Source organism: Mesorhizobium sp. M0587 (genome assembly GCF_040320945.1).
GTDB lineage: Bacteria > Pseudomonadota > Alphaproteobacteria > Rhizobiales > Rhizobiaceae > Mesorhizobium.
The window spans coordinates 224,008-277,086 of sequence record NZ_JAMYQP010000002.1 but is presented as its reverse complement, the minus strand read 5'-3'; the positions used below and the strand labels follow the sequence as shown (position 1 = coordinate 277,086).

At 62.0% G+C, this 53,079-nt stretch carries 63 protein-coding genes and 2 pseudogenes (2 of these 65 cut by a window edge); 37 read left to right on the top strand and 28 right to left on the bottom strand.

What is annotated here, in order from left to right; translation table 11 throughout:
• The 6 genes from NKI49_RS03085 to NKI49_RS03060 all read left to right on the top strand — a co-directional run.
• Nucleotides 1–330, top strand: the 3' portion of a protein-coding gene (locus NKI49_RS03085; protein WP_352598395.1) for a YbhB/YbcL family Raf kinase inhibitor-like protein. The gene continues 138 nt to the left of window position 1, outside the view; 330 of the gene's 468 nt are visible here — the last part of the coding sequence; its start codon lies off the left edge, out of view; it ends in the stop codon at nt 328–330.
• 287 nt (nt 331–617) lie between these two features.
• A complete protein-coding gene (gene coxB / locus NKI49_RS03080) occupies nt 618–1,604 on the top strand; it encodes a cytochrome c oxidase subunit II (protein ID WP_352598396.1) in 987 nt (328 codons plus the stop codon).
• The gene (gene ctaD / locus NKI49_RS03075; RefSeq protein WP_352598397.1) at nt 1,601–3,544 is read left to right on the top strand and encodes a cytochrome c oxidase subunit I; all 1,944 of its coding nucleotides are present in this window, start codon (nt 1,601–1,603) and stop codon (nt 3,542–3,544) included. Before coxB ends, ctaD begins: the two co-directional genes overlap by 4 nt.
• A complete protein-coding gene (locus NKI49_RS03070) occupies nt 3,541–4,143 on the top strand; it encodes a cytochrome c oxidase subunit 3 (protein ID WP_352598398.1) in 603 nt (200 codons plus the stop codon). The genes ctaD and NKI49_RS03070 overlap by 4 nt, the downstream gene beginning before the upstream one ends.
• A gap of 1 nt (nt 4,144) precedes the next feature.
• Nucleotides 4,145–4,486 carry a hypothetical protein gene (locus tag NKI49_RS03065; RefSeq protein WP_352598399.1) on the top strand — a complete coding sequence of 114 codons (342 nt, stop codon included), beginning with the start codon at nt 4,145–4,147 and terminating at the stop codon, nt 4,484–4,486.
• 224 nt (nt 4,487–4,710) lie between these two features.
• On the top strand, nt 4,711–5,925 hold the full coding sequence (locus tag NKI49_RS03060; RefSeq protein WP_352598400.1) for a c-type cytochrome: 1,215 nt from the start codon (nt 4,711–4,713) through the stop codon (nt 5,923–5,925).
• A 58-nt stretch (nt 5,926–5,983) separates the two neighbouring features.
• On the opposite strand, the gene NKI49_RS03055 is transcribed toward NKI49_RS03060, so the two are convergent.
• From NKI49_RS03055 to NKI49_RS03035, 5 genes are all read right to left on the bottom strand, one after another.
• A complete protein-coding gene (locus tag NKI49_RS03055; protein ID WP_352598401.1) occupies nt 5,984–6,370 on the bottom strand; it encodes a c-type cytochrome in 387 nt (128 codons plus the stop codon).
• Between the two features lie 148 nt (nt 6,371–6,518).
• Nucleotides 6,519–6,980 carry a hypothetical protein gene (locus tag NKI49_RS03050; protein ID WP_352598402.1) on the bottom strand — a complete coding sequence of 154 codons (462 nt, stop codon included), beginning with the start codon at nt 6,978–6,980 and terminating at the stop codon, nt 6,519–6,521.
• Nucleotides 6,981–7,091: 111 nt separating this feature from the next.
• Nucleotides 7,092–7,355 carry a hypothetical protein gene (locus NKI49_RS03045; protein ID WP_352598403.1) on the bottom strand — a complete coding sequence of 88 codons (264 nt, stop codon included), beginning with the start codon at nt 7,353–7,355 and terminating at the stop codon, nt 7,092–7,094.
• A gap of 100 nt (nt 7,356–7,455) precedes the next feature.
• Nucleotides 7,456–7,821 (bottom strand): PRC-barrel domain-containing protein, encoded by a 366-nt coding sequence (locus tag NKI49_RS03040; protein ID WP_027027956.1) that lies wholly within the window; start codon nt 7,819–7,821, stop codon nt 7,456–7,458.
• 658 nt (nt 7,822–8,479) lie between these two features.
• Nucleotides 8,480–9,412, bottom strand: a complete 933-nt coding sequence (locus NKI49_RS03035) for a complex I NDUFA9 subunit family protein (protein ID WP_352598404.1) — start codon at nt 9,410–9,412, stop codon at nt 8,480–8,482.
• Nucleotides 9,413–9,616: 204 nt separating this feature from the next.
• Between NKI49_RS03035 and NKI49_RS03030 the strand changes: the two genes are divergently transcribed.
• From NKI49_RS03030 to NKI49_RS03015, 4 genes are all read left to right on the top strand, one after another.
• Entirely contained in the window at nt 9,617–9,823 is a 207-nt protein-coding gene (locus NKI49_RS03030; protein WP_352598405.1) for a hypothetical protein, read from the top strand.
• A 29-nt stretch (nt 9,824–9,852) separates the two neighbouring features.
• Nucleotides 9,853–10,095, top strand: coding sequence for a hypothetical protein (locus tag NKI49_RS03025; RefSeq protein WP_352598406.1), 243 nt, complete (start codon nt 9,853–9,855; stop codon nt 10,093–10,095).
• Nucleotides 10,096–10,158: 63 nt separating this feature from the next.
• Nucleotides 10,159–10,629: a YbhB/YbcL family Raf kinase inhibitor-like protein gene (locus NKI49_RS03020; RefSeq protein ID WP_352598407.1), complete on the top strand. Its 471-nt coding sequence runs from the start codon at nt 10,159–10,161 to the stop codon at nt 10,627–10,629.
• A gap of 88 nt (nt 10,630–10,717) precedes the next feature.
• Nucleotides 10,718–10,879, top strand: a complete 162-nt coding sequence (locus tag NKI49_RS03015) for a hypothetical protein (RefSeq protein WP_081689675.1) — start codon at nt 10,718–10,720, stop codon at nt 10,877–10,879.
• An 81-nt stretch (nt 10,880–10,960) separates the two neighbouring features.
• On the opposite strand, the gene NKI49_RS03010 is transcribed toward NKI49_RS03015, so the two are convergent.
• Nucleotides 10,961–11,392 carry a hypothetical protein gene (locus NKI49_RS03010; protein ID WP_352598408.1) on the bottom strand — a complete coding sequence of 144 codons (432 nt, stop codon included), beginning with the start codon at nt 11,390–11,392 and terminating at the stop codon, nt 10,961–10,963.
• 195 nt (nt 11,393–11,587) lie between these two features.
• Between NKI49_RS03010 and NKI49_RS03005 the strand changes: the two genes are divergently transcribed.
• Nucleotides 11,588–13,462 carry a multicopper oxidase domain-containing protein gene (locus NKI49_RS03005; RefSeq protein WP_352598409.1) on the top strand — a complete coding sequence of 625 codons (1,875 nt, stop codon included), beginning with the start codon at nt 11,588–11,590 and terminating at the stop codon, nt 13,460–13,462.
• A gap of 32 nt (nt 13,463–13,494) precedes the next feature.
• Here NKI49_RS03005 and NKI49_RS03000 read toward each other — a convergent pair whose 3' ends face one another.
• Entirely contained in the window at nt 13,495–14,139 is a 645-nt protein-coding gene (locus NKI49_RS03000; RefSeq protein ID WP_352598410.1) for a DUF1236 domain-containing protein, read from the bottom strand.
• A 187-nt stretch (nt 14,140–14,326) separates the two neighbouring features.
• On the opposite strand from NKI49_RS03000, the pseudogene NKI49_RS02995 reads away from it, so the two are divergent.
• A pseudogene (locus NKI49_RS02995) lies at nt 14,327–14,542 on the top strand (DUF1236 domain-containing protein); the annotation flags it as partial.
• A 2-nt stretch (nt 14,543–14,544) separates the two neighbouring features.
• On the opposite strand, the pseudogene NKI49_RS02990 reads toward NKI49_RS02995, so the two are convergent.
• Both NKI49_RS02990 and NKI49_RS02985 read right to left on the bottom strand, forming a co-directional pair.
• Nucleotides 14,545–15,030, bottom strand: a pseudogene (locus NKI49_RS02990) (flavodoxin family protein); the annotation flags it as partial.
• 131 nt (nt 15,031–15,161) lie between these two features.
• Complete coding sequence (locus NKI49_RS02985) at nt 15,162–15,326, bottom strand: hypothetical protein (protein ID WP_081689674.1); 165 nt, start codon at nt 15,324–15,326, stop codon at nt 15,162–15,164.
• A gap of 181 nt (nt 15,327–15,507) precedes the next feature.
• Here NKI49_RS02985 and NKI49_RS02980 point away from each other — a divergent pair, with 181 nt between their 5' ends.
• Nucleotides 15,508–15,693: a hypothetical protein gene (locus NKI49_RS02980; RefSeq protein ID WP_352598412.1), complete on the top strand. Its 186-nt coding sequence runs from the start codon at nt 15,508–15,510 to the stop codon at nt 15,691–15,693.
• 36 nt (nt 15,694–15,729) lie between these two features.
• Here NKI49_RS02980 and NKI49_RS02975 read toward each other — a convergent pair whose 3' ends face one another.
• The 6 genes from NKI49_RS02975 to NKI49_RS02950 form a co-directional block, all read right to left on the bottom strand.
• The gene (locus NKI49_RS02975; RefSeq protein WP_352598413.1) at nt 15,730–16,479 is read right to left on the bottom strand and encodes a metallophosphoesterase family protein; all 750 of its coding nucleotides are present in this window, start codon (nt 16,477–16,479) and stop codon (nt 15,730–15,732) included.
• Nucleotides 16,472–17,281: a nucleotidyltransferase family protein gene (locus tag NKI49_RS02970; protein ID WP_352598414.1), complete on the bottom strand. Its 810-nt coding sequence runs from the start codon at nt 17,279–17,281 to the stop codon at nt 16,472–16,474. The genes NKI49_RS02975 and NKI49_RS02970 overlap by 8 nt, the downstream gene beginning before the upstream one ends.
• A gap of 197 nt (nt 17,282–17,478) precedes the next feature.
• Nucleotides 17,479–17,673, bottom strand: coding sequence for a hypothetical protein (locus NKI49_RS02965; RefSeq protein WP_352598415.1), 195 nt, complete (start codon nt 17,671–17,673; stop codon nt 17,479–17,481).
• A 211-nt stretch (nt 17,674–17,884) separates the two neighbouring features.
• The gene (locus NKI49_RS02960) at nt 17,885–18,433 is read right to left on the bottom strand and encodes a DNA-3-methyladenine glycosylase (RefSeq protein WP_502899451.1); all 549 of its coding nucleotides are present in this window, start codon (nt 18,431–18,433) and stop codon (nt 17,885–17,887) included.
• A 209-nt stretch (nt 18,434–18,642) separates the two neighbouring features.
• Nucleotides 18,643–19,248, bottom strand: a complete 606-nt coding sequence (locus tag NKI49_RS02955; protein ID WP_352598418.1) for a general stress protein — start codon at nt 19,246–19,248, stop codon at nt 18,643–18,645.
• Nucleotides 19,249–19,263: 15 nt separating this feature from the next.
• Nucleotides 19,264–20,007, bottom strand: coding sequence for a DUF4142 domain-containing protein (locus NKI49_RS02950; RefSeq protein WP_352598652.1), 744 nt, complete (start codon nt 20,005–20,007; stop codon nt 19,264–19,266).
• Between the two features lie 261 nt (nt 20,008–20,268).
• Here NKI49_RS02950 and NKI49_RS02945 point away from each other — a divergent pair, with 261 nt between their 5' ends.
• Both NKI49_RS02945 and NKI49_RS02940 read left to right on the top strand, forming a co-directional pair.
• Nucleotides 20,269–20,523 carry a DUF982 domain-containing protein gene (locus NKI49_RS02945; protein WP_352695523.1) on the top strand — a complete coding sequence of 85 codons (255 nt, stop codon included), beginning with the start codon at nt 20,269–20,271 and terminating at the stop codon, nt 20,521–20,523.
• A 62-nt stretch (nt 20,524–20,585) separates the two neighbouring features.
• Nucleotides 20,586–20,909, top strand: coding sequence for a hypothetical protein (locus tag NKI49_RS02940; protein WP_352598419.1), 324 nt, complete (start codon nt 20,586–20,588; stop codon nt 20,907–20,909).
• A gap of 46 nt (nt 20,910–20,955) precedes the next feature.
• On the opposite strand, the gene NKI49_RS02935 is transcribed toward NKI49_RS02940, so the two are convergent.
• Genes NKI49_RS02935 through NKI49_RS02920 form a run of 4 tightly spaced genes read right to left on the bottom strand, consistent with a single transcriptional unit; the run spans nt 20,956 to nt 23,178 of the window.
• On the bottom strand, nt 20,956–21,297 hold the full coding sequence (locus NKI49_RS02935) for a hypothetical protein (RefSeq protein WP_352598420.1): 342 nt from the start codon (nt 21,295–21,297) through the stop codon (nt 20,956–20,958).
• A 2-nt stretch (nt 21,298–21,299) separates the two neighbouring features.
• Complete coding sequence (locus NKI49_RS02930; RefSeq protein WP_352598421.1) at nt 21,300–21,659, bottom strand: hypothetical protein; 360 nt, start codon at nt 21,657–21,659, stop codon at nt 21,300–21,302.
• Nucleotides 21,659–22,879, bottom strand: a complete 1,221-nt coding sequence (locus NKI49_RS02925) for an NRAMP family divalent metal transporter (RefSeq protein WP_352598422.1) — start codon at nt 22,877–22,879, stop codon at nt 21,659–21,661. The genes NKI49_RS02930 and NKI49_RS02925 overlap by 1 nt, the downstream gene beginning before the upstream one ends.
• The gene (locus NKI49_RS02920; protein WP_352598423.1) at nt 22,876–23,178 is read right to left on the bottom strand and encodes a hypothetical protein; all 303 of its coding nucleotides are present in this window, start codon (nt 23,176–23,178) and stop codon (nt 22,876–22,878) included. Before NKI49_RS02920 ends, NKI49_RS02925 begins: the two co-directional genes overlap by 4 nt.
• Before the next feature lie 421 nt (nt 23,179–23,599).
• Here NKI49_RS02920 and NKI49_RS02915 point away from each other — a divergent pair, with 421 nt between their 5' ends.
• Complete coding sequence (locus tag NKI49_RS02915) at nt 23,600–23,731, top strand: hypothetical protein (protein WP_352598424.1); 132 nt, start codon at nt 23,600–23,602, stop codon at nt 23,729–23,731.
• Here NKI49_RS02915 and NKI49_RS02910 read toward each other — a convergent pair.
• The 3 genes from NKI49_RS02910 to NKI49_RS02900 form a co-directional block, all read right to left on the bottom strand.
• Nucleotides 23,728–23,964 (bottom strand): hypothetical protein, encoded by a 237-nt coding sequence (locus NKI49_RS02910; protein ID WP_352598425.1) that lies wholly within the window; start codon nt 23,962–23,964, stop codon nt 23,728–23,730. The genes NKI49_RS02915 and NKI49_RS02910 overlap by 4 nt on opposite strands.
• A gap of 141 nt (nt 23,965–24,105) precedes the next feature.
• A complete protein-coding gene (locus tag NKI49_RS02905) occupies nt 24,106–24,708 on the bottom strand; it encodes a diguanylate cyclase (protein WP_352598426.1) in 603 nt (200 codons plus the stop codon).
• Between the two features lie 73 nt (nt 24,709–24,781).
• Nucleotides 24,782–25,000, bottom strand: coding sequence for a hypothetical protein (locus NKI49_RS02900; protein WP_352598427.1), 219 nt, complete (start codon nt 24,998–25,000; stop codon nt 24,782–24,784).
• Nucleotides 25,001–25,190: 190 nt separating this feature from the next.
• On the opposite strand from NKI49_RS02900, the gene NKI49_RS02895 reads away from it, so the two are divergent.
• Complete coding sequence (locus NKI49_RS02895) at nt 25,191–27,548, top strand: FdhF/YdeP family oxidoreductase (RefSeq protein ID WP_352598428.1); 2,358 nt, start codon at nt 25,191–25,193, stop codon at nt 27,546–27,548.
• Between the two features lie 99 nt (nt 27,549–27,647).
• Here NKI49_RS02895 and NKI49_RS02890 read toward each other — a convergent pair whose 3' ends face one another.
• The gene (locus tag NKI49_RS02890) at nt 27,648–27,866 is read right to left on the bottom strand and encodes a hypothetical protein (protein WP_352598429.1); all 219 of its coding nucleotides are present in this window, start codon (nt 27,864–27,866) and stop codon (nt 27,648–27,650) included.
• Nucleotides 27,863–28,129, bottom strand: coding sequence for a hypothetical protein (locus NKI49_RS02885; RefSeq protein WP_352598430.1), 267 nt, complete (start codon nt 28,127–28,129; stop codon nt 27,863–27,865). Before NKI49_RS02885 ends, NKI49_RS02890 begins: the two co-directional genes overlap by 4 nt.
• 206 nt (nt 28,130–28,335) lie before the next feature.
• On the opposite strand from NKI49_RS02885, the gene NKI49_RS02880 reads away from it, so the two are divergent.
• Nucleotides 28,336–28,575, top strand: a complete 240-nt coding sequence (locus NKI49_RS02880) for a hypothetical protein (RefSeq protein ID WP_352598431.1) — start codon at nt 28,336–28,338, stop codon at nt 28,573–28,575.
• Nucleotides 28,576–28,579: 4 nt separating this feature from the next.
• Here NKI49_RS02880 and NKI49_RS02875 read toward each other — a convergent pair whose 3' ends face one another.
• Both NKI49_RS02875 and NKI49_RS02870 read right to left on the bottom strand, forming a co-directional pair.
• Entirely contained in the window at nt 28,580–28,972 is a 393-nt protein-coding gene (locus NKI49_RS02875) for a response regulator (RefSeq protein ID WP_352598432.1), read from the bottom strand.
• Nucleotides 28,969–32,079 (bottom strand): CheR family methyltransferase, encoded by a 3,111-nt coding sequence (locus tag NKI49_RS02870; protein WP_352598433.1) that lies wholly within the window; start codon nt 32,077–32,079, stop codon nt 28,969–28,971. Before NKI49_RS02870 ends, NKI49_RS02875 begins: the two co-directional genes overlap by 4 nt.
• Before the next feature lie 274 nt (nt 32,080–32,353).
• Between NKI49_RS02870 and NKI49_RS33345 the strand changes: the two genes are divergently transcribed.
• Nucleotides 32,354–33,013 (top strand): response regulator, encoded by a 660-nt coding sequence (locus tag NKI49_RS33345; protein ID WP_352598434.1) that lies wholly within the window; start codon nt 32,354–32,356, stop codon nt 33,011–33,013.
• A gap of 232 nt (nt 33,014–33,245) precedes the next feature.
• Here the strand turns inward: NKI49_RS33345 and NKI49_RS02860 are convergent, their stop codons facing one another.
• Nucleotides 33,246–33,518 carry a hypothetical protein gene (locus NKI49_RS02860; RefSeq protein WP_352598436.1) on the bottom strand — a complete coding sequence of 91 codons (273 nt, stop codon included), beginning with the start codon at nt 33,516–33,518 and terminating at the stop codon, nt 33,246–33,248.
• A 216-nt stretch (nt 33,519–33,734) separates the two neighbouring features.
• Between NKI49_RS02860 and NKI49_RS02855 the strand changes: the two genes are divergently transcribed.
• From NKI49_RS02855 to NKI49_RS02815, 9 genes are all read left to right on the top strand, one after another.
• A complete protein-coding gene (locus tag NKI49_RS02855; protein WP_352598437.1) occupies nt 33,735–34,841 on the top strand; it encodes an NAD-dependent epimerase/dehydratase family protein in 1,107 nt (368 codons plus the stop codon).
• Nucleotides 34,838–35,917: a GDP-mannose 4,6-dehydratase gene (locus NKI49_RS02850; RefSeq protein WP_352598438.1), complete on the top strand. Its 1,080-nt coding sequence runs from the start codon at nt 34,838–34,840 to the stop codon at nt 35,915–35,917. The genes NKI49_RS02855 and NKI49_RS02850 overlap by 4 nt, the downstream gene beginning before the upstream one ends.
• Nucleotides 35,914–37,206 (top strand): TIGR04295 family B12-binding domain-containing radical SAM protein, encoded by a 1,293-nt coding sequence (locus NKI49_RS02845; protein WP_352598439.1) that lies wholly within the window; start codon nt 35,914–35,916, stop codon nt 37,204–37,206. The genes NKI49_RS02850 and NKI49_RS02845 overlap by 4 nt, the downstream gene beginning before the upstream one ends.
• Nucleotides 37,191–38,291, top strand: a complete 1,101-nt coding sequence (locus NKI49_RS02840) for a glycosyltransferase family 4 protein (protein ID WP_352598440.1) — start codon at nt 37,191–37,193, stop codon at nt 38,289–38,291. Before NKI49_RS02845 ends, NKI49_RS02840 begins: the two co-directional genes overlap by 16 nt.
• A gap of 2 nt (nt 38,292–38,293) precedes the next feature.
• A complete protein-coding gene (locus NKI49_RS02835) occupies nt 38,294–39,424 on the top strand; it encodes a CgeB family protein (RefSeq protein ID WP_352598441.1) in 1,131 nt (376 codons plus the stop codon).
• A complete protein-coding gene (locus NKI49_RS02830; protein WP_352598442.1) occupies nt 39,421–40,515 on the top strand; it encodes a CgeB family protein in 1,095 nt (364 codons plus the stop codon). The genes NKI49_RS02835 and NKI49_RS02830 overlap by 4 nt, the downstream gene beginning before the upstream one ends.
• Entirely contained in the window at nt 40,512–41,615 is a 1,104-nt protein-coding gene (locus NKI49_RS02825) for a CgeB family protein (protein ID WP_352598444.1), read from the top strand. The genes NKI49_RS02830 and NKI49_RS02825 overlap by 4 nt, the downstream gene beginning before the upstream one ends.
• Before the next feature lie 23 nt (nt 41,616–41,638).
• Nucleotides 41,639–42,682, top strand: a complete 1,044-nt coding sequence (locus NKI49_RS02820; RefSeq protein WP_352598445.1) for a UDP-glucuronic acid decarboxylase family protein — start codon at nt 41,639–41,641, stop codon at nt 42,680–42,682.
• Nucleotides 42,683–42,803: 121 nt separating this feature from the next.
• Nucleotides 42,804–43,004 carry a hypothetical protein gene (locus NKI49_RS02815; protein ID WP_352598446.1) on the top strand — a complete coding sequence of 67 codons (201 nt, stop codon included), beginning with the start codon at nt 42,804–42,806 and terminating at the stop codon, nt 43,002–43,004.
• A gap of 53 nt (nt 43,005–43,057) precedes the next feature.
• Here the strand turns inward: NKI49_RS02815 and NKI49_RS02810 are convergent, their stop codons facing one another.
• Entirely contained in the window at nt 43,058–44,842 is a 1,785-nt protein-coding gene (locus NKI49_RS02810) for a hypothetical protein (RefSeq protein WP_352598447.1), read from the bottom strand.
• 155 nt (nt 44,843–44,997) lie between these two features.
• Between NKI49_RS02810 and NKI49_RS02805 the strand changes: the two genes are divergently transcribed.
• The 9 genes in view from NKI49_RS02805 to NKI49_RS02765 are tightly spaced (at most 14 nt apart) and all read left to right on the top strand, a layout consistent with a single transcriptional unit that may run on beyond the window.
• Nucleotides 44,998–46,101: an inositol-3-phosphate synthase gene (locus NKI49_RS02805; RefSeq protein WP_352598448.1), complete on the top strand. Its 1,104-nt coding sequence runs from the start codon at nt 44,998–45,000 to the stop codon at nt 46,099–46,101.
• Nucleotides 46,098–46,694, top strand: coding sequence for a histidine phosphatase family protein (locus tag NKI49_RS02800; protein ID WP_027027915.1), 597 nt, complete (start codon nt 46,098–46,100; stop codon nt 46,692–46,694). The genes NKI49_RS02805 and NKI49_RS02800 overlap by 4 nt, the downstream gene beginning before the upstream one ends.
• A 14-nt stretch (nt 46,695–46,708) precedes the next feature.
• Nucleotides 46,709–47,809 carry a CgeB family protein gene (locus tag NKI49_RS02795; protein WP_352598449.1) on the top strand — a complete coding sequence of 367 codons (1,101 nt, stop codon included), beginning with the start codon at nt 46,709–46,711 and terminating at the stop codon, nt 47,807–47,809.
• The gene (locus NKI49_RS02790) at nt 47,809–48,600 is read left to right on the top strand and encodes a sugar phosphate nucleotidyltransferase (protein WP_352598450.1); all 792 of its coding nucleotides are present in this window, start codon (nt 47,809–47,811) and stop codon (nt 48,598–48,600) included. The genes NKI49_RS02795 and NKI49_RS02790 overlap by 1 nt, the downstream gene beginning before the upstream one ends.
• A 12-nt stretch (nt 48,601–48,612) precedes the next feature.
• Nucleotides 48,613–49,374: a TIGR04290 family methyltransferase gene (locus NKI49_RS02785; protein ID WP_352598451.1), complete on the top strand. Its 762-nt coding sequence runs from the start codon at nt 48,613–48,615 to the stop codon at nt 49,372–49,374.
• On the top strand, nt 49,367–50,299 hold the full coding sequence (locus NKI49_RS02780; RefSeq protein ID WP_352598452.1) for a glycoside hydrolase 5 family protein: 933 nt from the start codon (nt 49,367–49,369) through the stop codon (nt 50,297–50,299). Before NKI49_RS02785 ends, NKI49_RS02780 begins: the two co-directional genes overlap by 8 nt.
• 7 nt (nt 50,300–50,306) lie before the next feature.
• Nucleotides 50,307–51,152 carry a PIG-L deacetylase family protein gene (locus NKI49_RS02775; protein WP_352598453.1) on the top strand — a complete coding sequence of 282 codons (846 nt, stop codon included), beginning with the start codon at nt 50,307–50,309 and terminating at the stop codon, nt 51,150–51,152.
• Nucleotides 51,149–52,213: a glycosyltransferase family 4 protein gene (locus NKI49_RS02770; protein ID WP_352598454.1), complete on the top strand. Its 1,065-nt coding sequence runs from the start codon at nt 51,149–51,151 to the stop codon at nt 52,211–52,213. Before NKI49_RS02775 ends, NKI49_RS02770 begins: the two co-directional genes overlap by 4 nt.
• Nucleotides 52,210–53,079 carry the 5' portion of a GNAT family N-acetyltransferase gene (locus NKI49_RS02765; RefSeq protein WP_352598455.1) on the top strand. 123 nt of this gene lie beyond the right edge of the window, so 870 of the gene's 993 nt are visible here — the first part of the coding sequence; it begins with the start codon at nt 52,210–52,212; its stop codon lies off the right edge, out of view. The genes NKI49_RS02770 and NKI49_RS02765 overlap by 4 nt, the downstream gene beginning before the upstream one ends.

The following is a 53,079-nucleotide window of genomic DNA, read 5'->3' as shown; positions in this document are numbered from 1 at the left end:
GTCGAGGATCCGGACGCCCCCTCGGGTATGTTTCGCCACTGGGCGGTCTACGACATCGATGCACAACGAAACTCCCTTCCCGAAGGGACGACCTCAGGCGCCAAGACCGAGAGCCTCGGACACGGCGTCAACGATTTCGGCAATCCTCACTATGACGGTCCTCAGCCGCCGCGCGGGCACGGCCTTCATCACTATCATTTCCGGCTTCTCGCGCTCGACGTCGAGACACTGCATCTCGACGAGAAAGCCTCCATCGACGACATTCTCAAGAAGGCAAAGCCGCACGTCCTTGGCGAGGCCGAACTCGTCGGGACCTTCGAGCGAACCTGAGGGCCCAGGCTCCAGCCGGTTGATGGACACGGCTTCAGCGTCTTCCAAGCCCATACCACATCCGTTTTGGTCCGCGACGGTTGTTGCCAAGCATCCTTTTACAGCGATCCGCGTTATCGCCTTGGCATCCATGGGGGATTTACATGGCAAGGCGCACGGGCCCGTTCATCCGCCTCCGGCAATGGCGGCGATCATCGATTGCACCCGCCTTTGCACGTTCAGCCCGAACCGCCTCCGGCAACCGTCTTCCAGGCGTCCTGAAATGGGCCGGCCCCGCATCGACATTGGTGTCGACACCGGTCTTGACGGGATGCAGCGACTGGCAATCCGCGCTCCACGCACATGGTGCGAATGCCCGTGCGATTCTCGATCTCATCTGGTCCTTTGGCGCGGTTGCAGCGATTACTTGGCTGCTCGTCATGCTGGCCCTGACAATGGCGCTCTTCCATCACCGCCGGGTGCGGGCAGCGCCCCCGCCGTTACGCACCGACAACCATCAGGAGCGCCGGTTTGGCCGCGCGGTCGGAAGCGCCGTTGCGTCGACCGTGCTGGTTCTCGCCGCCCTAACCATAACAAGCTTCTTCGCCGGCAAATCCATTGCCTCACTGAGCGGAAAGGAGACGCTCACCGTCCGCATCACGGGGCACCAATGGTGGTGGGAGATACGCTATCCCAACGATGATCCGTCGCGGACGATCGTCACGGCGAACGAAATCCATCTTCCCGTCGGCGAGCCCGTAAAGGTGGAGCTCGATTCGACCGATGTCATTCACAGCTTCTGGGTGCCAAGCCTCGCCGGCAAGAGGGACCTCATTCCGGGCCGCCCGAGCGAACTCACCCTCGTTGCCGACAAGCCCGGTACCTATCGCGGCCAGTGCGCGGAGTTCTGCGGCTACCAGCATGCCCATATGGCCATCACTGTCGTCGCGGAAAGCCGGAAGGCGTTCGACGCATGGCGATCGAGGCAAGACGCCGTGGCGGTAGCACCCGCCGGCGACGAAGAACGTCGCGGCCAGCAAGCATTTCTTTCCACCGGCTGCGCGCTCTGTCACGCCGTAAGGGGCACGGCGGCCAGCGGAACCATTGGACCTGACCTTACGCATCTAGCCAGCCGACGCGCGCTGGCCGCGGATACGCTGGCCATGACGCCAGGCGCCCTTGCCGCCTGGATCGCAGATCCGCAATCGACCAAACCTGGCGCCAAGATGCCGCGCATCGACCTTAGCGCCGACGATCTCAACGCTGTCGCCACCTACCTTGGAAGCCTTGAATGAGCGGCACCACGGGCACGGCAGCCGGGCAAGAACAGGATGAGGGCGTTAAAGGCGTACGCGACACCGGGCTCGAGGCGGCGCGGCGGCGCGCCTATCTAGCGCATGCCTGGCAGACGCCGAAGGGCCTGTATGGCTGGTTGGTGACGGTCGACCATAAGCTGATCGGCCGGCGCTATATCGTGACGGCTTTCCTGTTCCTCGTTCTCGCGGGTCTGTCGGCGCTCGCCATGCGGTTCCAGCTTGCCACGCCCGAGGCCGGCCATATCGGCCCCGATTTTTACAACCAGCTCTTCACCATGCATGGCACGACGATGATGTTTCTGTTCGCCGTGCCGGTGATGGAGGCGTTCGCCATCTATCTGGTGCCGCTGATGATCGGCACTCGCAACGTCGCCTTTCCGCGGCTCAACGCCTTCAGCTACTGGGTCTATCTCTCTGGCGGCCTGATGATCTGGATCGCATTCGCTTTCGATACCGGTGCGGATGCCGGCTGGTTCTCCTATGTGCCGCTCACCGGGCCCGAATACGGCATCGGCAAGCGCCCGGATTTCTGGGCACAGATGGTGACCTACACGGAGGTGTCCGCACTCGCGGTCGCTGTCGAGATCATTGCCACGGTATTCAAGCAGCGCGCTCCGGGCATGACGCTCGACCGCATCCCGATCTATGTCTGGTCGATCCTGGTCACGGCTTTCGTCATATTGTTCGCCATGCCCGCCGTGATGGTGTCGAGCACGATGCTGATCCTCGACCGGCTGGTCGGCACCAAGTTCTTCGATCCCGCGGCCGGGGGCGACGCGCTGCTGTGGCAGCACCTGTTCTGGTTCTTCGGCCATCCCGAGGTCTACATCATCTTCATTCCCGCGGTCGGCTTCGTCTCCGCGATCCTGCCGACCTTCGTGCGCCGTCCGGTCTTCGGCTATCTCGGGATCGTGCTGTCGCTGATTGCCATCGGCTTCCTTTCCTTTGGACTGTGGGTACACCACATGTTCGCCACGGGCCTGCCGCAGCTCGGCGAAAGTTTCTTCACCGCCTCCTCGATGATGATCGCCATTCCGAGCGGCATCCAGATCTTCTGCTGGATCGCGACGATCTGGGGCGGCCGCCCGATCTTTGCCACGCCGTTGCTTTTCGTGCTCGGCTTCATCTTCACCTTCGTGATCGGCGGCCTGACCGGGGTCATGGTCGCCTCGGTGCCACTCGACCTGCAGGTGCACGACACCTATTTCGTCGTCGCGCATTTCCATTATGTGCTGATCGGCGGCGCCGTCTTCCCGCTGCTCGGCGCTGTGTACTACTGGTTTCCCAAGATCACCGGCCGCATGCTGTCCGAGAGGCTCGGCCGCTGGAACTTCTGGCTTGTCTTCGTCGGTTTCAATTTTACTTTCTTCCCGATGCACATTCTCGGCCTGCAGGGCATGCCGCGCCGCGTCTACACTTATCCGCCGGCGAGCGGCTGGGGCGAGATCAACCTGTTCATCAGCATCTCGTCCCTGGTGGTGTTCATCGGCTTTGCACTTTTCTTCCTGAACATCCTGCTCAGCCTACGCAACGGCCGCATCGCGGGAGACAATCCCTGGGGAGCGAGCACACTAGAATGGGCGACGACGTCGCCGCCGCCTTCCTACGATTTCTCGCGCCTGCCAGTGGTAGCCCACCGCGAGCCGCTCTGGGCCGAACCCGACATACTCCCGGTCGTCGAAGGCCTGCGCGTCGATGCGCGCGAGGTGCTCGGCAGCACGGTCGCCGACGCCGTGCCACAACTGCGCGTGCCCTCGGCCGACAATTCGATCTGGCCGCTGCTGTCGGCCCTTGCGGTGGGCGGCGCGTTTCTGGGCTCGATATACACGCCATGGGCGGTAGTCTGGGGTGCGATACCGGTTTCGATCGGCTTCATCTGTTGGTTCTGGCCGAAAGGCGAACCGGAGGACGAGGAATGAAACAGCGTCCGGTTGCCGACGTCAGCCACCTGCCCACATATGATTTCGGAGCGGCGAGCCCGATGTGGTGGGGAACCCTCGCTTTCATCGCGCTTGAAGCGACCGGTTTTGCCTTGGGGATAGGCACCTATTTCTACCTGGCCGTGCTGGCCACGCATTGGCCGATCGGAGCGCCCGCGCCCGACCTGCTGCCGGGCACGGCAATATTGATCATTCTGCTTGCCAGCCTGATACCCAATCACCTGGTCGAACTTTGGGCGCGGCGGCAGGACCTTGCCAAGGTTCGCATCGGCATCGTCGTCATGTCAATCGCCGGAATTCTCCCCCTGATCGTGCGCGTCTGGGAATTTCCCGCGCTTCGCATCACCTGGGACCAGAACGCCTACGGATCGATCGTCTGGTTCCTGCTCGGGCTGCATACGTCACATCTTCTCACCGATGTCGGGGATACGATCGTGCTCGCCGTTCTGATGTTCACGCAACAGGGCAAGGCCGGACGCCGCTTCAGCGACGTGTCGGACAACGCCTTCTACTGGGACTTCGTGGTCGTCTCCTGGGTCGTGCTCTATCTCGTCATCTATTGGTTCCCGAGGATGTGAGATGCAGGCGATCCGCACTGGTGTTTCATGGGCAGGCCTTGCCGCCGGACCAACCGCATGGGCGATATCGCAGCAGCTCGGTTATTCGATAGCCTATTGGCAATGTCATGCCGGCTTTCCCCTCACCGCCTTGTTCTCCCTGGCGGGCGCCGCCGCCGCGATGGCGGGCGCCCTGTTGTCGTGGCGCGCCGGTCGTGACCGGAGGCACGGCACAGCCCCGCCCCTCGGAGCGCGCACACGCGCGTTTCTGGCCGAGGCCTCGACCGGCATCGGAGCGCTGTTTGCGCTGATCCTGCTGGCGCAAATGGCGGCTGGGCTGATTTTCAACGGGTGCGAATTGTGACCAAGCAAAAGAGCTTGGTCATCCGCCATCAGCGGCGCTCGTCTTTGCCCATCGCAAGCGTTCCGGCTCTGCCCATCCTCTTTCGGGCCTTTTTGGCATTGTTGGCCCTTTGCACGCAGTTACGGGCGGATGACATCCAGAAAGGCGAATATCTCGCGCGGGCGGCCGATTGCGTGGGCTGCCACACGTCCAATCCAAGCCGCCCGTTCGCCGGAGGATATCGCGTGCCGACACCGTTCGGCGACGTCTATTCCACCAACATCACACCGGACCTCGATACCGGCATCGGGCGCTATTCCGCCGATGAGTTCGTACGGGCGGTCCAGGAAGGGGTCAGGCGCGACGGGGCCGATCTTTATCCGGCCATGCCGTATGACAGCTTCGCCAGGATGAGCCGCGAGGACGTGCTGGCGATCCGGGCCTATCTGCTGGCGCAGGCGCCGATCTCCCAGCCGCGGCCGCAGAACATCCTGCCCTTTCCATTCGACCAGCGCTGGGCGCTCGGTCTGTGGAAACTCGCGAACTTCCACACCGGCAGCTTCGTGCCGGATCGAAATCAAACCGAGGCGTGGAACAGGGGCGCCTATCTGGTCGAGGTGCTTGGCCATTGCGGTGCCTGCCACACGCCGAGGAACATGACATTCGGCATGGATGAGGATCGCAGGCTTGCCGGCGGCACCGCCGGCATCTGGCAGGCCTTCAACATCACCAGTGACAAGACGGCAGGCATAGGCGGCTGGAGCGATGATGAGCTGTTTCGGTTTCTCAAGACCGGCGCCACGCCTGGAAAAGCCTATGCGGGCGGTCCGATGGCGGAAACAATCATGAACAGCCTGCAACATCTTTCCGATGACGATATTCATGCCATGGTCGCCTATCTCAAGGATGTGCCTGCGCAGTCGGGAGACGAGAAGCAGCCACGCTTTTCGTGGAGCAATCCGGCTGCGGTCATCATCGATGCCGGAATGAAGGACAAGGTGCCGGGCAGTGGGACTTCGGCAAGCGACGATCTCTACCGGTCGCTCTGCTCAGGGTGCCATGGCATGGATGGAGGCGGATCGCCGGATGGTTCCTATCCGTCGCTGACCCGCAACACCACGCTCGGCGCGGCCGCTGCCGAGAACGCCGTCATGACGATCCTTACCGGCGTGAAGGCCGGCGACGTCGCGGGTCGGAAATCGATGGCGGCCTTCGGCGGCTGGCTGGACGACGGCCAGGTGGCGAACCTTGCCAATTATGTGACTGCGCGCTTCGGCAATCCTGAAGTCAGCGTCACGGCGGCCGACGTGCGCCAGATGCGGGCAGGCTCGACAACAGCGCAGACGGTCATGCTTCTGGTGGCCAAGGCACTGGTGGCGGGCGGCGCTGGATTCGTGTTGGGTCTGCTGCTTCTGTTGGCAAGGCGCCTTGGCCGTGGAGCAATCCCAGGAAAAGTATGAAACGGTTTGCCGTCCGGAGTTGCGTCGAAACGAAGCACAAAAATCCGCCCGGGCCATCTCACGTTCGGGCATAGAGATAGGCGGTGATATCACGCGCCTCTTGCGGAGACAGATTGGTGTTGGGCATGGCGGTCTTCGGATCGACGTCCCGCGCCCTGCTGATCCAGCGGATCATCGCGTCTGGAGATGTTCGCAAGGCGATACCTGCCACATACTTTCTCTGAGCAACACCTCGCAGAGAGGGACCGACCGTGCCATGAGCCCCAGCGACGCCCGGAATTTCATGGCATCCGCCGCAGCCATTGCGGATCATCGCTGGAATGGCCCGCCCTGCATCTCCGCCGACCGCCTGCCCGATGCTGGTCTCGCGCAAGCTGTCACTCCGGATCGCTTCCATGCCGTAAGCCGCCAGAATGAGGACGACCGCTATCGACGTGCCTTCCACCCATAGCGGCGCCGATGGCGTTTGCTTGGTGGGAGCAGTCCGTCCACCCATCGATCTGCGCCTGCCTTGAATTGCCGTCGCAATGGCGCTGCCGGCGTGTGGAGGCCCGACGAGGGGCCAGCCTCCGACAGCGCTTTGGGGCAGCCGCCTATTTGTTGCAGTTCTGCATATTCGGCGTCGTCATGCCCGTGGGAGTGTTGTTGTCGACATCGTTACCGGCGGCATCCTTGCAGCGGTCATTCATGCCGTTCGACTTCATTGTCGAACTCGTCGCGTTTGGATCGACCGGCGTTGTCGACGGTGTCGTGCCGGTGCCCATCGTACCATTGGCGCCAGCGGTGCCGGCCGTGGTTCCCGTGCTTGTACCGTTCGTGTTGGAACCGTTCGACTGCGCCATCGCCGACGTAGCCAGGGCGATGGTGATCAGGGATGCCGAAAGAATTTTCGTAATCATGTAAACCTCCATCGGTTCGTGAACGCCACAACAAAAACGAACCTTATTTGGGGAGGTTCCGCTGAACAAAGCACGATTTGAGGTGTTCGTGATGCTTTTCAGCTGGATCCTGCTGATGAGCTCGGGAAGCGGTGCGCCGAAATCCTGGAGATTCATCGACGGGTCCGGAATGTTTGGGTGATGTAGCCATTCTACTTACGCGGGTGAAAGCCGCAAAGGCTCCGCGCTTCCACGCGCGGAGCCTTCTGCCGGTCGGCCGAGAGAATTTTACGGCTCGTCTATGTCCTGCTTCGAGGGGTTGTGCGAAATCATGCGCTCCTCCTCGTCCTCGGGCAGCGCCTCATCGCTTTCCTGGTATGCGTTGTCGTCTTCTTCCTCGGGCAATTCACCGCTTTTCATCGTGTCGTAACGGCTGTCTCCGTCTTGCGGCACGCCATCCGGCAATATCTTGCCGCCTCTAATCGCATCCCAATCCTGCTTTTCGAATGCCGGTCCTTCGGATGTATCGACTGGTTTCCTGCGTGGTGCCATCGGAGTTCTCCTGCGCATCGGCGCCTGAAACCTGCCTTCGCCCTGCCGGGGTTGGCGCCTTGCCAGCACCCCGGCGCGCGCCGAACGGCGAAGGCTCAGGTCACTGCCAGTAGGGTTGGACGTGCCAGTAGCCATACGAAGCTTCGCGCGCCGGCCTGCCATCGTCGACCGTAAGTTCATCGATCGAATAGGCTGGGGCTGCCTTGAGCTGTTCAGTGCTGAAAGGCACGACGTACCCGCCTCGATCTGGATCGTAATCCAGAAGCGACCACGGCACGGCGTGGTATTTTTCACCGATGCCCAGGAAACCGCCGAAGGAGATGACGGCGAACATGATGCCATTCGCGGTCTTTTCGAGCATCACGTCGTCGATCGTTCCGATGTCTTCACCGGCCGTATTGTAGACGGTCGTGCCGATCACACGCGAAGCGCGGATGGCGTCGGTATGTCCGCTTGGGGTTGTCATATCCATGGTCTCCTATGTCCGAAATTGGGTATCTCTCAAACGAGCAGCCGGAGGCGATGTTCCAAAAAAAGCAGCCGATACCCGTTCAAAGATGCAGACTTTTTCGGTGCGAGACCGTGATCGACTTTGCGAGATTCCGCCGCTCCAGACCGAGTGACTTGGGGCGGTGCGGAACCCGCTTCGCCGTATCGCCGGGACGATGGCCCCGTGCCCTTGCCACTGATTTGGCGTTTGCGGTTTCACGAACTTCTGCCGTTCGGCGGTGTGCCGTTTTCATCCCCGATGTCGTCGGCTTGCGTGTTGTCGCGAACTGCCATGTCGGCGAGATTCAGCAGGCGTTCGGAACGGAACGGCACCGTGGCTGTTTCAAGGAGATAGGTGAGCTCGAATCTGGGAAGAGAGAAGAGCCCGTGACCCACCCCGATCCGAACAATCCCGTGCCTGTGCCGGACAATCCCAACCCGGAGCCATCCCGGCCCCCTGCCCCGCCGGAAACGCCGCCCAGCGAACCGCCTGGCGTCCCGCCGCCTTCACCCGATCCCATTCCCGAGCCGGGAAGAGCCCCACCGGAAATTCCACCGGGCACGCCGCCGGAAATTCCCGTCGAGCCGTCGTTTCCCGGCCCGAGGGCGCGCGAGGCCTGAGCCAGCGGGTTCGCTCACCCGCCCGCACGTTTGATCATGCCGATGATCTCCTTGATGTCGCGCGGCTCAATTGCGAGTTCCTCCAGCCCAGGCATTTCCGCCGCCACGATGTTGTCTAAGCGCATGAGATCGACCTGATTGCGGGTGATCGGGGCGCCAGGCACGAACTCAGCCACGGCCGCAAGACAGCTCCATAACCCAAACGGCACCGGCACCAGCATCGGACGCGTGTCCAGGCTTGCGGCGACTTCCTGGACCAGCTGCTTGTAGCTCAAGACACGCGGGCCGCCCAACTCGAACGTCGTGCGGTCGTGTTTGCTGCCGACCAGCCGGCTCACCGCTTCCGCGACATCCTCGACATAGACCGGCTGAAGCCGAGTTTCTCCGGCCCCGAACAGCGGATAGATCGGCATGAGCCGAAGGAGCTTCACAAGCGTGGTGAGCAAGGCATCGTCCGCTCCGGTCATGACCGCGGAGCGGACGATGATCGCGCCGGGGAAAGCATGTCGTACGGCATCCTCGCCTCGTCCTCGTGCCCCTATGTAATCCGAATGCGATCCGGGATCGGATCCGATTCCTGAAACCTGGACAAATCCTTCCGCTCCGGCCTCGCGTGCGGCGCGAGCGAGGTCTGCCGCTGCCTCGACATGCATGCGCTCGAACGTCACGTCGCCGTGTTCGACATAGAGACTGACCGCATTGACCACCGCGTACGATCTGGCCACGGCCGATGCGATGGAGGAGGGATCCAGCATGTCTGCCCTGACAGGTTCGGCCGCCGTCGACGAATTTGCGGCCGACTTTGCCGTCGTCCGGTGCGGATGACGCGACACCGCTCGAACCCGGAACGCTTTCTCAAGGAGCCGTTGCACGATCCGGCGGCCGAGAAACCCCGTTCCGCCAAAAACGGCTACGATCCGTTCCGCATTGGAGTCGTTTCGATCCATTGATCCGGTCCCTTTCAGACCGCTCGCCGCAAGGCTTGCGCGCGCTTGGCCGTTTGGAAGAATAACGCCGCGGGCGCTCTACTTGTTGCGGCGATCGACGATCGCCATCGTCGAGCCGCCGACCAGTCGCAAGAGAAAAGCGTCGGAACATTTCATCCAGCTTGCGGTTTTTGAAACGGAAGTCCTTTTCGAGGGAGTTGTCTCATGCCTGGAACCAAACATCCAAAATGGAAAGAACCGAGCGATGCCGACCTGGCCAACAATCCGGGAATCGGAAGCTCGAAAGGAACGATCAAGGAAGGCGAAGATCTCGAACTCGAAGGCGAAAACACGACTGAAGGTGACGTCGAAAACGATACGACGGCAGCCGGCGGAATCGATCCGAGACAGAAGATGCGAACCAACAAATAACGTGCCATCGCACGGGAAGGATGGCGTCAATGGCCGGAAACAAAACCCATGAGCAAAACCTTCGCATAATCGAAAAGCGCGAGAATACGAAGAATGCCGACAAGGACTTCGATGCTGACAAGGACCTGCGAAAGACCGAGGCCGAACGCGCTGCATCCAGGCAGGACAACCTCAGATCGGACGTAAGGGACATCGCCGACCGTGATGACCGGAACATCATCCGGGGAGAAAACCAGGAGAGTTCCCACAACAAGCACCGGACGGATCGCTGAGCGACCGGCACGCTTGCCGGCGCGGCGGTGGCGCGATCCGATTGGTCCCCGAAGGAGTGAACCATGCCCCTCACGCTTAGCAGTTCCGCCTTTGCGGATGGCGGAAGGATTCCCGAAAGATACACTCGCGACGGCAAGAACGTATCGCCGCCGCTGAAGTGGTCCGGTGTGCCGGACGATACCAAGAGCCTCGTTCTTGTCGTCCAGGATCCCGACGCGCCGAGCGGAACGTTCGGACATTGGGCGGTGTTCAACATGTCTCCCGAGGTTCAGGAATTACCCGAGGCGGAAAGCGGCAAACCGGGCCCCGAGGCCCTCCGGCAGGCCAGGAACGATTTCGGCAACGCGTACTATGACGGCCCTGAACCGCCGGTCGGGCACGGTGTGCATCACTACCATTTCCGGCTGGCCGCGCTCGACACGCCGAACCTCGCCATCCCTGCGAGTACCGGCGTCGAGCGCATCTGGCAGGAAGCGCAAAAGCATCTGCTTGAGCAGGCGGAACTCGTCGGGACTTACGAACGCGGCCAATAATTTGAATGGGGTCGGCTAGTCCCGATCGCGCCACGCATGAGCGGAACGGTTCTTCTCCTTGCCGGTTGTGTGGGAAAGGAGATGTCCCATGTTTGAAAGCATCATGTGGTTGGTTGTCGTCGCCGGCGGACCGTTGTTGCTGCTCGTATTGCTGGCCTATGTTCTTGTAACGCGACGACGCCGTGGCCCCGCAGAGCGCAGGGAAAGCGAGCGCGCGACCGACCGGCTCTACCGCCAGGACAAGGGTTGATCCTCTTGGGTTTGCAATCCTCTTGGGTTTGCAAATAGAGGGGATCGTATCGTGGCAAGCACGCGACGATCCCCAGTTAGGTCAGGACATTATCCTTTGCCTTAGCCATGCAAAGAACTTGTTCCCGCCTATGGTGGCGCGAACCCGCGTGGCAGCCCACCTTGCTCTCATCGTAGCGCCGACATGGCAATCGCAGACGATGTCGTGCAGTTGCCAGTCGCTCAATTCGAAGAAGCGCTTTGCCTCACCATATGTGTCGTTCTTCAAACCCGAGGCGCGCAGAACCGGATCTTCGAAGGCGACAGCAATTGCAGATCCTTCGCCACGCACCATGGCACGTGACTCAGGATGCAAATGCTCTGTACCTGCGAACGCTCCGAGGCATCGCTCCGGATTCTGTTCGAGAAGTTCAGCCCAACGCTCGATACGCTGGCTTCGTGTCATTTCCGCAGCTGGCGCCGAGGGTTCAATGCTGGCGACGGCATGCAGTTGATCGAGTGTTTGATGTTTCATGGTCAGCTCCTGTCGAGGCGGAGAAGAGCCCACGCCTTCAAAGGAATTATCGCGCGGCGATGCTTCGACAAGAGCGGACGACTGGAAGAATTCGATGCCGCCGAATTTCAGCTGGCTGGATCGCGAACGCGACGGCAGCGTTCATTGAATGGGGCAGTTCCCACAAGCCAGTGATCCGAGATCAGGACGCGTCCAATGCTCATCCAGCCGATCGACTATTTCCTTGTTGTCTGGTTCGCTCTTGCCGCCGCTTCGACGCTCTATGTCGGCTTCGACCAATACCGCAACAACCCCGAGCCAGCGGTAATGAAATGGGGTTTCATCCTGGTGACCCTCTACATGGGTCCGCTCGGTTTGCTGCTTTATGTGCTTGCCGACAAGGAACCGCGACCGGGCGAGCACGAGGATTTCACCAGGCCGCTGTGGAAACAGGGCGCCGGTTCGACCATCCACTGCGTTGCCGGAGACGCGACAGGCATCATTCTCGCTGCCGTCGTCACGGCGACGCTCGGCCTGCCGATGTGGCTCGACCTCATCGTGGAATATGTCTCCGGCTTCGCCTTCGGCCTCTTCATCTTCCAGTCGCTGTTCATGAAGTCGATGATGGGCGGCACTTATTGGGAGAACGTGCGCAAAAGCTTCCTGCCCGAATTCATCTCGATGAACTTCATGATGGCAGGCATGGCGCCTGTCATGAGTTTCCTGATGATGGGTCGCGACATGCGCGCGATGGAACCGACCGAGCTTCTGTTCTGGGGCGTCATGTCGATCGGCGTCATCGCCGGCTTCATGCTTGCCTATCCCGCCAATGCCTGGCTGGTGGCACGTGGGCTGAAGCACGGGTTGATGACGCAGCGCCCGCAGACTACCGAAAGGGACGCTCGGCAGCCGGCGTGTCAGCGGCAGGGACAAGACCACGGCATTGCCGCCCACAAGGGTGGAGGCAGCAGCGGCCACCAGATGGAAACGGACGCTACGACGCCGCAGATCGCCACGCTCGGCCTTGTGTCCGTGCTTGCGCTGGCGATGGGCATGGCAGCGCCGGCGAATTGGCTGAACCTGACGCTGTCGGCCCGTGATGTCGGCGGGGTGATCATGCCGCAAGGCATGATCATGGACCGTGACACGCCGGCGGAAACCATGCGGGACATGGCGGCGGCCGACCCGCGCCGGGTGACGGCCTCCTATGACCTCGCCGCAAGAGGCGACCAGCAATTGCCGTTCCGCGTGGAGAATGGCGTCAAGGTTTTCGAGCTCAAGCCATCGGTGATCGGCTGGCAGATACTGCCTAATGTCAGGGTGGATGCCTATGCATACAATGGCCAGATTCCTGGTCCTCGCATCCGTATTCGCCAAGGCGACAAGGTCCGCATCAACGTCACCAACGACCTGCCGGAGGAAACGACGGTGCATTGGCATGGCATGATCCTGCCGAACCAGATGGATGGGCCCGCCGAGATCACCCAAGCACCGATCGAACCCGGACAGTCATACTCCTATGAATTCACCGCGACCCAGCACGGCACCTATTTCTACCATCCGCATGCCAAGCCGGACCGCACCCAGGCACTCGGCCTCTATGGGGCGCTGATCATCGACCCCGCCAATCCCGCGGACGAGGTTCAGGCCGACCACGACTATGTGATCGAGCTTCAGGAATGGCTGGTGCGCGAAGGGCTGACCTATCCCTCGATGCCTATGGATGGCGGCATGCCGAACTACTTCACCATCAATGGCAGGGCTTATCCCTCAACCGACACGATCCGCATGAAGGTCGGAGAGACGCTGAAGGTGCGTTTCATCGGCACCAACAATGGCTTCATCCATCCGATGCATATCCATGGCGGTCCTTTCGAGGTCGTCGCCCGCGATGGGGAAACGCTGGCTCCCTCGGCACGCTTCCTGGCCGACACGGTCAATGTCGGGCCGGGGCAGCGCTACGACGTCGTCTGGAAGGCGCAACGCCCCGGCAAATGGCTGATTCACTGCCATATCCCTCATCACACCACGAACAACAATTCCGAGGATAAGGGTGGCGGCGGACTGATGGTCGTCATCGATGTCAGCTAATCGACGAGTGTCACCGCCGCCCTGGCTTCAAATCAGGTCAGAATAGCCACGATGGTGTACGAGTTCGGATCGACGATGACAATCCTGCCGTCGGCCAAGACGAAATACTCGTAGGCTTCATAGGCGGGCACGATCTTGACGATCCGCTTCGGAAGCCGATGCAGCCGCACCTTCTTCGGCACCGTAACGCCGACCGATATGTCCACGCCGATGTCGGCAACAGGCTCGACCTTCGTCTCTCTGATCACGTTCGTGATTTCGGTTTTTTGCTCGACGGTCACGTTGTTGATCGAGGCGGTTGAATTCTGGTCGGTGGTGGTTCCGGTCTTACCTTGCGCCTGCTGATCCGTCGTGGTCGCTGCCTTACCTTGCGTCTGCTGCTCGGTCGTGGTCGCGGCCTTGCCTTGCGCCTGCTGCTCGGTCGTGGTGCCGGCCTTGCCCTGCGTCTGCTGCTCGGTCTTGGTGCCGGCCTTGCCTTGCGTCTGCTGCTCGGTCGCGGTGCCGGCCTTGCCTTGCGTCTGCTGCTCGGTCTTGCCATTCTTGCAGTTGGTCGAGCCGGTTACGCAATTGCCGGATTCATCCGATTGCGTCGCTCCACCGGACTGCTGAGTCTGGGCGATTGCCGCTCCACATCCGACGCCGAGCGCCAACACACTGGTGATCAGAATGGTCTTCATGAGAGTTCTCCTTGAAAGGTCGTCCCTCTCGGCGCGAACTCTCCCCGCATGGCTTTGTTCCACCTCAAGCTAATATATCTGAAAGTTGGAACCGACCGCGGTTTGAGCAGTTCGGGCACGGGTTGCCCGCGGCCGGCATTCCGCTGGCGAGAGGTGGCTCCGACGAACGTTCGATGGAGAAACACCGATGAAAACATATCTCATAGGGACAGCAGCCAGCGTGCTCTTTCTGGCGGGTGCCGGTGCAGTTGCCGCACAGGATGTGGTGATCCAGCCGCAGGAGGAAACCGTCATCAAAGAGTACGTGAAGAAGCAGCCGCTTGCGTCGATCCAGGTTCCGGGAGTGGAACTCAATCTGGGTTCAACGTTGCCGGACACCGTTGAACTTCACGAAGTTCCCGACGCCATTGCTTGGCCCACCCAGTAAACGCCGCCATTGGCTGGCAAGGTAAAGCCGACATCATTCAGTGCCTGAAAGCATGCGGCGTGACATGCATGCGCGCCGTCCTCGTTGCCGACGATCGCCACCAAAGCGACCTTGCCGCTGGCCGGCATCCGGCCCTTCTCGTCGGTCTCCGACAGAAACGCATCCATGCGTTCCAATACACGTTTGGCCACGCTAGACGGCTGGCCGAGCCAGATCGGCAGTCCCAGCACGAAGATGTCGGCCTCGGCGATCTTCCGACGCAATTTCGGCCAGCCGTCTCCCTTGCCCATGTCCGACAGCACGCCGGGCCTGATGTCGTGGTCCAGCGCTCGAGCGATTTCCGCGGTGACACCGTGCGGCACCATCGCCGACAGCAGATCGGCAAGCAGCCGGTCCGTGGACGACGGCTCCGCACCCCCGGGCATTTTCAGCGTGCAATTGAGGGCAAAGGCCTTAAGTCGCATGAGGTGCTCCTGTGCGGGTTCTCGGCACAACCGGCGAGGCCCAAATCGCGCCCGATAGGACGAGGCAACACAATTGTCGCTCCGCGACGACTTCGGCCGTCAGCGGCCCGTCTAACGCTCGCCAATCCCGGTCAGCCGGTGGCGTGAATTGGCGGCTCCTCGTTCTCGTCGGGGTTGGGCAAAGGCGTCTCGTCCGGCAGCCCTTCCGGGTCGGGCTCCTCGATCGGGTCGGGCTTCCAGTTTGGTGCCGGCATGGGCGCATCGCGATTGGGGTCGGGTTCTCTTGGCCGCTGCATCGAAATCACCTCCGTTCAGTGGACACAACTCGTCCGCCTTGCCATGGTTCCTGGCAGAATCCACGCCATTGCCGGACTACGCATCGCTGGCATCGCAATGCTATCGACGCGTTTGCAAATCTTTTCGGAACCGGTCCGATTTTGAAGCCGTTGTTTTTGACAATGACCGAGGAGAACCGTCGTGAACGATAAAGCAGCAGATTTGGACAACACCTTGCCGCAAATAGCCATCGACGATCGGCAGGTAGCGCAATTGGCGGCCACGGCCGATCTGCCTTCAAGGCAGGCCCGCGAACTGGTGCGCCGCCACGGCAACGACCCCAAGAAACTCGAAGAACTGGCGAAATCGATCAGCGCCGCGAACTGAACTCCTGCCAGAAGCTACAGTTGTACCGATGCCGCTTCAGATCTCGATCAAGGCGTAGGGACGGCCACTCGGCTTGGCCACATGCATGGCGACGTTGTAGACCTTGGCTCCGCCGGGCGTTTGACCTTCGTAGGAGCCGCGATGGGCATGACCATGCACGACCGCACTGACTTGGAAACGATCGATTGTTTCCGCCAAGCGCGATGAGCCGAGAAACGGGAATATCTCCAGCGGCTCCCCTGCGACGGTCTCGACAATTGGCGCGTAATGGAGGATCACCAGCGTCCGTTTCGCGCGGACCTGGCGCATCGCGTTTTCGAGTTGCATTGCCTCGTTCACGCTTTCCGCGACCATCGCCTTGATCGCCCGTTCGCCGAACGAGCCAAGCATGCGCGACCCGAAGCCGCCAATGAAACCCTTCACTCCGACAAAACCGACCTCTTCGATTTCGACCGCCTGCCCTTCGAGGAGATGAACATCCGCCTGGCGCAGGATGTTCGTGACGTCTTCCACCGCGTCGGACTCATAGTCGTGGTTGCCAAGCACACCCACCACCGGGATGGAGCAGTTGCGCAGATCCTCGGCCAGCAACTCCGCTTCACGCGGCTTGCCCAGGTTGGTGAGATCTCCCGTGAGGACGAGAACATCGGCCTGGCGCGATATTTCCCCAAAAAGATCGCGATACGAGGCCTGAGCGTCTTCCCTGACATGCAGATCGCCCATCGCGGCAATTTTGAGCGTGCGTGCGCCGTCGGTTGGCGTGGCGCTCTCGTTGCGATCAGCCATCGCGAAATTCTCCTACGCCGCCAACGCCGGCAAAGCCCCATTCCTTGACGTCGATTTCGTAATCGGTTTGCGAAAGCAGGCGCCCGCGACAGATCTTCATCCGGGGGGCCGGCAATTGCCTTTGCTTGCCGAGGCGCTCGAGCAGTTCATCGAGCAGCCACGCCGGAACGTGGTCTCGCTCGCTCGGATAGATCCATCTGAAATTGAGAAGCTGCATCAACAGCAGCTCCCAGTGAACCTCCAGATAGGAAAGCAGCCTGTGCCAATCGATCTGCTCGTGCGCCTTGAGAATCGTATGAGCTACGTCGGCTCCGTCGTGGCGCCCTCTGTCCTGGATGAAGCATTTGGACCAGATCAGCTCGGTCGGCCCGATGATCCTCACCCTGCTGCCCAGCAACTCCGTCTGGCGGGCGTGTTCCAGCCACCCGTCGCCGACAGGCATCATGCCATTCGCAGAGCCGAATATGACGTCGAAGAAATGCGTGCCCTTGAAAACTTTCCCAAGCCACCGGTCATCCACGATTTCGACCGCGTATCCAAGCACCTTGAAATGGGCAAGGATACGCGCGAAGTCGCCGGCCTTGCAGAAGATATCGAGGTCCTTGGTCTGGCGGGCGACGCCTGTATAGGCGCTCACCGCATAGGTTCCGGCGACGAGAAAAGGGATGTCCGTGGCGGAAAGCTCGCGGATCGCCTCGGTGTAAAACACCTCCGCCTCGGCGTTCTTGAGCGTAGGCGCCGCCTTCGCATCGATCGTGGGAAGCGCGACCAGAACGTTCTCGGGTAAAGGACCATTGGTCATGAAACGAGCGACTCCGAATCCGGTCCTAGGGTAACAATGTAGACCCGGCCCGGTTCCGCCGTGCAGCGGACGGGCCAGGATTCATCGCCGCGATGATGTGGGGACGTCCTGCGGATTCAATGCCGCCGTGCGGCGCACAATCGAGAGCCCACCTCGATTTTCGGGACGGGCTCGCCGGGATTTGCGGACAGTTGCGGTTAGCGGTTCTTGTGGCTCTGTTCGCCGGCTCTCACATGCTGTTCATGAGTGCCGCCACGCGTCCTTGAACCATCGCCCTGCTGCCGCTGGCTGTCGCCCGCCGCCTGCTGTTGCTGGCGGCCCTTGTCCATGTTCTTGTGGCTCTGCTGGCCGGCCTTCACATGCTGTTCGTGGCTACCACCTTGATTGGGCATTCTTCTTCTCCTTTGCAGTCACGAGAGGCGATAACCGCCTCCCTTGGATTAAAGAAATTGCCGCGGGAACGTTCCCAGACGTAACATTTCGTGAAGGGGGTCCGACGCGTGCGGCGTTGAACGCACTTCCGCAACGGGAAAGCCGATCGGGCGAATGACGCCAGTCACAGGGCCAATCAGCCAGTCGCGGCCGGGCCGCACTTGCGGCGGATCAGAACTTGCGGCTTAGATATAGCGAGCCTCGCAATCCAAACCGCCACTCCGCCTCCGCGGCCTTGGAAAGGCCGATTCTGCGTCCGATCAGCAGAGCAGGATCAGACATCGGCCGCGGCATGAATTCAAAGGGCAACGCATCGAGTGGCGCCCCATCGTAGGAGGCATCCACGCCGAGCGCCTGACAGAGGCGTCCAGGCCCCGAGCAGAGCAGGCGAATGTCATCAAGTCCGCGATTGGTCCGCATTGTTTCCAGCCCCGATTGGGGCTCGATTGCACGGACGAGGACCGCGCTGCCGGGAAGGCACACGGCGTTGAGGCACCAGTGCAAACCGTAGGAGCGATAGACATAGGCTGTACCTGGAGAACCGAACATCGCCTGATTGCGGAGCGTTTTGCCGCCAAAGGCGTGTGATGCCGGGTCGTCAGGGCGATACGCCTCGGTCTCGACGATGGTTCCGCCGACCCCATGCAACCGAAGCGTCGCGCCAATCATGTCGCGTGCCACAAGGTAGGCATCACGATCGAAAAAACTGCTTATTGGCAACACTGCATCCTGAACCGGCGAAGAGAACGAACCCGCCGCACCGAAACAGCTTGGTGCCACTCAGGAACGACGGGCGTCAAGGCATGACGGGAAGTGCCCAGGGCAACGACTCCGGGCAGCTGGCAGCACCGCCGGTGTTGGCCGTCTCGGGCCATTTGCCAACCTGAGTCGGAGCCGTGGGGAACTGCCCCCGCGAGGCTTGTCTGTCGTCAGGGCCGGTTGGTCACGCGGGTGCTGTCGCCGCGATCGGTCCTGTCGCGAGCATACTCGCCTGCATTGGCATCGAACCTCGTCCAGCCGCCGGCTTCGTATGTCCTGCGACGCTCCTTCAGGTCGACCGACCCGGACTGTCCAAGAATCTCCTCGGCGTTGAGAGCAAGCTCATCCTCCACCTTGGCGGTGACCAAGGTGCCGCCTCGGCGTACGCCCTCCGCATAGACGTGGGCATCGGTTTCGGGCACGCCCGATCCTGTCAGGCCGCCGACAATTCCACCGGCCGCGCCCCCCGCTACCGCACCGGCAACCGCGCCGGTGGCCGTGGCGGTAAGCCACCCGGCCGCGACCACGGGTCCGACGCCCGGAATGGCCATGACGCCCAACCCTGTCAGCAGTCCGCCGGCACCGCCGATCACGGCCCCTATTCCTGCGCCACTGGCAGCATCTTCAGCGGCTTCGGAACGATTTCCGTCGTACCAGCCATCGGCGTTGTTGGCGACGATGCTGATGTCCGACGCCGGGATTCCCGTCGCTTCCAGTTCACCGACCGCGTCGGCCGCATCGTCGTAATTGTCGAACAATCCAGTTACCGTTTTCATTTGATCTCTCCTTGCTCAGTTGCTGCTGGCGACGACGTTGCCCTGGTAGTCGAGCCCAACGGCGAAGCTTGCACCTGCCTTGCTCGCTTGGCCGCGCCAGATGCCCTGGTTGTCCTTCGTAAGCTTCGATACGTTGGAATAGCCCGCATCCTCGATGCGGCTCTTCGCCTGCGTCTCGGTGAAACTATTTGCGCCGGGGACGAGAGTGGCGGCGTTGGGAGTGTTCGTGGTCTTCACCGCGGGCGTTGTCGCTCCAGTGATGGAATCCTGCGCGGCGGCGATCTTTTCAATCATCTCCCTATGCAGCCTCAGCGTATCGACCGTCTGCTGGGCGAATGTCTTGAGGGCCGCGTTGTCGCCGTCCCGGGCATAGGTTTCGAACAGCTTGACGGCATCGGCGTGCGCCTTGCGCTGCATGTCGACATAGGCTGGATCAATTGGGCCTTGCGCCTTCTGAAGCTTGTCCAGATCGCCCTGGTGTTGGGCGTCGAGCGCCGCCGGCACTTTCAATTTTTGTTCGCCGGCAACCGCCTCCAGCTTGGCGTTGGCCGCGCCATGGTCACGAATCATCGTTCGCGCGAAATCCTTGACGCTTTGATCCTGAGCCTTGTCTTGGGCAATCTTGCTCGAATCCACTTCGAACTTGCCGCCCGCAGCGGCCTTATCGACGAAATCCTGCGCGCCGTCGGCAGCGAAAGCGGGCATTGCGAGAACAATGGAAGCAGCGGCGAATGAGGCAAGAAGGTGTCGCGTTTTCATTGGCTTTGTCCTGTCGGTGCGCGATTCCGCGGACCGCCCTAACAAGTCGAAAAGCCCTTTGTTCCGACACCGAGATGTGCCGGAGCGGACGGCCGCTGTGGGACAATTTGCCGGCTCCCGCCCTTCAGGACGAGAAGCCTTGCGACGTCGCCAAAAAGCTACTCGCAAGAAAAATATCTCGCGGCGGGAACAAATCCGCGGCTGCGCGATTGGAGGAGTGCTCTGCCGCGATGCGGCCGGTCTGCTTTCGCGGGGGGTGCCGTGCGTACAGGACATTTCAGAAAGCCAATTGTCATCCAGCCTGGCCGGATAGACCGCGACAGGGTCGTGGTTTCGGTGCCGGACGCAGCTCAAGTGCTGCTGCGCGACTGGCCGAAACCAGCATGCGCCAGGCGTCTCGCGGCAATCGAAGCGTGCCTTGCCGTCATGCGCGGCGAGAAACCGCCCAGGGTTGCACGACAAGCGTTCATTGTCGCGGCCAAGGACGCCAGAATCCTGCTCAGCGATCAGATCTAGATGGCCGAGTTCGCTCCGGCGGCATACGAAGATGCTCGGCATTCATTTCTCTGGAGATGATCATGGCCAAGGTTCCCAAATCCAGTCTTGCCGCGACCAGAGGTGAAATTCAGGCGGGCGCCACGCGCGACAAGACGCCAGGATTCGACCCTGCGGTGGCACCTCTTGAGACGGATGCCGAAGCGGCCGATACCCAGAACCCGATCGCGGATGAGAAACATACACGCCAGCCAAAATTCACGAACGATGCGACTTTCGCCAATGCGATGCGGCCGGTGGCGAGCGAGCCTGAACTTCAGCCCCGCAGCAATTGGCCGCTGCTGGTGATCGGAGTTGTCGTTCTGACGGCAGCCGCGGCCTTTTTGGCGGCAAGCATACTGCGCTGAAGCCTTCACGGCGGTGCGCCGAAACGGGACCGCCCAATCATCGGCCCTACCTGCCGGTTTGACCAGGACCGGGATTGCCCTTCATGCGCGGAAGCTCCGTCATCGGACGAAGCAGCCTTGGCCGTGCCGGATCGGAGATGTCGAGCATGTCCCAGGGAACGCGATACAAACCCTCGCCGCGGCGCAGACGAAAGAAATCGAGCACCGCCGTGCCGATGGCGGAAGCGGATAAACGCTCGAACGCGGCATAGACGCCGATATGGAATTCGGTCACGACGAGATCGTCGCCGTCCTGTTCGGCGTGTATCTCCTCGATATGACCGATGCTTTTGCCGCGCTGCGAGAGCACGCGGCGTCCTGCCAGATGTTCGAGGTTGACCGTGGTCATCATCAAGCTCCCGGGATGCGTCCGATGACATGATCGCGCAACCAGTCCTGCCAGGCGAAAATCGACGTCTCGCGGACATCGATATCGAATTGGATATCGACGCCGATATCTTGCACCTTGTTCCACGCTATCCGGTGCGGCTCGCCATGCCGCTTGCCGCCCAGCCTTGCCGCGAGTTGCGCCGTCCAGCGCCCGGGCCGCGCCCCAAGACGACGGGCCAGGGTGATGGCGCCGAGCTCGATCGCAACGATTCTGGGCGGCTTGCCTGGCCGCAATTCGGCGACCAGCCCGTCGACCTTGCCGATCTTGACCTGCTCGCGGTCGACCACTTGCTTGTCGAGGATATCGCGCAGCAAATCCATCATGTGCCTCCGAATATCTGCAAGGGAATGGTCACGACGGCGAGCACGAAACCGAGCGCGATGATGAAGATGACCGCGGCATTCGAGATGACGCCGTTGCGGTGCTCGCCGACATAGCGCTTGTCGTTCAGCAGGAAGAGGAAGGGAACCACGCTAAGCGGCAGGCTGGCGGCCGTCAGTGCCATGGAAAAGATGGTGAGCCGCAGCGGATCGAGGCCGAGCGCGATCGGAACGGCGGCGAGAAACGTCGACAAGGTGTAGACGCTGCTGAACCCCGGATTGTCGCGCGGCTTCTGGTTCTCGCCCCAGGTCCAGCCGAAACCCTGCGCCACCAGATAGGCTTGTTGCAGCCCGACTTCGAGCGCGGCGCCGAAGCAGGCGATGGCCAGCGAGGCGACGAACAGCACAAAGCCCCAGAAACCGAATATCGGAATCAGCATCAGCGGCAATTGATGATAATCGTCCACCTGATCGATGCCGTTCGTCGCGAGCACGAGAGCCGCCACGATCAGCACACTGACCGAGATCGTGCCACCGAAGGTCATACCCAATCCGGCTATGGCCCGATTGGCTCCAAGGTAGCTTTCGTCCCACTGGTCTTCGATCGCGCCCGAGGAATAGAACATGAACAGGTAGGGCGATATCGAGGCGCCGAGAATGCTGACTGCCATGAACCAGTAAGTGGCCGCGTCATGCGCCGGCAGAGTAGGCACAGCCCCCGTCGCGACCGCTCTCCAGTCGGGCTTCAGCATCACCGCCCCGACGACGAAACACAACGTCACCAGACCAAGGATCGATACGCCTTTCTCGATGAAGCCGAACGTGCCTTTCCACAGCAACAGCCATGCCAGAAAGGCCACCGGCAGAGCCCACCACTGGAAGCCAATGCCGGTGGCAAGTTCGAGCGCGATGGCAACGCCGCCAATCTCGGCGGACATCACCAGGAAATTGACAAGGAGGATTGCAACCAGCGGCCAAAGAAAGGCGGTGAAGCCAAATCTTTCCCGGATTCCGTCGGCGATGGTGTGATGGCTCACGGCGGCGAACCGTCCGGCCATCTCGACGAGAAAGATGATGCAGATGGTGCCGAGAACCACCGCCCAGATCAACTGAAAACCAAAGGCTGCACCCGCCTGGGCCGCCGTCGCCATCGATCCGACTTCAAGGAATCCGCCAACGCTGGTAACGACGCCGAGCGATATTTCCAACAGCTTCTTCATGGCTTCGGCGCGAAGTATCTGGCGTAGGCGGCGGCGAGCGAGCGCGAAGCTGCCCGAACATCTTGTTGCGCCTCTTGCACGTCCGGGCGACGGCCCGCCAGCACCCCTGCCCGAGCGCGCGCCACGGCGACCGACATGTCCTTGACCGCAGCCGCCAAGGCGGTTTGCTCGCCGAGTTCGGCAAATCCGGCCGATCGGATCTGCGCGTCGATGTCGGTAAGGGTGTTGCCGACCGATTGCAGTGTATCCGAAATGTATGCGGATGGTGCCGTCCCTGCCATCCAGCCATCGAGCGTCATGGAAACGGTCCGCGCCGCGGAGGCGGCAGTGCGTGATTGCTGCTCGATCGGGTCGGAGGGCGAGCATGCAGACGACACGGCCATGAGCAACAGCAGGACGGCGCAGTCGAGACCAAGATGACCGCCTCGAAAGGCTACAGCAGGCGTTCGGTGCGCCACGCGAATGGTCTCCCCCGCCACCTGAACGAAACAGTGTCAGGCGCGCCACATTGATTTAGAGCGCCCGGTGAGCCCGTCAAATCGAAGCCGCCAATCAGTGGTGGTCAGCTAAAAGCCGGCGGGGAGCTTTGTGGTACGGCCTGAAAGCCGCAGCGGAACAAAGCATCGATCGCCGGATTAAAAAGCACGAGGGAGGCGCCACTCTAAAGCGGCAAGCTCACAGCCGGACTGATGTACGGACGTCTGACAGGAAGGATACCCAATGCCTCGTCTCATCGCCTGGATAGTCATTGTGCTGATCGTGGTGTTCGCGGCCTGGCTGTGGTTCGGGCGCGAGCCGACCGGGAACGGCGGGAGCCAACCAGCCCCTCATGCAATAGACCAGAACGGCTAAGCCGGACGATCTGTTTCGGTGCCGGTTTGAGGATGGTCGATCCTGTACTCGCGGATCAGGCCGAGAATCTGGACTCTGACCGTCTCGCGCGCCTCGGGCTGGACGAAGGGCATCAGCCGTTCGACAGTATCCATGACCGCCTGCGGGAGGTCCGCAGCCGGATCGGTCAGCTGGCTGCCATGCTCATAGACATTCTCCGTCAGCTTCTTGTCGAGATCGGAAAAGAACCCCATCGTCGTACTCCGGACCGGTACTCTGCCCTTCAACAGCCGGACCTGCAGAAATGTTCCGCAGGAAACACCCGCATTCCAGCCCGGCTGGGACACCATGTCCGATGCACCGTAATCGGTACGACTTGCTGCCGGGCAATCGCGTCAGCGCAATGTTGTCTGGCCGGAATTGCCTCGCCTTGCTTTCGGCGGGATCAGTCGGCCGGCGTTGGCCCGCAACCCCCTGACGAACTCCTCCACATAGGGGAGTAGTTCGAAAAGCAGGATTACGATCATCACGCAAGCAATGTAGGTCACGGGCAGCTGCTGCGATTTCCAAACAATTTCGAAGCGTGCGGTTTCCGGCCCTGCCCCGAACAGGGCGAGAAACTGGCCCCAATGAAGCGAAACGACGCTGACCAGCCCCATCAGCGGGATCATTTCCAGGAAGCTGTGAACATGCTGTTCGACCGGCGCGACGGTGCGCGCCGTCGTGGCGTAGCGCACGTCCCATATCGCCGTCGCCTCATGGACGAAGAAGGCGACGATCATGACGGCGATCACCAAGGCATTCACGTCGAGGAACATGGCGGCCAACAAGGGTATTCCCACTTCGGCGAACATCAGCAGGTGGATCAGGGATTCCTTGGCGCCGGTCGTCGATTCGATATGGGAGGCTCGATGACAAAGCCAGTCGGCAAATCCGGCTGCCAACCAGACCGGCAGCACGAAATACATCAGGATCAGCACGGTAGGATCGGACAGCATCTTCCCCTCTTCGCATCGGTGGGCCGGGAGCCACTCCCTGTCGGAGCTGGCCCTGTTGCTATCGAGCCGCTGCCTATGGCTGCCGCGGCATCTCGGTATTTTCGTTCGGATTTTTCTTGATGCCGGCGGCCGGCGAAGTGTCCTGCGGGGCGTTGCCGCCCTGGTTCTGCTCGGGCGCCCGTTTCAATGGCGAGGTGCGCCAGCCCATGTCGGCATAGAGGAAGCCTATCAGAAAGCCGATGATGACGATTGCCGCTATCACCAGCGAAATCACTGCGTTGCGTCGCTCCATTGCCCGCCTCCTTCCCTTGCCGAACAGCCAATCATGAAAATAGTTCCACAAGCGGACCGCGATCGGTGCCGCCGAACCTTGGAGATTGACGCCGGTCGGAATTGATCACGCGATGTCCCGAATTCACGGACGCGCGGGAACAATCAAGGGCGGGCCGGGTTCGGTATCCGTGCTTGCGAGGACGCCGTCCATGAAACCCGCCGTAGCCGATCGCATCGAAACGAAGAAATACGATCACCCGACAGGAGGATGGGGATCGCTGAGGTCATTGGTCCGCAAGGCATATGGCGAAGGCCTGCTTCTATCGGGAATATGGAGCACGCTGCTCAAGCAGAACAAGGCTGATGGCTATATGTGCGTTTCATGCTCGTGGGCGAAGCCGGCCGAGCCGAGGCCCTTCGAATTTTGCGAGAACGGCGCGAAGGCTACCATCTGGGATCAGACCAAGCTGCGCTGCGGCCCCGATTTCTTCGCCCAACATACGGTCACGGAGCTGCTCGACTGGCCGGACCGCGACCTGGAAAAGCAGGGCAGACTTACGGATCCCTTGCGCTACAACGCCATCACCGACCGGTACGAGCCGGTTTCCTGGGATGACGCCTTTGGCGAGATCGGGATGGAGCTTCGGCGGCTCGATCCGAAGTCGGTCGTTTTCTACACGTCCGGCCGGGCCTCGCTGGAAGCCTCTTTCATGTATCAGCTCTTCGCGCGCATCTACGGGTCGTCGAACCTGCCGGACTCGTCCAACATGTGTCATGAATCCACCTCGGTCGGCCTTCCCGAATCGATCGGCTCGCCCGTTGGAACCGTGCAGCTCGACGATTTCTCCAAATGCGACATGATGTTCTTCTTCGGCCACAACACCGGGGTGACGGCGCCGCGGCTGCTGCATCCGTTGCAGGACGCGCGTCAGCGCGGAGTGCCGGTATTCACCTTCAACCCGTTGCCGGAGCGAGGGCTGAAGCGGTTCAAGAATCCGCAGGATCCAGTTGAGATGCTGTCGCCCGGCCCCGGCACCAAGATGTCGAGCGATTTCTTCCAGATCCGCGCCGGCGGCGACATCGCCGCCATGACCGGCATTGCCAAGGCGGTACTGGCACTCGACGACGCTGCGAGGAACCTCGGCGCCCCGCGTGTTCTCGACACCGATTTCATTGCGGAGCACACGCACGGCTTCGCCGAATTCGAGGGCTACCTGCGCGCCACCAGTTGGAAGGACATCGTTCAACGGTCTGGCATCGCGCGGACAGATCTGGAGCACGTCGCTGAAGTCTATGGCCGTTCGGACGCGGTGATCGGCAATTACGGCATGGGTCTGACGCAGCATCGGCATGGCACCGAGAACGTCCAGATGCTGTGCAATCTCCTGCTGATGCGCGGCAATATTGGTAAGCCCGGCGCCGGCATTTCGCCGCTGCGCGGCCATTCCAACGTTCAGGGCCAGCGCACCGTCGGCATATCCGAAAAACCCGAACTCGTTCCGCTCGACAAGTTCGCCGAATTCTATGCTTTCGAGCCGCCGCGCGAGAAAGGCCTGGACACGGTCGAGACTTGTGAAGGCGTGATCGCCGGCTCGGTGAAGGGGTTTGTTGGCCTGGGCGGCAATTTCACGCGTGCCGTGCCCGAAACCGGCCTGGTCGAGAAGGCATGGCGCGGACTTGGCCTGCATGTCGAGATCGCGACCAAACTCAATCGAAGTCATCTCCTGCCGGGAGCAGTCACCTATCTGCTGCCCTGCCTGTCACGGCTGGAAAGAGATCATCAGGCTAGCGGCGATCAAACGGTTTCCATCGAAGACTCCACTGCCTGCATCCATGGCTCCTTCGGCTCGCGTCCCCCCGCTTCGCCCAATCTGCTGTCAGAGCCGATGATCGTTGCGGAACTGGCCAAGACCACGGTGCCGGGCATGAGCTCGATCCCGTGGGATGACTGGGTCGCCGACTATTCTCGCATTCGCGACGAAATCGAGCGTTGCTATCCGCAGCATTTTCGACAGTTCAACAGGCGGTTTCTTACCCCCGGAGGGTTCCACCGCGATATCAAGGCATCGAAACGCGTTTGGGAGACCCCCAACAAGAAGGCCAATTTCAAGCTGCCGACGACACTTGAGGCAAATCCCGATATCGATGTCACTGGCAGCAATGTGCTGACGCTGATCACGGTGCGTTCGAACGACCAGTTCAACACCACCGTCTATGGTTATGATGACAGGTTACGCGGCATCCACGGCACCCGCATGGTGTTGCTGATGAATGAGGCGGACATCCAGCGGTTCGGGCTGAGCGCCGGGCAGGAGGTCGATCTCGAAACCCATGCCGATGACGGCGTGGAGCGTCGCGTGCGGGGCCTACGCGTCACGCCTTATTCGGTGCCGGAGGGCAATTGCGCCGGTTATTATCCGGAACTCAATCCCCTGGTTCCGCTGTGGCATCGGGCCAAGAAGGCTCACGTTCCAGCGGCCAAGTCGGTTCCAGTCAGAATTGTCAGCCAGGCAAGCCGAGTTCAAAGGGCAGGCGCAGGCCGCGCCTCGATGTCGCCAACCAGATGATTGAAATGGGCGATCGATAATCGCGCCTTTGACGGTATCCCGCCCCGAAAAGACGGTCCGAAGCGGCTGTTCGAAAATAACAGAAAACCGCGACTGAAACTAACCGCCAGAAGGCTTGGGAGATGCCGGTTGGCTTGGTTGGGTGCCCTGCTGATCCCCGCCGGTCGTGGTCTGCGGGGTTGGATTCGTGTCTGTCGTCGGGTTTTTGTCGACCGGCTGGCTGTTCGTCGTATCGGTCTTGGACTTGACCGGATCGGCGTTGTTGTTGCACCCAGCCAGGGAGATCAGAGCCGTCAGCGCAAACAAAGCCGCTCTCATCCCGGTCCTCCTTGGTCGGATGCCGGCAACGCAGCGTGCCAGTGCCCTTTCCGGTCGAATCGCACCGAAAGGCCCTGTTTGAAGGCGCTCCGGGCCAACATGTTGTCCAGTTCGGTATCCTCGACCGGGCTCCGCACCACTTCCCGAATGGCCTTGCAGGCCAATTCCGTCGAGACGAAATCGTATCTTCTGCTTCTGGCGAGAACGTATTGTTCCACCAGCATCTTCACGCGCCTGAGCGCGATTTCTTCGGCGTATTGCATTCTGTTGCTCCTGCGCGCCGAACTGCCGGACCCGCGGGTTGTTCCCGCTCGAACCAGAAAACCTGCCGCGCTGGAGTGACAAAGCTGCCCGCGCTATCCCTGGCACCGCAAACAACGCCATCGACAGCGTCGTTGACGGCTGCGGAACTTTCGACAGTGCCGGCGATTGACCTTCGGAACATCCACGGGCCAGAGGAGATATCGTCATGGTCAACGACAACTCCACATCCAAACCCGCCATCCGCTCGCCGAGTGCCGGCGGCCTGCCGCATCCAAAACGGGATGCCAGCGATACGGATGCAGGTGCAAAACCGCCAACGCCAAAGACCGCCGGAGCGCCCCGGCCATCAACCGTTCCGCTCGACAATCCCGTGACCAACCGCAACGCCGGCGCGCGGCGTCAGTCGGGCACCACACCGCGGCCTACCGACAAGCCAGTGGATTGAGCGGCTACCCTTGGGATAATGGCGGGATAAAGGCCTTGCGAGGCGGCGCGAGGAGATCGGCCACCGTGGCCAGAATGGCGGCTTCGATTGCGGGCTTCGGCACGTACTTGCAGTCGTGGAATGGGGCCGGAACGTCTCGCTCTCCGAATCCGGTCATGAACGCGAAAGGAATGCCGCGCGCCCGCAATGTCTCCGCGATCGGCAGACTTGTTTCATTGTTCAACTGAATATCCAGCAATGCCACGTCGATTTTATCTGTGTCGACGAGTTCGAGGGCCGCGATTACAGACGGGACCGGGCCGACCACCTGGTAGCCTGCGGCGCGCAGGCCAGCCGCGGTATCCTCCGCGATCAGCCATTCGTCCTCGACGATCAGAACGCGCGGACTATCGTTCACGACCCCTCCTTGTGATTTGCCGGGAACAGGATCTCGACGCTGAGACCATCCTTAAGGAAGGCCGTCTCGACCTTGCCGCCAAGCCTGTAGCCGATCTCCCCTTGCAACAGGGTCAGGCCGAAGCCGGTGCTCGCGGGTTCCTTGACAGCGGGGCCGTCTTTCTCCCGCCAAGCGAGCGTGAACACGTCATCGTCACTCGACCACTTCACGACCACCTTGCCCCGAGGCTTGGACAGAGCGCCATATTTGGCCGCATTGGTGGCCAGTTCATGGATGGCCATACTGAGGGAAAGCCCCTGCTGCGGGCCAAGTTTCACCTCTTCGCCTTCGAGTTCGAACCGGTCGATACCAAACGGTTCGATTTCCTGGTGAAGCAACTTCTTGACCGAGGCTTCCTTCCAGCGTTCCCGGGACAGCAGGCCGTAGGCCCGTGACATGGCATGTAGGCGGCCGATAAGCGCCTGTGCGAACTCCTCTTTCGTTTCCGAACTTTCCCGGGTGCGATTGGCGATGCTGACGATGACCGCCAGCATGTTCTTGACCCGATGGTTGAGCTCCGAGATGAGCACTTGCTGATGCTCTTCCGCCTGCGCCAGGACGGTCACGTCGACCAATGTCACCACCACGCCCTGGATCCTGTTGCTCTTATCCCGATAGGGATTGATGTGGACCATGTGGAACCGGCCCTTGGTATCGCGCGCGAGGTGATGGTTCAGGGTCTCGCCTGTCTCGAATACCTTGTCGATATGCGGCTTCAACTGGGGATAGTCGAGTTGGCTCGACAGATCCGTCAACGGACGGCCGACGTCGGAGGGACGCAGGCTGAAGAAGGACGAAGCCGCCGGGGTGAAGGTCCGCACCACCAGATTGCGGTCGAGGAAAATGGTTGCGATCTCAGTGCTCTCGAACAGATTGCGCAGATCGCTGTTAGCGTGATCGAGTTCCTCTATCTTGCTGGTCAACTCCGCATTGATGGTGTTGAGCTCCTCGTTGAGCGACTGCATCTCCTCCTTCGAGGCTTCAAGCTCTTCATTGGTGGATTGCGCCTCCTCATTGACCGAGACAAGTTCCTCGTTCGACGACTTCACCTCCTCCAGAGCGGTCTCGTATTCCTCGATCGTCGATTGCAGGCGCTCTCTTGTGTCGCGCAACTCCCGTTCGAGATCGGCTGTGCTGTCGCTTTCACGGCTCTCGCCATCCATGCCGGACCGGGCCTGCACTGGGCCTGACGGTTCGAACAGGACGAGATAAAGCGGTTCACCATTGTCGCGCTCCGCCAGCGGCTCGATCGTGAGCTTGATCGGCTGGACCCGTTCGCCGTCCTCCTCGACGGTGAGGTTTTCCCGCACGACGGTACGGCGTGTCGTCGTCGCTTCCCTGAGCGCGGCGCGCAGGTCGAGCCTTAGCCCACGGCGCGCCATGGTCAGCAACTGCCGGCTGGGTATGCCTTGCGGTGCTTCGAGATATCTGCCGGTGCGGGCGGAATAATAAACGACGTCGCCATCGCCATTGACCAGTACATGCGGTGGCGCGAAACGCTCGAGCACCTGCGCCTCGACTGCCTGGCGAAGCGGATAGCCAGGCGCTCCCTTCCTGGCGCCGGTACTTTCGTGCGGGAAGGCGCCCGACCGGCCATCGCCGATCAGCACCGGCAGTCTGACATGCGGCGACGCGTGTTCGCGCGCCTGGAAGATGCGATGTTTCTTGTCGACAGTGGCGAACAGATCATCGTGCTGGCCGACGCTTTCGGATGTGCCGAGGAAAAGATAGCCGCCGGGTTTCAGTGCGTAATGGAAAACGGGGATTACGCGATTTTGGATGCCTGTGCCGAAGTAGATCAGCAGGTTGCGGCATGAGACCAGATCCATGCGCGAGAAGGGTGGATCGCGAATGACGCTGTGAGGCGAAAAGATGCACAGCTCCCGAATTTCATTGCTGAGCACATAGCTCTCGCCATCATTGTTGAAGAATCGCTCCCGGCGTTCGGGTGAAAGACCTTTCAGCAAGGCCTCGGGATAACGTGCGGCGCGCGCCACCGCCAGCGCCGGTTCGTCTATATCGGTAGCAAATATCTGGACGCGCGGTGCCGCCGGAAGCTTCTCCATATGCTCGCGCAACAGCATGCCGATGGAGAACACCTCCTCGCCGGTGGCACATCCGGGCACCCAGACCCTGACGGCATCGCTGGCGTCCTTGCCTTCGAAAAGCTGCGGTACGATCAGGTTCTCCAGCACTGCGAAGGCCTCGGGATCGCGGAAGAAATTAGTGACGTTGATCAGCAGGTCGCGCAACAGGTTCATCACCTCGCGAGGATCCTCCTTCAGCCATTTGATATAGACGCTGATCGACTGAAGCTGAGCGATCTGCATGCGCCGCTTTATGCGACGCAGGAATGTCCTGGTCTTGTAGCCGGAGAAATCATGGCCCGAGCGGCTGCGCAATATGCCGTAGATTTCGTCGCGGACCTTGTTCAGCTCCGCCGTTTCGTCACTGTCATCGTCCGCCAGACCGTTCAGCGTGTCGAAGCTGCGGGCGAATGCGTCCAGCTTCGCCCCGATCTCCTCGGCGGGCACCGCTATATCGACGAGCCCGCTGGAAATCGCGCTCTGCGGCATGTCGGGGTTGCGCGGACCGTAGCCGTCGGACATTTGGGCGACGGTGAGCCCGCCCCGCTCCTTGATCGCCTTGGCCCCTAACGTGCCGTCGGAATCCCCCCCGGACAAGATGACGCCGACAGCGTACTCGCCCTGGTCCTCGGCAAGCGCACTGAAGAAGATATCTATGGGTTTGCGCTCCTGGCTGAACCCATTGGGCCGCCGCAGGTGCAGAACACCCCTGTCGATGGTCAGAACGACGTTCTGCGGCATCACATAGACATGGTTCGGTTGAACGGTCATGCCGTCCTCGATCACCGCAACCGGCATTGCCGTGTAGCGCCTGACAACCTCATGCAGCAGGCTTTCCCGTTTGGGGCTGAGATGCGTGATGATGACGAATGCCATGCCGGGTTGACCGGTCACTCCCTTGAACAGACCCTCCATGGCGGGAATCCCACCAGCGGACGCGCCTATTCCCGCGATGGGAAATCTCTTCAACTGCGTTGTCACGGCATGCCCCCGCTCTCGGCCAGCCCGAACACGGAATCCTCTCAAGGACCCGGCTGGACAGGACATGAGGATATAGCGCGCGGGAGAGGCGGAACAAGTCGGTGGGGATGACGTTAATCCGGTGCCCATGGTGTTCCAATGACAAGACGTCCTTCTGAAATAAGGCTCGGGACGCAAACCACGTCAGCCTCGCCGGAATTGCTCGACCATTCCGATACGGGACCCGTGCCGGACCGGATGCTGGTGCTTGCGAAACGCCTGCAGGTCGCGGTGGATGACAGATGTCGGCAAGCTCGGGCTGTCCATGCTAAATCCCGATCGAAGAAAGGATGACGAGATGCACGATCTCCGGGGTGTGCATATTCTGATCGTCGAGGACGAATGGATGCTGGCAGGCGATCTTGCGCGATATTTCAGCAATATGGGCGCTATCGTACTTGGTCCCGCGGCGACGATCGAACAGGCATCCGTTCACACCGAGGCGGCGGAGGCTGCAATCCTCGACGTCAATCTCAATGGCCGTCGGGTATTTCCGATCGCCGACGAGCTGATGCGTCGCGGCGTGCCGTTCGTGTTCTTTAGCGGCGATAGCGATATCGCCATTCCCCAGCATCTTCGCTATGCCAGCAATTTGCGAAAGTCCTCTGGCGGCCAGGCTGTATTCAATGCCCTTTTCCCGACGCAAACGTCGGGCCGGGTGGCCGGCCCCGCGCCAAATTCGTCTGACGACGTGTTTTCGCTTTTGCCCAAACTGCGGCTTGCGGCGCGCCTTTTGCTCGGAGACGTCGATGCCTCGGACCGGCTGGTCGAAAGGACGCTCGAGCGAGCGATCCAGGACATTGACCGCAGGCAGGCCGGCTTGTCGACCGAAGACTGGCTCAACGGCATCATGAGGGACGTGGCGAAATCCAGCGGCGCAAACCTCTTGCATTGAGTTTCACCTTCCGAGCCGAAGCTCCCTTGGCTGAAACGACCAAGCCCACTGCGCCATGAACCTGCCCGTGGCGTAGCTGCCCTGCTGCGAGCAAGCAGGACGTCATCAAGACCAGTTCGGCCGGTTGGCGGCCTGCTCCGATAGCTGTAAATCCAGTTCAAGGCCGAAGCGCTTGGGTCATCAATTGTTCCACCGCATCGCAAACATTTCGCAAGCCCGGCAGCCTGCCTGATCAACTCTTCTGGTTACGCTCGACGAACTTGTTGAAACGGCTGGCTTTCCCGCCGCCGGTCTCGTCCTGGTAAAGAAAAGCCAGGTCGTTCTCATCGAATATCCGGAAGAATTCATCCCATTCAATGGGCTCGAATGCCTCCTCGGGCGCGCCAAAGTCGATCCGCAGGATGCCGCCCTCGCCCTTGGTCCGTACCACTGCCGGCCTGCCTTCCCGCTCCTCGGCCCATTTGCGTATCTCGTCGTGATTGGTGGTCGTCCGTGATTGCGACATCGAAATCTCCTCTCGGTCTCGGTCTTCGCCAATTCGGCGGCGGCAAATCGTGCTTCCTAACAGCACGGAAGCAGCAATGTTCCCGAACGGCGGGGCTGGTCGAGGGGCGTTTTCCTGCTCCTGGAAGACATCAGCCGAGGAACTTTGTTGAAGCGCGGGAACAAACCTTTTGCCAAAAAGTTCGGAACGCCAAGGCCATTTGCCCGAGGAGTTGTCGTGAAACGCATATTGGTTACAGGGGGCTGCGGTTTCATTGGCCGCCACGTCGCCCAGGAACTCATTGAGCACGATTATTCGGTATGCATTCTAGATGCGCTGCTGGAACAGGTGCACGCGGGCGAAGCGGTCAGCCTTCCCGCCGGAGCCGAACTGATCAAGGGCGACGTTCGCGATCGCGAAGCCGTCGCCAAGGCACTGGCAGGCGTCGACGCGGTCATTCATCTGGCCGCCGAAGTCGGCGTCGGCCAGTCGATGTACGAAATCGCCCGCTATGTCAGCACCAACGATCTCGGCACCGCGACGCTGCTTGAGGCGTTGATCAAGCAACCGGTCGAGCGGATCATCGTCGCTTCGTCGATGAGTGTCTATGGCGAAGGCCTCTATGCCACGCCCGATGGCCGGCGCATCGACAATGCCCGGCGTCAGGCGAGCGACATCAAAAACGGCCAATGGGATCCTCGTTCGCCGGACGGTGAACCCCTCTCGCCATTGCCCACGGACGAGGAAAAGCCGGTCGATCTCGCCTCGATCTACGCGCTCACGAAATACGCGCAGGAACGCGCCGTGCTTATCTTCGGCGAAGCTTACGGCATTGATGCGGTCGCGTTGCGCCTGTTCAACGTGTTCGGCGCCGGGCAGGCGCTTTCGAATCCCTATACCGGCGTCTTGGCGAACTTCGCCGCCCGTCTCGCCAATGGGCAACGGCCAATGATCTTCGAGGATGGCGAGCAGAAGCGTGACTTCGTTCATGTACGCGATGTCGCCCGCGCCTTTCGCCTGGCGCTCCAGCAGCGCCAGGCGAAAGGCCATGTCATCAACATCGGCAGCGGCCGGGCTTATACGATCAGCGAGGTCGCCCGGCTGCTGGCCGAGGCCATGGGAACGCCGGACCGCTCGCCCGAACTGCTCGGCAAGGCACGTTCCGGCGACATTCGTAACTGCTTCGCCGATATCTCCAAGGCGCGTGAACTGCTCGGTTTCGAGCCGCGGCAGAAACTGGAGAACTCGCTCGACGGCTTCGTTGCATGGGTGCGCAACACCGGCGCCGTCGATCGCGGCGCCGACATGAAGCGCGAACTCGAAGAACGCGGATTGGTGTCATGAGACCGGGTACTCGCAACCGTCGCGAAGCCCCCGTCGCCGTCATCGGCGGCAGCGGCTTCATCGGGTCCAACCTCGCCGACAGCCTGTTGTCGGACGGTGCGCCGGTGCTGGTGATCGACAATCTCAGCCGCCCTGGCGTCGAACAGAACCTCGAATGGCTGGCGCACAAGCATGGAAGCCACCTTGCCGTGGAAACCATCGATGTGCGGGACTCTGTCGCCCTGGCGCCGGTGTTGCGACGATCCAAGGCGATTTTCCATCTTGCCGCGCAGACCGCCGTCACGACGAGCCTGGTTCAGCCGGCCGAGGATTTCGACATCAACCTCCGGGGAACTTTCAACGTCCTGGAGGCGGTCCGGCGGAGCGGCGATCCCATCCCGGTGATCTTCGCCAGTACCAACAAGGTCTATGGCAGTCTCCCCGACGTCGCGGTTCGCGACGAAGGCGACCGTTGCGTGCCTTGCGACCCCGCTATCCGCGCCAGTGGCATCGACGAGACCCGCGGGCTGGATTTCCGCACACCCTATGGCTGCTCGAAAGGCGCTGCGGATCAGTATGTGCTCGATTATGCCAAATCCTACGACATCCCGACGGCGGTCCTGCGCATGAGCTGCATCTACGGCCCGCGTCAATTCGGCACCGAGGATCAGGGCTGGGTCGCGCACTTCCTGCTCAGCGCATTGGCAGGACGGCCGATCACCATCTATGGCGACGGCAGGCAGGTGCGCGACATCCTGCACGTCGCCGATGCGGTTGCGGCCTACCGGGCCGTGCTCAACCGAATCGGGACGATCAAGGGCGAGGCGTTCAATCTTGGCGGCGGGCCGGAAAATGCCCTCAGCCTGCGCATGCTGTTGAGCGAAATCAGCCGCCTGACCGGTCGAGAGCTATCGATCCGCTACGAGGGCCAACGGGCGGGCGACCAGCCCTATTTCGTCGCCGATACAAGCAAGATCGAAACCACGCTCGACTGGAAGGCCCATGTCTCCTGGCACGAAGGTGTCCGCGACCTCGCCGATTGGCTGCAGCGTCATCGGCTGGGGCCGCAGCCCCAAGTCGTGAGGTACGTCGCATGAAAATCGCCCTGGTCAACCCGTTCTGGACCTACGACGACAGCATCTATTTCGGCTGCCGCCAACCGCATTTGCCGCTGGAACTCGGCTACTCGAAAGCCCTGCTCGAAGCAGCCGGCCATGAGGTGCTCATGCTGGATGGGCAACTTCAGAAGCTGGACAATTCCGGTCTTGCCGAACAAGTGGCTGATTTCGAGCCGGCAATGACCGTCGTCAGCACCGCGCCGACCTATCTGTTCTGGCGCTGCGCACCGCCGGAGTTGCGCGTCCCGGCCGATTTCCTCAACCGTCTTGCCGGACGGGGCGGACGCACCGTCGCGGTTGGGCCGCATGGATCGGCGACGCCGGCGCCGACATTGCGCAAGCTTGGCGTCGACATCGTCGTGCGCGGCGAATGCGAGGAGATCGTCGCGGAACTTGCACGGCGCGACGATTGGAGCGCGGTGGCGTCCACTGCCCATATCGAGGACGCGAAACTAGTCTCGAACGGTGGTGTCCACGCCAGTTCGTTCGTCGATCACCCGCCGCTCGATTGGCCATCGGAGTGGATCGCCGCCCACTCGCATCACCATCACAGGTTCGACGATGAACAGGTGGGTTTCGGCGCGGAGGTCGAGGCGTCGCGCGGCTGCCCGTACAATTGCAGCTTCTGCGCCAAGATGGATTTTCGCGATGCCTATCGCCGCCGGAAGCACGAGTTGGTCGTGACCGAAATAGATCGCCTGATCGCGCAAGGGGTCGGCTACATCTACTTCATCGACGAGATCTTCCTGCCACAGAAGGCCTTGCTGGAGGCATTGGTCGATCGCGACGTGAAATTCGGCGTGCAGACCCGCATCGATCTGTGGAAGCCGGAGTTACTGGAGTTGCTGGGCGCCGCCGGTTGCGTCTCCATCGAAGCGGGCCTCGAAAGTTTGACGGTCGAGGGCCGGGCCATGCTGGCGAAGCGTTGCCGGCTGGGCACCGAGGAACTCGCCGCTCTGCTGGTCGACGCGAGACGTCACGTTCCTTTCGTCCAGGCCAATTTGATCGGCGTCGTCGAGGATGACCCTGCCCTGGTCGACTACTGGCGGAAACACCTGATCGACAACGGCGTATGGGCCAACGAACCGGTGCCTCTCTATCCTTATCCGAGTTCACCCAGCTATCGCGAGCTTTGGGGAGAGCCCGACGACCTCGCCTGGGAACGCGCGCATGACCACTACCTCGCATCCTTCCAGACGTTCAGCGACATCCAGGAGAAGCGCCCGCGTCCGCTGGCGGAGCTGGAGGCCACATGTTGCGGACATTGACCCCGCGCTCGCGGCGCATCCTGATGACCGTTGATGCCGTGGGCGGCGTCTGGCGTTATGCGCTGGACCTGGCACGGGAACTGGTCAAGGGCGGCGACAGCGTGCTGCTTGCCGGTGTTGGTCCCCAGCCGTCCGGCCAGCAAGCCGAGGAAGCACAGTCCTTCACGACGCTGATCTGGCTGAACACGCCTCCGGACTGGATGACCCGCAACGCCGATGATCTCGATGTGTTGTCGCACGAACTGCGTGCGCCCATCCGTGACCATGCGGTCGACCTCGTCCATCTCAACGCGCCGACGCAGGCGGCTGGGTTCGACGCGCCCTGCCCGGTCGTGGTGGTCTCGCATTCCTGCGTGGTGACCTGGTTCCATGCCGTCAAGGGACAGGCGGTGGACGGTGCGTGGGTCTGGCAGAAGGAGCGCAACAGGCGCGGCTTCGACCGGGCGGACGCCGTCATTGCACCGAGCCGCAGCCATGCCGACATGCTCGGAACCTGCTATGGGCCGATCGCGCGCCTCAGCATCGTCAGCAACGGTGCCCGCCCGGTCCCGAAAGCAGAAAGGCGCCAACCGCTTGTTTTTGCCGCGGCTCGCTGGTGGGACGAAGGTAAGAATGCGGCGGTTTTGGACCAAGCCGCGCCCCTGATTGAATGGCCCATCTTCACAGCCGGCTCGATGCAAGCTCCCGATGGTCAACGTGCCGTCTTCAAGCACGCCGTTCCTCTCGGCCCGCTGCCGTATGAGGAGGTGCGCTCATTGATGACGCGCGCCGGCATCTTCGTGTCGCCCTCGCTTTACGAACCGTTCGGCCTTGCCGTGCTGGAAGCCGCGACGTCGTCGATACCCCTGGTGCTCGCCGACATCCCCACCTACCGCGAACTATGGGACGGGGCGGCGCTGTTCTTCGATGCGCGGGACCCACACGATCTTGCCATTTGCATCGGTCGTCTCTCCAGCGATGCACAGCGAAGGCGAGAGCTCGGCGAGGCCGCCGCCCGCCGGAGCCGCAAGTTCTCGCTCGCACGCCAGGCGGTGGCCATGCGCGGCGTATACGACAAAGCGGCTTCGGCCATGGCGGAGCGCTGACCATGCGCTTCTTGTTCTACACCCATTCGGTCGTTTCGGACTGGAACCATGGCAACGCTCATTTTCTGCGCGGTGTGATGCGGGAACTGTTCGCGCGCGAACACCAGGTGATCGCACTTGAGCCGACAGACGGCTGGAGCCGCTCGAACCTGCTGGCCGAGAAAGGAACGTTCGCTATCGAGCGCTTCAGAAGGGATTTTCCGGAGCTGATGCCGGTGACCTACGATGCCGGCTTTGACCACGAAGCCTGGATCGCCGACGCCGATGTGGTGATCGTGCATGAATGGACGGATCCGGATCTTGTCGCCCGCATCGGCCGTGCCCGGGCCAGTGGAGGAAATTTCATCCTCCTGTTTCACGACACCCATCACCGGGCCGTATCGGCGACCGAGGCGATCTCGGCGTTGCGGCTGGAGCATTACGACGGCGTTCTCGCCTTTGGCGAAGCGTTGCGCGAGAGTTATCTTCGCGCAGGCTGGGGTAAACGCGTCTTCACCTGGCATGAGGCGGCGGACGATCGCCTGTTCAAGCCGCATCCGGAGATCCATCCCACCTCGGACCTGATCTGGATCGGCAACTGGGGCGACGACGAGCGTACCGCCGAACTAAAGGAATTTCTGGTCGAGCCGACACGCGAACTCGGTCTCGACGCCACCGTCCACGGCGTGCGCTATCCCAGGCAGGCACTCGCCGATCTTACCGCCGCCGGCCTGCGCTACGAAGGCTGGATCGCCAACGCCGACGTACCGAAGGCGTTCGCGGCTCATCGTGTCACGATGCATATTCCACGGCGCCCCTATCGGGAGGGCCTGCCCGGAATTCCGACGATCCGCATGTTCGAGGCGCTCGCCTGCGGCATTCCGCTGATTTCAGCACCGTGGTCCGACGTCGAGCAGATGTTCAGGCCAGGCGTCGATTTCCTGTTTGCGGAGAATGGCTCTCGGATGCGGCGCCACCTTCGCGCCGTGCTGGACGACGCGGATTTAGCCGCCTCCCTGGCTGCGTCGGGCCTCGAGACCATCCGCCTGCGGCACACCTGCCGGCACCGCGTGGACGAGCTGCTCGGCGTGCTCGCCCAATGCGGCGGCCAACACATCGTCAATCCGACCTCCGCAAAGGAAGCCGCTGCATGAAGATCGCGTTTTATGGATCAAGCCTGTTGTCGTCATACTGGAACGGCGCCGCGACCTACTATCGTGGACTGCTCAAGGCTCTGTCTCAACTGGGCTACGAGATCACCTTCTATGAGCCCGATGTCTACGACCGGCAGAAGAACCGCGACATCGACGCGCCGGATTGGTGCAACGTGGTTGTCTACGAGGCGACCCAACATGCGCTGATGCAGATGGCGGAACGCGCCGCAGGGGCCGACATCGTCGTCAAGGCGAGCGGCGTCGGCTTCGAGGACGACGCCCTGCTGCGCGCCGTGCTCGACCACGCCCGCGCCGACTCGCTTGTCGTATTCTGGGACGTGGACGCCCCGGCCACGCTTGGCCAGTTGCGCGACGAACCGGACCATCCGCTGCATCATGCGCTGCGGGAAATCGACCTCGTGCTGACCTATGGCGGCGGCGACCCCGTGGTCTGGGCCTATCGGGCCATGGGCGCGAAGGAATGCGTGCCGATCTACAATGCGCTCGATCCCGAAACGCATCATCCAGTCGGCCGGCACGCCCGTTTTGCCTGCGATCTAGCCTTCCTCGGAAACCGGCTGCCGGACCGTGAAGCGCGGGTCGAGGGCTTTTTCCTTGATCCTGCCAGCGGTTTGCCGGAGCAACGCTTCCTGCTCGGCGGATCGGGCTGGGGCGACAAGCCGCTTCCCGCCAATGTCGGCTGGCTCGGCCATGTCGGCACCCGCGACCACAATGCTTTCAATGTCACCCCCAAGGCGGTGTTGAACATCAGCCGCGACAGCATGGCGGCGAATGGCTTTTCGCCTGCCACGCGCGTCTTCGAGGCGGCGGGCGCGGGCGCCTGCCTCATCAGCGATGCCTGGGTCGGCGTCGAACTTTTCCTGAAACCCGGCGAAGAGATCCTTGTGGCGCGCGACGGCAACGATGTCGCCGAAATCATGCGCACCCTGACGCCCGACCAGGCAAAGGCGATCGGTGCGGCGGCGCTTCGCCGCGTGCTTGGCGAACATACCTACGCGTTGAGGGCGGACGTGGCTGACGGCGTCTTCAGGAGGCACTTCGAGCGCGGGACCGTGGAGGCAGCGGAATGACCAACCGGCTCGACATCGTCTTTCTCGGCCTATCGCTCTCCTCGTCCTGGGGAAATGGCCATGCCACTACCTTTCGGGGGCTGCTGAAGGGCCTGCATGAACTTGGCCACCGCGTGACCTTCCTGGAGCGCGACGTGCCATGGTACGCCAATCACCGCGACCTGCGCGACCCTGAGTTCTGCGCCTTGCGCTACTACGAAACGACCCAGGAGCTGCACCGCGATTACGCCGGATACCTGCAGCGGGCCGATATCGTGGTCATCGGATCCTTCGTTCCGGAGGGGCGCGCCGTCGTCGACATCGTCGCTTCGCTTTGCAAGGGGCAGCTCTGTTTCTACGACATCGATACGCCGGTGACGCTTGCAAAACTTTCGGCGGACGATTGCGACTATCTGAACCGGCGCCAGATCCCGTATTTCGATGTCTATTTCTCCTTCACTGGCGGGCCGACGCTCGACCATCTGGCGGCAAACTTCGGCGCCCGTCGCGTGGAGCCGCTCTACTGTTCGGTCGACCCGGAACGGCATCATCGGACAGCCGACCCGATCCGCTGGGATCTCGGCTATCTCGGCACCTACAGCGCCGACCGGCAGGCAACGCTGAGCGCCCTCTTGCTCGAGCCGGCACGGCGCATGCCGGACCGCCGTTTCGTGGTCGCCGGCTCGCAATATCCGCCCGACATCGTATGGCCGGACAATGTCGAACGCATCGAGCACCTGCCGCCGGCCGAGCATGCCGCGTTCTACAGCCGCCAGCGTTATACGCTGAACGTCACACGCAGTTCCATGATCGCCGCGGGATGGTCGCCCAGCGTACGCCTTTTCGAGGCGGCCGCTTGCGGCACGCCTGTCATCAGCGATCGCTGGCCAGGTCTTGACAGCTTCTTTCCAGCTTCGGCGATCCACACCGCCGGCCGCACGGAAGACGTCGTTGGGACCCTGGCCAGGGAATCCGATCGCGCCAGGCTGGCCATGGCAAGCAGGGCGCGCGGGCTCGTCCTTGCGGCACATACCGGTGCGGCCAGGGCGCGCGAATTCATCTCGCTGCTGTCACGACCAAAACCGGCGATCCTCGATGTCGATATCGGAAGTGCAGCATGAGTGGCAGACAGGAGAAAACAGAGATGCGACGAACAAGAAAAGCGCGAGGCACCAAGACAGTGCTTGTCGCCGGCGGCGCCGGTTTCCTCGGCTCGCACCTTTGCGAAACATTGCTCCACGACGGCTGGCGCGTGATCTGCGTCGACAATTTCCTTACCGGTCGCATGGAGAACATCGTCTCGATGATGGACGAGCCGGAATTCCGGCTGATCGAGCAGGACGTCTGCCGGCCATTGGAAATAAGCGAGCCGGTAGATCGTATTTTCAATCTGGCGTGTGCTGCTTCGCCGCCGCGCTATCAGGCCGATCCGATCCACACCACGCGGACCTGCGTCATCGGAACGCTCAATCTGCTTGAACTCGCCGCCCGCAACGACGCGCGTTTGCTGCAGGCGTCGACGAGCGAAGTGTATGGCGACCCAGAACAGCACCCGCAAAGGGAAGACTATGTCGGCCATGTGAACTGCACGGGCCCACGCGCCTGCTACGATGAAGGCAAGCGCACAGCCGAAACGCTTTGCTTCGATTATCTCAGGGCCGCGAAGGCTGACATTCGCGTTGCGCGTATCTTCAACACCTATGGCCCAAGGATGGACCCCGCCGACGGCCGCATCATCTCGAACCTGATCGTGCAGGCGCTTGAGAAGCGCCCGCTGACGATATTCGGCGATGGCTTGCAGACCCGGTCCTTCTGCTACGTTTCCGACCTGATCGAGGGGTTGATGCGTCTGATGGACATCGATCCCAATCCGGGCAAACCGATCAATCTGGGTAATCCCGGAGAATTCACCATAGTGCGATTGGCGGCACTGGTGAAGACGATGACCGGCACCAAGTCGGATCTGAAGTTTCTGCCGTTGCCGCAAGACGATCCTCGCCGCAGACAGCCTGATATTTCGCGTGCAAAGGCACTGCTCGGTTGGGCGCCAAAAGTGCCACTCAGGCAAGGGCTGACGCAGACGATCGGCTACTTCGCCGGACTTGAAAAGAGCCGCGTCGATGGTCGGATGACACCGATTGCAAAGCTGAGATCCGCATCGGGCAGGATGCAGAACATCCCAGCCTGAAGCCCGCCTCCAGCCGCCTCTACCGCATGACCGTCCAGCATGGCCATGCGGTCTTCAACGACACTTTTGCCGATCACGGGAACATCCGGCCAAGCTTACGGTTCTGGCAATGGGATCCGATATGGAGAACGGAGCTGTGCAACCCAAACGATCCGCAAAAGATATCGAGCACATCGCTGAAAGGGAAACGGCTGCCTTTCTGCGGCGGGCCTCTATCACTTATCTCGAGTGCTGTGTCAGCCTGATGATGACGCATCTGCAGCGGGAGGAAGTGGCCCGGATCCTCGAACAGGAAGCAGACATGCTGCGAAGGCTGGATTGAAGCCGAACAGATCGGCGCCGGCGCCCTCCCGTATTTTCAAAGGGCTGGTCGATTCAATTCGCTGCTGGATGTCGTTGCGCGGCGACAAGCTTCGATCTGTCCAGGAACTGTATAAGGCCGGTTTCATAGCGCTTCGCGGCGCCGGTCAGCCTAACCTTTTCCGGACCGTCTTCGGATCGGGCGGCCATGCTCCAAAGTCCCATCTGAAATCCCAGATAGCAAGGTTCGAAGTAATCGATGAGGCCGGCATCGACGTGCCGCTTGGCGTCTATTTCCATACGGTCGGACAGGACCGCAACCTCGCTGTCTGAAAATCCATACTCGACCCGGGCGCCGGCAACATCCCATTCTATGCCCTGGCAGCCTATCAAATCGTGCCCCCGGCAATGATCGACGGCGTCTGTCTTGACCAGCCTCCCGTCGGCGCAAACGAGAAACTCCCAGGGGTGAAGCCTTCCGTCGACCTCTACCCGGAGCAACCCTTTCGTTGGAGGCTGCCTCGAGAACCAGTTCCGCAGTTCCGCCGCACGGCTCTCCCCAACGGCTTCGGAGGCGTTGTGCACGGCCATGTCCGCGAGCATCGGCAACGAAGCACCGGGCTCCGAGGTTCGCAGATTGACCGCACGCCAGGCCAGGTAGCGTGCGAGATGCTCGATAAGTTTCTCTCTCGGGACCCCTGATTGATCCATGGTTATGCCGTCGACCCAGCGCTCGACCAGAAAGCCGTGGCAGAGCCCGACGATCTGTGGCCCGAACCCGGCTTCGTGCAGCATCTGGGCGGTTTGCGCCTTGCGCTGCCCGGCTTGGCCAAGGCCGGCGAATTTGACGAGCCAGCGATCGCGACCCGCCGACGCAAGGAACTTTCGACGCTCCGCGCCGCGTTGGCTTGGAGGCCAGCGATCTTCACTGACGTAGTGGAATTTCCGCCACTGTCCGCCGGATATTTCGGTCAGGCTCAGTCGCGGACTGCCTACCGCCTCGGCTACCCAATCGCGGAGTGCCGGGATTTGCGGGCCGCCTGGGAAAGTGCGCTCGAAGGCCATCGCCACATGTTTCCGGCAGCGCGACCATGTCTCGAGCGCATCTTGCGAAGCTTCAGCACCCGGTCCGCCCGAATGGCTGGGAAACAGGTGAATGCGCTCCGTGTCGATGCCCGGTTCCCGCAACCATGCGACGACGGCGTGCATCGAACTTCCCGACAGGCCCGGCCCCTCGTCGACGATCGCGAAGCGGGCCGACGGGTTGTTCCTCCAGTCGCCGATCAATGTCGGATCGGCACGGATGCGCCTGTGGAAAGGATGGCCGACAGGGCGCACGCTGAGCGGCGCCGGCGCGCCGAGCGCGGCGGCCACGATAGCCGCAAGCCCGAGACCTATGCTGCGGATGCCAATGACGCATGTGTTCGCGTCGAGACCTGATTTCTGCGCCGCGCCAAGATAGCTTTCGGGATAAAGCGCGTAATGCGCGTAGCCCTCGGCCGTGCCGGTCAGAACCTCACCGCGGCAGTCGAGCGCAGCCAGCATTTGCCGCAGACCGGGATCGATGGCGCCGCTTACGGCGAATCCGCTTCGCCAGGACCTCGCTACTTCGAAGGCAAGACCGGCCAGCAGTCTGGCGCCTTGCTGCTGCCGCGGCGGATTGATGTCCGCGCCGTTGGCTTCGAAGTCGACGTCGGCGAGCGCCTGGACCAGTTCGGACACACTGACGAACAGCTTCACCAACGCCGCATGACGCTTGATGCCGCAAGGCATGCGGCCGAGGCTCTCGGCCATTTCGTCGGCGGCCCGGCGGAGTTGTTGCGCGTTTTCGGTCCTTTTGTGGTCGCCATAGGTGATCATCGGTGGATTTCCGCTGCCTGCCGTGCCGCAACGCGGTGCGCGAGACTTTGATCCGTCCCGGCATGCGCAATTTTTCCATGTGCCAAGGAACATTCCGGCAAGCTGGCGGTTCGGCGCAAGGAACTTACCTTTAAACAGCACAGGGCGGCAGTTTCGTGGGATCGAAAAAGGTTCGTATCGGTATCGTCGGAGTCGGCAATTGCGCATCCTCCCTGGTGCAAGGTCTCTCCTACTACCGCGAGGCAAGAGGCAATGAGCCGATCCCTGGGCTGATGCATGCGGACCTCGGCGGCTATCATGTCGACGACATCGAGGTCGTCTGCGCGTTCGATGTCGCCAAGGGCAAGGTTGGGCGCGATGTGGCCGAGGCCATCTACAGCGCCCCGAACAATACTTTCCGCTTTGCCGATGCGACGACGACCGGTGCTCGAGTCGAGCGTGGGCCCACCCTTGACGGCATCGGCAAATATCTGCGCGACGAGATCGAAGAAGCGCCTGAGCCGGTCGCCGATGTCAGCGAAATCCTGCGCAAAAGCGGCGCCGACGTGCTGGTCTCGTATCTTCCGGTGGGCTCGGAGGAAGCGACGCGCTTTTATGCCGAATGCGCGATCGAGGCCGGTTGCGCGTTCGTCAACTGCATACCGGTTTTCATCGCCTCACGCCCGGAATGGCGCCGGCGCTTCGAACAGCGCGGACTGCCGCTGGTCGGCGACGACATCAAGAGCCAGGTCGGCGCGACCATCGTGCACCGTTTGCTGGCCAACCTTTTTCGCGAACGCGGCGTGCGCATCGATCGCACCTATCAGCTTAATTTCGGCGGCAATACCGACTTCCTCAACATGCTGGAACGCGAGCGGCTGGAATCGAAGAAGGTCTCGAAGACGCAATCCGTGGCCAGCCAGTTCGACGTGCCTTTGGAGCCAGGCAACATCCATGTCGGCCCCAGCGACCATGTGCCTTGGCTTACCGATCGCAAGTGGGCCTATATCCGCGTCGAAGGCACGACCTTCGGCGGCGTGCCGCTGAATGCCGAACTCAAACTTGAAGTGTGGGATTCGCCCAACTCCGCCGGGGTGGTTATCGATGCGGTGCGCTGCGCCAAGCTAGCGCTCGACCGCGGCATCGCCGGCGCGCTGACCGGCCCGTGCAGCTATTTCATGAAGTCGCCTCCCGAACAGTTCACCGACGCCGAAGCGCGGCAGCGCACGCTCGCCTTCATCGCCGGCAAGGACGAGCCGATGCTCGATGCCGCGGAATGACCACGATCTTCTTTCTGATCCGCCATGCGGCACATGACAATGTCGGCTCCTATCTCGCCGGGCGAATGGGCGGGGTTCGCCTTGGCGAAGCCGGCAAGGAACAGGCGTCGCGCCTTGGCGGCCGCATGGCCCGGGAATCGATCGCGGCCATCTTGTGCAGCCCGCGTGAACGAACGCAGGAAACCGCCGTGCCGATCGCAACGGCCTGCAATGTCGGCGAAATCGGGATCCGCGCGGAACTGGATGAAATCGATTTCGGCACCTGGTCGGGAAAGACGTTCGAGGAATTGAGCGGCGATGCCGCCTGGCGAGCCTGGAACGATCGGCGACAGGAGGCAAGTACGCCCAGCGGCGAGACCATGCTGGATGTCCAGCAACGCATCGCTTCGCTCATGGACCGGGTTCGCGAGCGGCACCAGAACCAATGCGTGGCATTGGTCAGCCATGCCGATGTGATCAAGGCGGCCGTCTGCAAGGTGCTTGGCTTGCCGGTCGGCGACTGCTTTCGCTTCGACATCGATCCGGCCTCCGTCACCACGATCGTGTCCGGAGACTGGGGCTCCAAGCTCATTCGCTTGAACGAAGTTGTTTGACGAGGATCTGCCGGATGCAGATGGTCATTTTCGGACTCACCGTCACATCCTCGTGGGGAAACGGCCACGCCACCCTGTGGCGCGGGCTGATCCGGGCGCTTGCCCGGCTGGGTTGGTCCGTCACCTTCTTCGAACGCAACACCCCCTACTATGCCGGAGCGCGTGACCTCGATCAGCTGGACGGCGGCAATATCGTACTTTACCCGGACTGGGAGGACATCCGCCGGGTCGCCGAGCGGGCGATCAAGCAATCGGACGTCGTCATCGTCACCTCCTACTGCCCCGACGCCGTGGACGCCTCGCGCCTGGCGCAGCAGGCATCTCGCGGACTGCGGGTCTTCTACGACCTCGACACTCCGGTCACGCTAGCCCGCATCGAGCAGGGGGAACGCCCGTCCTATTTCGGGCCTGAAGGGCTTGCCGATTTCGACCTCGTCCTCAGTTATACGGGTGGATCGGCGATCGACGCGCTGAAGACGATCCTGGGCGCGCGCCACGTGGTGCCGCTCTATGGGCATGTCGATCCCGACCAGCACCGACCGGCAGAACCGAGGGCCGAATTCGCGGGCGATCTGTCCTACCTCGGAACCTATGCGGCAGATCGCCAGGCCGGTGTCGAAAAGCTGCTGGTCCGCCCGGCCGCACGCCTGCCGGACCACCGCTTCGTCATTGGCGGCGCGCAATATCCGCAGGAATTCCCGTGGAGCGACAACATCTTCTTCGTCAGGCACCTGCCGCCGGCCGACCATCCGGCCTTCTTCTCATCGTCGCGCCTGACGCTGAACGTCACCCGCGAGGCGATGGCTCAAAAGGGCTGGTGCCCCTCGGGCCGGTTGTTCGAAGCGGCGGCATGTGGCGTACCGATCGTAACCGACACCTGGCCGGGCCTCGACAGCTTTTTCGAACCCGGCAGCGAGATCCTGCTGGCGCACGACACCGACGACGTGGTCGCAGCGCTCAAATTGCCGGCGCGGGAACTCGACGCCATTCGAAGCCGGGCGCGCGAGCGGGTCTTGGACGAACACACCTCCGCGCGCCGCGCCGCGGAACTCGATCGCATTCTGAGCGAAGCGGCGCGAAACCCGGCCGGCGAACCGATGAAGGAAGCAGTCTGATGTTGGGCATCGTGCCCGCTGCCGGACGCGGCAGCCGCATTCAACCGCTTGGTTTCTCGAAAGAGCTGCTGCCGGTCGGCAGCCGGATCGATGGGCAAACCGAGCGCCCCTGCGCGGTGAGCGAATATCTCGTGCGGCGGATGGTGCGCGCCGGTGTCGACAAGATCTGTTTCATCATCGGGTCGGGCAAATCAGACATCCTCGAATATTACGCAGCCGGCTACGGCACCGCGGCCGCTCTGTTCGTGGCGCAACCCACCCCCGTTGGCCTTTGCGATGCGATTTTCCGGGCAGCCCCCCTCGTCGCGCCGGACGAAACGGTTCTGATCGGCCTTCCCGACACGATCTGGTTTCCCGAGGATGGTTTCTGCCGGCTGCCGACGGACGAGCTGTCCTTTCTGCTGTTCCCGGTGGAGCGTCCCGAGCTCTTCGATGCCGTGGTTCTGGACCAGGACCACCGCGTGACGGAAATCCAGGTCAAGCAGCAGGACGCCGCCACGAACTGGATCTGGGGCGCCTTCAAGATGCCGGGTCATATCTTTCACCAACTTGCGGCGCTCTGGCGCGAACGGGACCGTTACGACGAATATATCGGCACCCTGATCAACGCTTACCTGGCGGCCGGCGGCAAGGCGTACGGCGTCAAGGCTGGTACCGCCTATGTCGACGTTGGAACTTTCAACGGCTATCGCACCGCCCTTCGGCTGCTTGAAAACGGCGCCACATCCGAACAACACCAACCCGCCATGATCGTGCCTGAAGTGCACCCGCAGGTGCCCCATCCGGGGTGAAGGAGCATAGTCATGCTGCATTCCGACGCCGAAATCCGCCGTCGTATCGATGCCCTTGGCCCATGGTTCCACAATATGGAACTGGCCGGCGTCGAAACCGCTCCCGATCATTTTCTCGGCAATTACCCGCTGATCAAATGGCGAAAGTTCGCCGATGTCATTCCTGCCGACCTTGCCGGCAAGGCCGTGCTCGATATCGGCTGCAATGCCGGTTTCTATTCCATCGAGATGAAACGGCGCGGCGCCAGCCGTGTCCTCGGCATCGATTTCGACGACGCCTATCTGGCGCAGGCGCGTTTTGCGGCCGAGATCGCGGACTGCGACATCGAATTCCAGAAGCTTTCGGTTTATGACGTCGGCGCCCTGCGCGAGAAATTCGACATCGTGCTGTTCATGGGCGTGCTGTACCATCTGCGCCACCCCTTGCTTGCTCTCGACCTGATCCGCGAGCATGTCGCTAGCGACCTGATGATTTTCCAGTCCATGCAACGCGGCAGCGCCGACCTGCCTGCGCTGGAGCAGAATTATCATTTCTGGACGCATGACCTGTTCGACCGGCCGGAATTTCCGAAGCTGCATTTCGTCGAACACCGCTATGCCGACGATCCGACCAACTGGTGGATTCCGAACCGCGCCTGCACCGAGGCCATGTTGCGCAGCGCCGGCTTTGAGATCTTTCTGCACCCTGAGCAGGAGGTTTATTTTTGCCGCGTTGCCGGAGAGCCGGATGGCGGCGGCGCCGTCTACCCGTTGAAAGGACTGCCCCATGATTGAAGCCGCGATGATCTGGAACGAGCCCAACAACAAGTCGCATTGGGATCCCGAGCTCGACCCCGATTGGAGCCGCTTCGCCACCATGGCAAAGCTGTCGGCCAATGCGATCGCTTCGGAGAACCCTGCCCTGACCAAGGTGCTTGGCGGCATTTCGCCGATAGACCCGGGCTTCATCATGCGCATGAAGGAGCTCGGCGTGCTGGACCATGTCGACGCCGTTGCCGTGCACGGCTTTCCGCTCGACTGGAACCTGTGGCAGATCCAGGAATGGCCGCAGAAGATCGGCGAGATTTCGACCGTCACCGATCTTCCTGTCTGGGTCAGCGAAGTGGGAGTGTCGACGTTCGGCGCTGACGAGATCCAGGTCTGGGGACTGCGGCGCACCGCCGAGCTGCTGCTCGGCAACGCACCGCGCATCCAGTGGTACAGTCTCTACGACCTGCCGCGCGAATGGGAAGCGACGACGCGCCATCGCGAGGCCGAAGGCTCCTCTTACTATCGCCATTTCCACATGGGCCTGCTGCGCCAGGACGGCACCCCGAAACCGGCGCTCGAGGAGTTTGCGCGCTACACGCCGGACATGGGCCTGGTGCAATGGTTTCATTTCGAGGATCCGCGGCTGGACGACGCCGTCGCCTGGATGAAGCGGCTCGGGGTCACCAATCTGCGCACCGGGCTTTCCTGGGCAGACAGTTTCAGGCCGAATGCGCTGGACTGGTTCGACCGGCAAATGGAAGCGCTTGCCGATTTCGACGTGACCGTCACCTTCTGCTTCACGCCGGAGCACCGCGGGATGATGCCCCACCACACCAGTCCGCCGCTGGTACCGGAAGAATTCGCCGCGTTTTGTGCAACCATGATCCACCGCTACGCGCCCGGCATGATCTCCGCCTCGCTTCCGGCGCAGCGAGTCTCCGCCGCGTGAGGCTCCCATGCGGCCCACGAATCAATCGTCGGAGATGCTGGCCGAATTCGCCGCCCTTTTGACGGGCAATGACGGAGCCCATGGCTCCGCCATCATGGTCGTCGTCGCGCATCCGGATGACGAGACGATCGGCATCGGCGGACATCTTGCCGGATTGCGGGCATGCCGCATCATCCTTGTAACGGACGGAGCGCCACGCGATCTTGCCGATGCGCAAGCCCATGGCTTCGAGACATGGCAGGACTACGCCGCTGCCCGCCGTGCCGAGCTGATGGAAGCCCTGGCCGCCGCCGGGCTGCCGACGGAAGCTCTGACCGCGCTTGGCTACCCCGACAAGGAGGCCACTGCAAATCTCGTTGCGCTGGCGCAGGAACTCGCCTGCCTTTTTTCCGATCCCGGGATCCGGTTCGTCTGCACACATCCGTTCGAAGGCGGCCATCCCGACCATGACGCGACCGCCTTTGCCGTTCACGCCGCCTGCCATCTGCTGCGCCGCGACCAGCGGCCGGCGCCCACCATCGTCGAAATGGCGTTCTATTCGGCTGGTCCCGACGGTCCAGTGTTTCAGGACTTCGCCGGCGGTACCGGCGGCGATTGCATCGAGGTCTGCCTGACCGAAGCAGCCTTTCAGCAAAAGCAGCGCATGCTGGCCAGGCATCTCTCGCAACAGCGAACGCTGGCGCCTTTTTCAACGCGCACCGAGCGCTTCCGGCTGGCTCCGGCCTATGATTTCCTGAAGCTGCCCAACAACGGCAGGCTCTACTATGAATCGCTGCCGCTGGGCTTTGAGCCTGACAGCTGGTTGCGTGCAAGCGCCCTCGCGCATGAGACGCTGCGGCTGGACCAGCCATGACGCTCACCGTCCTCAACGTCGCCTATCCTCTGGCGCCCGTCGGGCCAGACGCGGTCGGCGGTGCCGAACAGGTGCTGTCGATGCTCGATCAGGCGCTGGTGCGTGCCGGTCACCGTTCCATCGTCGTCGGTTGCCGGGGTTCCAGTACCAGCGGCATTCTCGTGGAAACGCCGGCCGCGGCCGGCGTGCTCGACGAGGCGGCAAAGGGCCGGGCACAGCGGGCTCATCGCGCCGCGATCGCGACCGCCCGCGGCCGATGGCCAATCGACGTGATTCACCTGCACGGCATCGATTTCGACGCCTATCTGCCCGACGATGGCCCGACCCTGGTGACGCTTCACCTGCCGCTCGGCTGGTACCCGGCCGAGGCACTACGTCCGGCGCGCGACGACCTCTGGCTTCACGCCGTATCGGCGGCCCAGCACAAAACCGCCCCACCGGACGCCAGGCTAGTTGCCCCGATCCCGAACGGCGTCGACATCGAAGTGCTGAACCTGCCGCAACCAAGGCGCGACTTCGCGCTGGTACTGAGCCGCATATGTCCGGAAAAGGGAATCCATCTGGCGCTGGATGCTGCCAAACAGGCCGGGGTGCCGCTTGTCATTGGCGGGAAGGTCTATCCATACGAGACGCATACGCGGTACTTTCACGACGAGATTAAATCCCGTCTCGACGGCCGGCGCCGCTTCCTCGGTCCGCTCGGCTTCACCGCCAAGCGGCGTTTTCTCAACGCGGCCCGCTGCCTGGTCGTCCCGAGCCTTGCCGCCGAGACCAGTTCGCTCGTCGCCATGGAAGCCCTCGCCTGCGGCACGCCGGTCGTCGCGTTTCCAAATGGTGCGCTTCCCGATGTGGTCGAACACGGCAAGACCGGGTTTCTCGTCAACAATGTCGACGAGATGGCGCAAGCCATCGTCGCGGCATCCAGCCTGGATGCAGAGACGTGCAGGACCGAGGCGCGCCGGCGATTTTCGCTGGAGCGGATGATCTCGTCCTACATGGACGCCTATCAAGCCTTGGCGCGGCTTGGCGCCGGTCAAGCACCACTGGCCGCATCGCTGTGAGCGAGCCCCGGCTGCGAAGCGATCTCGTCGGCGACCCCATGCAATTCGAGGCGCTGGCGCCGCACTGGTGGAAGCTATGGGAGCGGAGTTCCTCCGCCACGCCCTTTCAATCTCCAGCCTGGCTGGTGCCGTGGTGGCGCTCGTTCGCCCCGGGCGAGCTGGCGACGGTCGCCATTTGGCGCGGCGACGACCTGGTGGGGCTGGCGCCGCTCTATCTCGAACATGGGACGGCGGGCTCGAAACTGCTTCCGGTCGGAATTTCGCTCAGCGACTATCTGGATATCCTGTGTGTTCCCGGCATCGAGACCTCCGTCGGCGCCGCCATTGCCGAAAAGATCCTCTCGATCGGGTGGTCGCAATGGATCTTGTCCGATCTGCCGGAAGGCAGTGCCGGCCTGGCGATCGCGCATCCCGAGTTGCCGGCATGTCAGCCAGTCGGCCATGCGGCTTGTCCCGTGCTCGCGATCGCGGGCGACGACACGCTTGCCGGTTGCGTACCTGCGCGACGGAGACGCCAGTTGCGCCGCGCGGGCCGGGCCGCATCCAGGCGCGGCCGCGTCGCGATAGTGCCGGCACAGGATGATTGCCAGATATTCCTCGACCAGTTGATCCGCCTGCACGGCGCGCGCTGGGCCCGGCACGGGGAAGGTGTGCTGGCCGACGTCGCCGTGGAGGAATTTCATAGGCACGCCCTTCCCTTGCTTCGCCCACGAGGTCTGGCCCGATGCTGGCTGATCGCGATCGATGACAGGGTCGTCGGCGCCTATTACGGATTTCACCATCGCCGCCGCGCCTACGCCTATCTCGGGGGCTTCGACCCGGCCTATTCCGACGAGAGCCCAGGGGCGATCCTGATCGGCCATGCT

Bases quoted from the DNA above. Each gene is read 5' to 3' on its own strand.
- ctaD (WP_352598397.1), top strand. From the start codon at position 1,601: ATGAGCGGCACCACGGGCACGGCAGCCGGGCAAGAACAGGATGAGGGC.
- NKI49_RS03070 (WP_352598398.1), top strand. From the start codon at position 3,541: ATGAAACAGCGTCCGGTTGCCGACGTCAGCCACCTGCCCACATATGAT.
- NKI49_RS03065 (WP_352598399.1), top strand. From the start codon at position 4,145: ATGCAGGCGATCCGCACTGGTGTTTCATGGGCAGGCCTTGCCGCCGGA.
- NKI49_RS03050 (WP_352598402.1), bottom strand. From the start codon at position 6,980: ATGAATCTCCAGGATTTCGGCGCACCGCTTCCCGAGCTCATCAGCAGG.
- NKI49_RS03045 (WP_352598403.1), bottom strand. From the start codon at position 7,355: ATGGCACCACGCAGGAAACCAGTCGATACATCCGAAGGACCGGCATTC.
- NKI49_RS03040 (WP_027027956.1), bottom strand. From the start codon at position 7,821: ATGACAACCCCAAGCGGACATACCGACGCCATCCGCGCTTCGCGTGTG.
- NKI49_RS03035 (WP_352598404.1), bottom strand. From the start codon at position 9,412: ATGGATCGAAACGACTCCAATGCGGAACGGATCGTAGCCGTTTTTGGC.
- NKI49_RS03030 (WP_352598405.1), top strand. From the start codon at position 9,617: ATGCCTGGAACCAAACATCCAAAATGGAAAGAACCGAGCGATGCCGAC.
- NKI49_RS03025 (WP_352598406.1), top strand. From the start codon at position 9,853: ATGGCCGGAAACAAAACCCATGAGCAAAACCTTCGCATAATCGAAAAG.
- NKI49_RS03020 (WP_352598407.1), top strand. From the start codon at position 10,159: ATGCCCCTCACGCTTAGCAGTTCCGCCTTTGCGGATGGCGGAAGGATT.
- NKI49_RS03015 (WP_081689675.1), top strand. From the start codon at position 10,718: ATGTTTGAAAGCATCATGTGGTTGGTTGTCGTCGCCGGCGGACCGTTG.
- NKI49_RS03010 (WP_352598408.1), bottom strand. From the start codon at position 11,392: ATGAAACATCAAACACTCGATCAACTGCATGCCGTCGCCAGCATTGAA.
- NKI49_RS03005 (WP_352598409.1), top strand. From the start codon at position 11,588: ATGCTCATCCAGCCGATCGACTATTTCCTTGTTGTCTGGTTCGCTCTT.
- NKI49_RS03000 (WP_352598410.1), bottom strand. From the start codon at position 14,139: ATGAAGACCATTCTGATCACCAGTGTGTTGGCGCTCGGCGTCGGATGT.
- NKI49_RS02985 (WP_081689674.1), bottom strand. From the start codon at position 15,326: ATGCAGCGGCCAAGAGAACCCGACCCCAATCGCGATGCGCCCATGCCG.
- NKI49_RS02975 (WP_352598413.1), bottom strand. From the start codon at position 16,479: ATGGCTGATCGCAACGAGAGCGCCACGCCAACCGACGGCGCACGCACG.
- NKI49_RS02970 (WP_352598414.1), bottom strand. From the start codon at position 17,281: ATGACCAATGGTCCTTTACCCGAGAACGTTCTGGTCGCGCTTCCCACG.
- NKI49_RS02965 (WP_352598415.1), bottom strand. From the start codon at position 17,673: ATGCCCAATCAAGGTGGTAGCCACGAACAGCATGTGAAGGCCGGCCAG.
- NKI49_RS02955 (WP_352598418.1), bottom strand. From the start codon at position 19,248: ATGAAAACGGTAACTGGATTGTTCGACAATTACGACGATGCGGCCGAC.
- NKI49_RS02950 (WP_352598652.1), bottom strand. From the start codon at position 20,007: ATGAAAACGCGACACCTTCTTGCCTCATTCGCCGCTGCTTCCATTGTT.
- NKI49_RS02940 (WP_352598419.1), top strand. From the start codon at position 20,586: ATGGCCAAGGTTCCCAAATCCAGTCTTGCCGCGACCAGAGGTGAAATT.
- NKI49_RS02935 (WP_352598420.1), bottom strand. From the start codon at position 21,297: ATGACCACGGTCAACCTCGAACATCTGGCAGGACGCCGCGTGCTCTCG.
- NKI49_RS02930 (WP_352598421.1), bottom strand. From the start codon at position 21,659: ATGGATTTGCTGCGCGATATCCTCGACAAGCAAGTGGTCGACCGCGAG.
- NKI49_RS02925 (WP_352598422.1), bottom strand. From the start codon at position 22,879: ATGAAGAAGCTGTTGGAAATATCGCTCGGCGTCGTTACCAGCGTTGGC.
- NKI49_RS02920 (WP_352598423.1), bottom strand. From the start codon at position 23,178: ATGACGCTCGATGGCTGGATGGCAGGGACGGCACCATCCGCATACATT.
- NKI49_RS02915 (WP_352598424.1), top strand. From the start codon at position 23,600: ATGCCTCGTCTCATCGCCTGGATAGTCATTGTGCTGATCGTGGTGTTC.
- NKI49_RS02910 (WP_352598425.1), bottom strand. From the start codon at position 23,964: ATGGGGTTCTTTTCCGATCTCGACAAGAAGCTGACGGAGAATGTCTAT.
- NKI49_RS02905 (WP_352598426.1), bottom strand. From the start codon at position 24,708: ATGCTGTCCGATCCTACCGTGCTGATCCTGATGTATTTCGTGCTGCCG.
- NKI49_RS02900 (WP_352598427.1), bottom strand. From the start codon at position 25,000: ATGGAGCGACGCAACGCAGTGATTTCGCTGGTGATAGCGGCAATCGTC.
- NKI49_RS02895 (WP_352598428.1), top strand. From the start codon at position 25,191: ATGAAACCCGCCGTAGCCGATCGCATCGAAACGAAGAAATACGATCAC.
- NKI49_RS02890 (WP_352598429.1), bottom strand. From the start codon at position 27,866: ATGAGAGCGGCTTTGTTTGCGCTGACGGCTCTGATCTCCCTGGCTGGG.
- NKI49_RS02885 (WP_352598430.1), bottom strand. From the start codon at position 28,129: ATGCAATACGCCGAAGAAATCGCGCTCAGGCGCGTGAAGATGCTGGTG.
- NKI49_RS02880 (WP_352598431.1), top strand. From the start codon at position 28,336: ATGGTCAACGACAACTCCACATCCAAACCCGCCATCCGCTCGCCGAGT.
- NKI49_RS33345 (WP_352598434.1), top strand. From the start codon at position 32,354: ATGACAGATGTCGGCAAGCTCGGGCTGTCCATGCTAAATCCCGATCGA.
- NKI49_RS02860 (WP_352598436.1), bottom strand. From the start codon at position 33,518: ATGTCGCAATCACGGACGACCACCAATCACGACGAGATACGCAAATGG.
- NKI49_RS02850 (WP_352598438.1), top strand. From the start codon at position 34,838: ATGAGACCGGGTACTCGCAACCGTCGCGAAGCCCCCGTCGCCGTCATC.
- NKI49_RS02845 (WP_352598439.1), top strand. From the start codon at position 35,914: ATGAAAATCGCCCTGGTCAACCCGTTCTGGACCTACGACGACAGCATC.
- NKI49_RS02840 (WP_352598440.1), top strand. From the start codon at position 37,191: ATGTTGCGGACATTGACCCCGCGCTCGCGGCGCATCCTGATGACCGTT.
- NKI49_RS02835 (WP_352598441.1), top strand. From the start codon at position 38,294: ATGCGCTTCTTGTTCTACACCCATTCGGTCGTTTCGGACTGGAACCAT.
- NKI49_RS02830 (WP_352598442.1), top strand. From the start codon at position 39,421: ATGAAGATCGCGTTTTATGGATCAAGCCTGTTGTCGTCATACTGGAAC.
- NKI49_RS02825 (WP_352598444.1), top strand. From the start codon at position 40,512: ATGACCAACCGGCTCGACATCGTCTTTCTCGGCCTATCGCTCTCCTCG.
- NKI49_RS02820 (WP_352598445.1), top strand. From the start codon at position 41,639: ATGCGACGAACAAGAAAAGCGCGAGGCACCAAGACAGTGCTTGTCGCC.
- NKI49_RS02815 (WP_352598446.1), top strand. From the start codon at position 42,804: ATGGAGAACGGAGCTGTGCAACCCAAACGATCCGCAAAAGATATCGAG.
- NKI49_RS02810 (WP_352598447.1), bottom strand. From the start codon at position 44,842: ATGATCACCTATGGCGACCACAAAAGGACCGAAAACGCGCAACAACTC.
- NKI49_RS02800 (WP_027027915.1), top strand. From the start codon at position 46,098: ATGACCACGATCTTCTTTCTGATCCGCCATGCGGCACATGACAATGTC.
- NKI49_RS02795 (WP_352598449.1), top strand. From the start codon at position 46,709: ATGCAGATGGTCATTTTCGGACTCACCGTCACATCCTCGTGGGGAAAC.
- NKI49_RS02790 (WP_352598450.1), top strand. From the start codon at position 47,809: ATGTTGGGCATCGTGCCCGCTGCCGGACGCGGCAGCCGCATTCAACCG.
- NKI49_RS02785 (WP_352598451.1), top strand. From the start codon at position 48,613: ATGCTGCATTCCGACGCCGAAATCCGCCGTCGTATCGATGCCCTTGGC.
- NKI49_RS02780 (WP_352598452.1), top strand. From the start codon at position 49,367: ATGATTGAAGCCGCGATGATCTGGAACGAGCCCAACAACAAGTCGCAT.
- NKI49_RS02775 (WP_352598453.1), top strand. From the start codon at position 50,307: ATGCGGCCCACGAATCAATCGTCGGAGATGCTGGCCGAATTCGCCGCC.
- NKI49_RS02770 (WP_352598454.1), top strand. From the start codon at position 51,149: ATGACGCTCACCGTCCTCAACGTCGCCTATCCTCTGGCGCCCGTCGGG.